The sequence below is a fragment of the Variovorax sp. PDC80 genome, from assembly GCF_900115375.1.
GTDB lineage: Bacteria > Pseudomonadota > Gammaproteobacteria > Burkholderiales > Burkholderiaceae_C > Variovorax.
The window spans coordinates 112781-169147 of sequence record NZ_FOWG01000009.1 but is presented as its reverse complement, the minus strand read 5'-3'; the positions used below and the strand labels follow the sequence as shown (position 1 = coordinate 169147).

The following is a 56367-nucleotide window of genomic DNA, read 5'->3' as shown; positions in this document are numbered from 1 at the left end:
ACCTGATCGTCGACATGACCCAGTTCTTCAAGCAGTACAACTCGATCAAGCCGTACCTGCAGAACGACACCGTGCCGCCCGAGAAGGAGCGCCTGCAGTCGCCGGAAGAGCGCGAGGAGCTCAACGGCCTGTACGAGTGCATCCTGTGCGCGAGCTGCTCGACGAGCTGCCCGAGCTTCTGGTGGAACCCCGACAAGTTCGTGGGCCCGGCCGGCCTGCTGCAGGCCTACCGCTTCATCGCCGACAGCCGCGACGAAGCCACCGCCGAGCGCCTCGACAACCTCGAGGACCCGTACCGCCTGTTCCGCTGCCACACGATCATGAACTGCGTCGACGTGTGCCCGAAGAGCCTGAACCCGACCATGGCCATCGGCAAGATCAAGGAACTGATGGTGCGTCGCGCCATCTGACCCGACATGGCTGCTTTGCCCGGCACCCCATCGCCCTCGGCGCCTCCTGCGGGAAGCGCGGCGGCCGAGCCGCTCGGAGAACGAGCGCTCAGCAAGCTCAAGTGGCGCTGCCGGCGCGGCCTGCTCGAAAACGATCTGTTCATCGCCCGCTTCTTCGAGCGGCACGAATCTCGCATCACCGTCGGCCAGGCCGGCGCGATGGAAGTTCTGATGGACCTCTCGGACAACGATTTGCTCGATCTTCTCCTTCGTAGAAAGGAGCCCGAGCCCGCATGGGCCGGGGCCGAGGTGGTCGAGCTTCTGCAGCTGATGCGCGCCGACGGCGCGCAGCGGCCCGCAGCCTCCACGACCTCTCCCTCCTCGCCCTCTCGAACAATCCTCTGAAAGAAACCCGAAATGAAAGCCTCCGATACCAAGGCCACGCTATCGTTCAGCAACGGCGCCGACAAGGTCGAACTGCCGATCTACAAGGGCACCGTCGGTCCCGACGTGATCGACATCCGCAAGCTGTACGCGCAGACCGGCATGTTCACCTACGACCCGGGTTTCATGTCCACCGCGGCCTGCCAATCGGCCATCACCTACATCGATGGCGACAAGGGCGAACTGCTGTATCGCGGCTATCCCATCGAGCAGCTCGCCACCAACTGCGACTTCCTCGAGACCTGCCACCTGCTGCTGTACGGTGAACTGCCGGATACGGCCAAGAAGGCCAACTTCACCAAGCTCGTGACCAACCACACGATGGTCAACGAGCAGATGCAGTTCTTCCTGCGCGGCTTCCGCCGCGACGCGCATCCGATGGCCATCATGACCGGCCTGGTGGGCGCGCTGTCGGCCTTCTATCACGACAGCACGGACATCAACAATCCCGAGCACCGCGAGATCGCCGCGATCCGCCTGATCGCGAAGATGCCCACGCTCGTGGCCATGGCCTACAAGTACACGATCGGCCAGCCGTACATGTACCCGAAGAACGAACTGAGCTATGCGGGCAACTTCCTGCACATGATGTTCGCCACGCCCTGCGAGGAGTACAAGGTGAACCCGGTGCTCGAGCGCGCGCTCGACCGCATCTTCATCCTGCACGCCGACCACGAGCAGAACGCCTCGACCTCGACCGTGCGCCTGTGCGGCTCGTCGGGCACCAACCCCTTCGCGGCCATCGCGGCCGGCGTGGCCTGCCTCTGGGGCCCGGCCCACGGCGGCGCCAACGAAGCGGCGCTCAACATGCTCTACGACATCCAGAAGGAAGGTGGCGTGGAGAAGATCGGCGAGTTCATCAAGAAGGTCAAGGACAAGAACTCGAACGTCAAGCTGATGGGCTTCGGCCACCGCGTGTACAAGAACTACGACCCGCGCGCCAAGCTGATGCAGGAAACCTGCAACGAAGTGCTGACCGAGCTGGGCCTGGAAAACGACCCGCTGTTCAAGCTCGCCAAGGAACTGGAAAAGATCGCGCTCGAAGACGAGTACTTCGTGTCGCGCAAGCTGTACCCGAACGTCGACTTCTACTCGGGCATCGTGCAGCGCGCCATCGGCATCCCGGTCCCGCTGTTCACCGCGATCTTCGCGCTGGCCCGCACCGTCGGCTGGATCGCCCAGCTCAACGAAATGATCGGCGACCCCGAGTACAAGATCGGCCGCCCGCGCCAGCTGTTCGAAGGCTCGCCCAAGCGCGACGTGAAGCCGATCTCGGCCCGCTGATCCGCTTCGACTGAATGCCGCCTCCGGGCGGACCGATGCCGCCCTGGCGCAAGCCGGGCGGCATTTCTTTTGGCGCGGGCCGTTACCACTTCACGCGCACACCCACCCCTGCATTGACCGAGCTGCCCACGCGAGCGACGCCACCCGAGGCCCACTGCTTGCCGAGCTCGCCATACAGGCTCGTGCGCTGGGTCAGCGCCAACGTGAAGCCTGCGGCCAGTTCCGTGCTCGTGCCACCGATCGGCGCGCCCACCGGCGTGATCGCCGCCGGGTTCACGAAGCGGGCGATGTCGTTGCCCTTCGAGCTGCGATAGACGTTCAGGCGCGCATAGGGCTGCAGCGTGCCCGCTCCTGTCGCGAAGCTGCCCTTGATGCGAACGCCCGCGCGTGCGGTCCAGCTGCTGTCGGCGTCCTGCTGCACCAGCGCACCGGGGATCGCCACATCGTCCAAGCGCAGGCGCTGGTGGATCAACTGCAACTGCGGCTCCACCGACCAGCCGCCCGTGCCCAGCGCGAAGGCCTTGCCCACCTCGATCGAGGCCAGGAAGCTGTTGCCCTTGCCCGTGACACCGGCGCTCAGCTGCGGCTGCACCGTGTAGCGATGGCGGCCGGCCTGCAGCACCGTGTCTGCATAGAAGCCATCGTCGCTGGTGAACGTGCCGTAGAGGCCCAGGTACTGGCTGCGCAGGTCGTTGCGACCCGCGGCGCCGTTCAGGAGGCCGCTGCTGAAGCCGCTGACACGCGTGTCGCCTTCGAGCTGGCCCACATAGATGCCCGCGCGCCAGTTCGCATTGGCCCACAGGTCGGTGCCGGCCTGCAGCCCGCTCACGCGGCCCTCGGCATGCGGCGAGACGGTCCCGCCCTGGCGGATGTCCATGTCGGTGGAGATCAGACGGCCCCAGGCGCGACGGTTGCTGCCGTCCACGCTCGTGCTCGCACCACCGCTGCCGCGCACGTCGTCGTCGCCGATGCGCTGGCTCAGGCTGGCGAGCATGCCGAGGTTGCTTTGGCGCAGTTGGTTGGGCAGAGCCGCGAAGAGCGAGGCCTCAGCGCGGTAGGTCGGCAGCGAGGCGCCCGGCTCTGCCTCGGTGCGCAGGTACCAGTTCTCGCCCTCGCCGCCCGCATCGCCTGCATAGAGGCGGTACTCGTAGGCACCGGCATCGACGCGACCGCCCGAGAGCACGAAGGCGTCCTTGCTGGTCTGCGCGGTGGTGGTCGCGCCGTTCTTCGCGCTGATCAGCTCGGTGCCCGCGCCGCTGGTGCGTGCGCCCAGGCCGCCGAGGTTGGTGACCTGCACTGTGGTCTTGCCGCTCGCACTGACCGATGCGCCGTCGAGTACCAGGCGGTCTGCGATGCCGGGGTTGTCGAGCTTCGCACCGAGGCGCAGCACGCCGTTGTTGCCGACGTAGGGGCCGGTCAACGTCAAGGTCGTGCCTGGGACCATGCCGAGCAGAGAGACCGTGCCTGCGTTGGTCAGGCCGGCCATCTTCTGGCTGAAGCCGCCGAGGTCGAGCGTGGCGCCGCTGGCGACTACAGCGCTCGATGCGGCGCTGAAGGCGTTGGTGGCGCCTGCCTTCAAGGTGCCGCCGGTCACGCGAGTCTCGCCGCTGTAGGTCGCGGTGCCTGCGAGTGTGAGCGTGCCTGCGCCGACCTTGACGAGCGAGCCCGTGGTGCCGGTGATGGCACCGGAGATCGTGTTGTCGCCTCCGATAGCGCCGGTGGTCAGCGTCTTCGCGCCGAGCACCACATCGCCTGCACCGCCAAGCGAGCCGATGCTCGTCCCAGTGGTCGTCAGGTCGATGCGCACCTGGCCACCCGCTGCATTGGTCACCGTGGCGCCTGCCGCGCTCGCGGTGTCTTGCAGTCGCAAGGTGCCTGCATTGGCGATCGCGAGCTTGCCCGCATCGGCCTTGCCGCCGAACTGCAGCGTGGCGCCCGAAGCGATGCTGGCGGGACCCGAGCCAAACGCACCCGTGGTGTCAGTCGTTAGCGTGCCCGCATCCACCAGCGTGCCGCCGCTGTAGCTGTTGGCACTGGTCAGCGTCAGCGTCCCGGTGCCGACCTTGCGCAGCTTGCCCGTGCCGCTCATCGTGCCCGCATAGGTGCCCGCCGTCTTGCCTTGGTCGAACGCGACTTCGGCGTTGTTGACGATATTGCCCTGCAGGCTGGTCGCGCTGCCCTGCAGCACGCCGCCCTTGACGGTGGTGCCACCGGTGTAGGTGTTGGCACCGCCCAGGATCAGCCGGCCGGCATCCTCCTTCGAGATACCGCCCGTGCCCGACAGCGCCACATTGAGGGTTGCAGTCATGCTCGCACCTGCAGCCGTGCCATCACCCACGCGGATCACCGAGTTGGCGTTGTCCAACACGATGCCATCGCCTTGCACCACATAGCCATCGGTGGCGAACTGCGCACCGGCGATGCGCACCGCGCCGCCAGTCGCATCCACCGTCACGGTGCCAGCCTTGCCGCCGAACACCGCGAACTGGTTCTGCGCCCAGTTGCCGTTGAGCTTGCCGTCCATGTCGGCCCAGGCATCCATCGAGGGCTGCGGGTTGCCCACGCGCCAGGTGCCCGAACCACCAGCGATCTGACCGTCGTTGTACTTGGTGCTGTCGCCACCGTCCCAGAAGTTCAGCGACAGGCCCGCGCGGTTCACCAGATTGACCTGGTTCGCCACCGAGGTCTGCACCTGCAGGTCCGCCGCCTTGGCCGAGCCCGGCACCGTGCCGATGTCCAGACCGTTGTCGGTGAAGCTGCCGCCGTAACTCATGAGCCTGTAGAGGCCAGGGCCGAAGCTGCCGCCCGCCGACTGCGCGACGTTCAAGGTGCCATCGAGTTGCAGGTTGCCGGTCACGTTGATCAGGTCGTTCAGGGCGCCGCCAGGAACGCCAGCTTGACCGAGTTCGTAGTTCAGCGTGGAGCCGCCGGCCAGAGTCAGTGCGCCCAAGGTCAACGTGCCCGGGCTGTTACCCGCTGCGAGGATGCCGCCCTTGTCGATGGTCACCGCGCCCGCGATGCTGCCGCTGCCCGCGAGCGTCGCGCCCGCCTGCACCTGCACGGCACCCGTGCCCGTCGCACTGCCGCTCTTGTTGTTCACGCTCAGCGTGCCCGCACCCACGGTGGTGCCACCGGTGTAGGTGTTGGCGCCCGTGAGCGTCAGCGTGCCAGTCCCCACCTTGACGAGCGAACCGCCCGCACCACTGATCGTCCCCGACACCGTCGTGCTGGTGTTCAACCCGCCCGTGGTCAGCGCCTTCGCGCCCAGCAGCACGCTGCCCGCGCCTTCGAGCGAGCCGATGCCCACGCCCGCGTTCGTCAGGTTGCCGATGCGCAGCCGCGCGCCCGCGTTGTTCACCACCGTCGCCTGGTCCGCGCTCACGCGGTCGAACAGGTCGATCAGGCCGCCACTCTCGTTGACGAAGCGCGCCTGTCCGGCGCTCGCATCGTCGAGCAGGTTGATCTGTCCGCCATCGAAGTTGGTGATCTGCGCCTTGCCTGCGTTCGCGTTGAACCACAGGGTGGTGATGCCGCCGCGGTTCTCGATCACCGCATTGCCCGCGCTCGAGCTGTCGCGGAACTCGACCGCGGCGTCCTTGTTCGCCGTGATGGTCGCGTGGCCGGCCGAGCTGCTGTCGCTGAACGCGAGGAAGCCGCCGTTGTCGGTCGGCGCACCGCCGCGCGCGGCCACGGTGATCGCGAGCTTGCCCGCGTCGGCCTTGTCGGTGAAGGCCAGCGAGGCATTGCCCGCGACCGACACCGGCCCCGTGCCCAGCGCGCCCGTGACCAGCGCCTGCAGCGAACCCGCCGCGACGTCGGTGCCGCCCGCGTAGCCGTTGGCCGCGCCCAACTGCAAGGTGCCCGCGCCGCTCTTGCGCAGGCCGCCCGCGCCGATCACGGCACCGTTCAGGCCCAGCGTGCGGCCCGGATCGACGTCGAACACGCCGCCGGCCTTGCCGAGCGTGACGCCGCGGGTGCTCGCCGTGTCGCCGGTCACGCGCAGCGTTCCGCCGTCGAGCGTGAGCGCGCCATCGGCGCTGCCGAGGGCGGCGTCGTCGGCGATCGAGAGCGCGCCGCCCAGCACCCGCCAGGGCGTGCGCTCGCCCGTGCCGCCGACCAGTGTCCAGGTGCCGGCACCGGTCTTCTCGTAGCCGGCGAAGCCGCGGTAGCTCGCGGCGGCCAGCGAGGTCGTGGTGTCGGTCGCGTCGCCGGCCAGGCGCAGCAGGTTGCCGCTGCCGTTCGCCACCAGTGTGCCGGCGATCGCGGAGCCGGCGCGCAGTTCGAGCGTGTTGTCGTTGCCGGTGATGCGCACCGCATCGCCGCGCGTCACGCGGTCGCCCGCGAGACCGCCGAGCAGGCTGCCGCTGTTGATGACGGCATTGCCGTCGCCCCGGATGCGCAGCCCCGCGCCGCCGATCCCGTTCTGCCCATTCGAGGCACCGCCCGCGCCGCCGGCCAGGGTGCCGGTATTGCTCAGGGCGTTGCCGTTCGATTCGAGCGCCAGGCCGGCACCGCCCTCGCCGCCCGCGGCCGCGATGCCGAAGCCGCCCCAAAGGGCGGCGCCGCCAGCGCCACCGGTGGCGATGCCGCCATTGCGAACCGTGGCGCCGCCGCCCTGCAGCACGATGGCATCGCCGCCACCACCTCCGCCGCCGGCCCACTGCCCGTTGGCGCCCGCACCGCCGTTGCCGCCGCCGATGCGGCCGCCCAGGTTGTCCAGCACGAGCCCCGCGGCCGTGGCCTGCAGTCCCGCGCCGCCGCCGCCATTGCCGCCGAGCAGGGTGGTCGCGCCAGTCACCGTGAGGGCACCGGCGGTCGTGTAGTAGACCGCCGCGCCGCCGCCGCCACCGCCGCCACCGCCATAGAAGGGGTCGGGATCGGACAGCCCGTTGCCGCCATGGCCCCCGCTCGTCGCACCGGCCGTCACCGCGGTGGCGCCGACCGCCCCGCCGGCGCCACCGGCGCCCGCCGCGCCATTGCCGCCGGCACCGCCATGTCCGGTCGCCGACGCCTGGCCGTTGCTGGTCGGATATTCGCCGACGTTGCCGCCTCCGGCGCCGCCGCCATTGCCAGGACCGCCACGCCCGCCGGTACCGCCGCTGACGGCGGGCGCGTTGCCGCCGGCCGGCTGCCCCCACGCCCCGCCGGGATCGGCCAGCAGGCCCACGAACGTCAGCAGACCGGCCGCAACCCGTGTCGCCGAAGGGCGCCGACCGCGTCGCCGCGACAGTTCGGAAACGGCGACCCACGCGCCGAGCGCAGCGTTCCAGACGCTGCAATGGATGTTGCTCATGCCCTCGCTCCCTGTGCTTCTGGTGCGTGCGGATCCGGACGATCCGCACGCCGGAAGTGTGGGAACGAGTGCGCGCGCGGATTTGATCGCGCTTGCGGTCGTCGGGGAAAAACGACGGAAATCCGTGGCTGCGACTCAGATCAGCATCACCATGATCGAGAACGACTGGACCTGTCCCATGCGCCGCCACGGCGGCGCGTGGTAGCGCTCCATCGCTGGCGCCTCGGCGAAATGCTCGCCGTGGCGCGCGGTCCAGACATTCGCGATCGCGCGATAGGCCGCGAACACCTTGCGGTACGGTGCTTCGAGCAGCAGCGTGGCACAGCGGCTGATCTGCATCGGCGGCAGGCGCGCGAATGGCGCGGGCAATTCCTCGGGCAAGCCCGGGTCGGCGAAGCAGCAGTCGTAGCGGATCAGCCCCTGCGGCGTGATCAAGGGGTTGTCACGGATCAGCGCGTAGCACTCGAGCGTGTCGGGGTCGAGCCCCAGCCGCAGCCGCACCTCGTCGGCGAAGCGCGCCCAGTAGCACTCCGCCTGGTCATAGCCGCCGTGGAAGCGCAGACCGACCAGCGGCCGGATCTCCCAGCGCTCGAGCCGCACGCGGTCGGCCATCGCCAGTTGCTCGGGCACCGGCGGCCGCACCGCCGCACGCGCGGCGGGCTGGTAGACGGTCGGGGCGACGCCGAACTGGCGCTGGAACGCGCGCGAGAACGCCGCGAGGCTGCCGTAGCCCGCCACGGTGCCGATCTCGAGCATCGAGAGTTCGCTGGCCGCGAGCCGGATCGCCGCGGCGTCGAGGCGCTGGCGCCGGATGAAGCCGCTCAGGGCCTCCCCCATCACCTCGGCGAACAGGCGGTGGAAATGGAAAGGACTCAAACCATTGGCGCGCGCGAGTTCGGCCAGATGGTGGTCGTGCGGAAGGTCCTGCTCGATGCGGCGAACTGCCTTGATCACGCGCGGCTCGGCCAGCAGCGTGGGCGGAAGGTGGCGCCGCACATGCTGCACGCGCGGACCTGCCGGCGGCATCTCGTAGCGCAAGCGGGCCTCCTCCGATGTCGGATCGGCCGGAAGCATCCTGCGATCGGCATGAGGCGGCGGCTTGTCGTCGGCAGCGGAGTGGGTCATGCCCAGGTGTCCTTGCAACACTTACTAACAATTGATGGTATGCCAGACCACGCATTTGCGAACAGCACCCGTCGCCTCCGGGCAATGAAGCCATCTCTCATCACGACGACCATGGCGAAAAAATAAGGAGAAAATAGCCGACTCATCGCCAGATGCGATGCCCAAGCCCCCATGAGCACGTCCGAACGCAACTTTGCCCGCCGCATCGACCTCACGTCGCTGCAGCTGTTCGTGGCCGTGTGCGAGCTGGGCAGCATCGGCCGCGCCGCGGAGCGCGAATTCATCGCCGCCTCGGCCATCAGCAAGCGGCTGTCGGACCTCGAGGCCACGCTCGGCACCACCCTGCTCTACCGCCATGCGCGCGGCGTCGACCTGACGCCGGCCGGCGAGAGCCTGCTGCACCACGCCCGCTCGGTGCTCTACAGCCTCGAGAAGATGCAGGGCGAGCTCAGCGAGTACGCCGACGGCGTGCGCGGCCACGTGCGGGTGCACGCCAACATCTCGGCCATCGTGCAGTTCCTGCCGGAAGACCTGGGCGTGTTCACGCGCGCCCACGAGGCGATCAAGATCGACCTCGAGGAGCACCTGAGCACCGAGGTGATCCGCGCGGTGCAGGAAGGCGCGGCCGACCTCGGCGTGTGCCACGTGGCCGGCGGCGCGGGCGAGCTGCAGAGCCTGCCCTACCGGCACGACCGCCTCGCGCTGATCGTGCCCGCGGGCCACGCGCTGGCCGACCAGGGCGCGATCGAGTTCATCGCCGCGCTCGATTACGACCACGTGGGCCTGCACACCAACAGCTCGATCTACGTGGCGATGCACGAGGCCGCGCTGCTCGCGGGCCGCAGCGTCAAGCTGCGCATCCACGTCACCGGCCTCGATGCGATGTGCCGGATGATCCAGAACGGCCTGGGCATCGGCGTGATGCCGCAGCGCGCCTTCGAGCTGATGCAGGACGGCATCGGCCGCGGGCTGGTCAGCGTGGCGCTGTCCGACGCCTGGGCCGCGCGCGAGATCCGGCTGGTGGCGCGCGATTTCTCCACGCTGCCGGTGGCGGCCCGCACGCTGGTGAACCACCTGCACGCGGCCTCCTCCACCGAGGCCGAGGCCGAACCCGGCACCGACCGGCTCGCGGCCTGAAACACAAGACAATCCATTCCCCACGAAAGAGAAGAGACCGACATGGCACGCACGCTCTACGACAAGATCTGGGACGAACACGTCGTCCACACCGAGGAAGACGGCACCGCGATCCTCTACATCGACCGCCACCTGGTGCACGAAGTCACCAGCCCGCAGGCCTTCGAAGGGCTGCGCGAAGCCGGCCGCAAGCTGTGGCGCATCAGCTCGGTGGTGGCCACGGCCGACCACAACACGCCGACCACCGGCTGGGAGCGCGGCTACGAAGGCATCGCCGACCCGACCAGCAAGGAACAGGTCACCACGCTCGACCACAACATCGCCGAGTTCGGCGCGGCCGCGTTCTTCCCGTTCCTGAGCAAGCGCCAGGGCATCGTGCACGTGATCGGCCCCGAGACCGGCGCCACGCTGCCGGGCATGACGGTGGTCTGCGGCGACTCGCACACCTCCACGCACGGCGCCTTCGGCGCGCTCGCGCACGGCATCGGCACCAGCGAGGTCGAGCACGTGATGGCCACGCAGACGCTGCTGGGCAAGAAGGCCAAGAACATGCTCGTGAAGGTCGAGGGCAAGCTGCCCCTGGGCTGCACGGCCAAGGACATCGTGCTGGCCATCATCGGCAAGATCGGCACCGCCGGCGGCACCGGCTACACGATCGAGTTCGCCGGCTCGGCCATTCGCGACCTCAGCATGGAAGGCCGCATGACGGTGTGCAACATGGCGATCGAGGCCGGCGCGCGCGCCGGCCTGGTGGCGGTCGACGAGAAGACCGTCGCCTACATCAAGGGCCGCCCGCTGGCGCCCACCGGCGTCGAATGGGACCAGGCCGCGGCCTACTGGCGCACGCTGCAGTCCGACCCCGGCGCGAAGTTCGACACCGTGGTCGAACTCGACGCGACCCAGGTCAAGCCGCAGGTCACCTGGGGCACCTCGCCCGAGATGGTGGTGGCGATCGACGGCCGCGTGCCCGATCCCGACAAGGAAAAGGACAGCAGCAAGCGCGGCGCCATCGAGCGCGCGCTGGTCTACATGGGCCTGGAGCCGAACAAGCAGATGAACGACATCTTCATCGACAAGGTGTTCATCGGCTCGTGCACCAACAGCCGCATCGAGGACATGCGCGAGGCCGCGGCCGTGGTGAAGAAGCTGGGCCAGAAGGTCGCGAAGAACGTGAAGCTGGCGCTCGTGGTGCCCGGCTCGGGCGTGGTGAAGGAACAGGCCGAGCGCGAAGGGCTCGACCAGATCTTCAAGGCCGCGGGTTTCGAATGGCGCGAGCCCGGCTGCTCGATGTGCCTGGCGATGAACGCCGACCGCCTCGAGCCCGGCGAGCGCTGCGCCTCGACCAGCAACCGCAACTTCGAAGGCCGCCAGGGCGCGGGCGGCCGCACCCACCTCGTGAGCCCGGCCATGGCCGCCGCGGCCGCCGTGCACGGCCATTTCGTCGACGTGCGCACCTTCGCCTGACCAGGAGACACCCCATGCAGAAATTCACCGTGCACAAGGGCCTCGTGGCCCCGATGGACCGCGAGAACGTCGACACCGACGCGATCATTCCGAAGCAGTTCCTCAAGTCGATCAAGCGCACCGGCTTCGGCGTGAACCTGTTCGACGAATGGCGCTACCTCGATCCGGGCGAGCCCGGCCAGGACCCTGCCAGCCGCAAGCCGAACCCCGACTTCGTGCTGAACCAGCCGCGCTACGCGGGCGCCTCGGTGCTGCTGGCGCGCAAGAACTTCGGCTGCGGCTCGTCGCGCGAGCATGCGCCGTGGGCGCTCGACCAGTACGGCTTCCGCGCCATCATCGCGCCGAGCTATGCCGACATCTTCTTCAACAACAGCTTCAAGAACGGCCTGCTGCCGATCGTGCTGTCCGAGACGCAGGTGGCCCAGCTGTTCGACGAGACCTTCGCCTTCCCGGGCTATTCGCTGACCATCGACCTCGAGCGCCAGGTGGTGGTGAAGCCCGACGGCCAGGAGTTCGCCTTCGACGTGCAGGCCTTCCGCAAGTACTGCCTGATCAACGGCCTGGACGACATCGGCCTCACGCTGCGCCACAAGGACAAGATCAAGGCCTTCGAGGCCGAGCGGCTGGCGCAGAAGCCCTGGCTCGCGCACACGATGCTCGCCAACGCCTGAGCGTTTTCCGTTTCACTTCCTTCGACAACCACCCAATGAAAATCGCAGTTCTCCCTGGTGACGGCATCGGCACCGAAATCGTGGCGGAAGCCGTCAAGGTGCTCCAGGTGCTCGACCTGAAGTTCGAGCTGGAGACCGCCCTGGTCGGCGGCGCCGCCTACGAGGCCCATGGCCACCCGCTGCCCGATTCGACGCTCAAGCTCGCCAAGGAGGCCGACGCGGTGCTGTTCGGCGCGGTGGGCGACTGGAAGTACGACAAGCTCGACCGGCCGCTGCGCCCCGAGCAGGCCATCCTGGGCCTGCGCAAGAACCTCGGCCTGTTCGCCAACTTCCGCCCGGCCATCTGCTACGAGCAGCTGGTAGGCGCCTCGAGCCTCAAGCCCGAGCTGATCGCGGGCCTGGACATCCTCATCATCCGCGAGCTGACCGGCGACATCTACTTCGGCCAGCCGCGCGGCCGCCGCACCGCGGTCGACGGCCACTTCCCGGGCGCCGAGGAAGCCTTCGACACGATGCGCTACTCGCGCCCCGAGATCGAGCGCATCGCGCGCGTGGCCTTCGAGGCCGCCCGCAAGCGCAGCAAGCGCGTGACCAGCGTCGACAAGGCCAACGTGCTCGAAACCTTCCAGTTCTGGAAGGACGTCGTGACCGAGGTCGGCAAGGACTATCCGGACGTCGAGCTCGACCACATGTACGTCGACAACGCCGCCATGCAGCTCGTGAAGGCGCCCAAGAAGTTCGACGTGGTGGTCACCGGCAACATGTTCGGCGACATCCTCTCGGACGAGGCCGCGATGCTCACGGGCTCGATCGGCATGCTGCCCTCGGCCTCGCTCAATGCCAGCAACCAGGGCCTGTACGAGCCCAGCCACGGCAGCGCGCCCGACATTGCCGGCAAAGGGGTCGCCAATCCCCTGGCTACAATACTGTCCGCTGCCATGATGCTCCGTTTCTCCCTCAACCAAGCCGAAGCTGCCGACCGGATCGAGTCGGCGGTCAAGCATGTGCTGGCCTCCGGCCTGCGCACGGGGGACATCTGGTCGGAGGGCACCCGCAAGGTCGGCACCATCGAGATGGGCGACGCCGTGGTGGCGGCACTCTCGGCCTCGATCACCAAAAAGACGATTACCGGCTAACCGCAGCCCGCTTCGTCACGCCCACCCGGCTCCTGACGAGTCGGGCGCAAAGAGAAACCAGCGACTTTCTTTTTTCTTAAAGGGCACACTCAAATGGCGAACGCATCTCAACCTCTGGTCGGCCTCGTGGGCTGGCGCGGCATGGTCGGCTCGGTCCTGATGGACCGCATGCAGGCCGAAAACGACTTCGGCCTCATCGAGCCGGTCTTCTTCTCGACCTCCAACGCCGGCGGCAAGGCCCCGGCGATGGCCAAGAACGAGACCGCCCTCAAGGACGCGCACGACATCGAGGCCCTGAAGAAGTGCGACATCGTCATCACCTGCCAGGGTGGCGACTACACGACCGAGGTGTTCCCCAAGCTGCGTGCCGCCGGCTGGAACGGCCACTGGATCGACGCCGCCTCCACGCTGCGCATGAAGGACGACGCGATCATCGTGCTCGATCCGGTCAACCTGCCCGTGATCCAGAACGCGCTGACCAATGGCGGCAAGAACTGGATCGGCGGCAACTGCACCGTGAGCTGCATGCTGATGGGCGTGGGCGCGCTCTACAAGGCCGGCCTGGTCGAGTGGATGACCAGCATGACCTACCAGGCCGCCTCGGGCGGCGGCGCGCAGCACATGCGCGAGCTGCTGACGCAGTTCGGCACGCTCAACGCCGAGGTCCGCTCGCTGCTCGACGACCCCAAGTCCGCCATCCTCGAGATCGACCGCAAGGTGCTGCACAAGCAGCAGAACCTGAGCGCGGCCGAGACCGCCAACTTCGGCGCCCCGCTCGGCGGCTCGCTGATCCCCTGGATCGACAAGGACCTGGGCGACGGCATGTCGAAGGAAGAGTGGAAGGGCGGCGCCGAGACCAACAAGATCCTCGGCCAGGGCGCGGGCTTCGGCACCGCGGCCACGCCGGTCGACGGCTTCTGCGTGCGCATCGGCGCCATGCGCTGCCACAGCCAGGCGCTGACCTTCAAGCTCAAGAAGGACGTGCCGGTGGCCGACATCGAAGCCATGATCGCCGCCGACAACGCCTGGGTGAAGGTGGTGCCGAACACCCGCGAAGCCACCCTGCAGGACCTGACGCCCGTGGCCGTGACTGGCACCATGGGCATCCCGGTCGGCCGCATCCGCAAGCTGGCGATGGGCCCGGAGTACGTCGGCGCCTTCACCATCGGCGACCAGCTCCTCTGGGGCGCCGCCGAACCGCTGCGCCGCATGCTGCGCATCCTGCTGGAAGCCTGATGGGGGCAGTTCGCGCCCGTTGCCTACCCCCTTGTTGTCGAAAGGCGACAGAAGATGTGTTCGTAAGTATGCGCGCACTGGGTAGAACGGGCGCACTGCCTTGTCAGTAGGGGGTGATGATGCTAACGTCCTCTTACAATTTCTGGGCCTGAGCCGCCCCCCTATCAGCATGACAAGACATCTGTTGCCCGCGGCCTGCCCATCGGCCGCTCGCTCCTCCCTTCCCCTGAACGGCGTTCGTCTGTCCGTCCTGAGTGCGGCGGTGGCCGTGGCGATGGGTCTGGCCAGCACCGATGCGAGCGCGTTGGCACTGGGTCCGCTGAAGGTGCAGTCGGCGCTGGGCGAACCGCTGCGGGCCGAGATCGACGTGACCGAGATCACGACCGCCGAAGCCGACAGCCTCAAGATCAACGTGGCCACAGCCGACGCCTTCAAGGCGGCCGGCGTGCCCTACAACCCGGCCCTCAGCGACGTGCGCGCGACGCTGCAGCGTCGCGCCGGCGGCCAGTACGTGGTGCGCCTCAACGGCAGTCGTCCGCTCAACGACCCCTTCATCGACCTGCTGCTCGAAGCCAACGGCAGCACCGGCCGCATCGTGCGCGACTACACCGTGCTGCTCGATCCGCCGGCCGCGCGCCCCGCGGTCGATGCCGGCACGCCGATCGCCCCCGTCTCGCCGCGGGTCGCGGCACCCGTCGAGCGCCCGGGCCCGGTCGTCGCGCGCACGCGCCGCGCACCGGCCGCGGCGCCCGCGCCAGTCACCGTGGCACCGGCACCGTCCGCGGCCTCCTCCGCCGCACCCGTCGCTCCTTCGCCCCGCCCGGCGGGCAGCGGCGAACAGCTCACGGTGCAGCGCGGCGACACCGCCGGCAAGATCGCGGCGGCCAACAAGCCGGCCGACATCTCGCTCGACCAGATGCTGGTCGCGCTGCTGATGGCCAACCCCGATGCCTTCATCGGCGGCAACGTCAACCGCATCAAGGCCGGCGCCGTGCTCGACCTGCCGAGCGCCGCCGAAGCCGGCGCGGTGCCGGCCGCGGAAGCCCGCCGCACGGTCACGGCCCAGAGCCGCGACTTCGGCGCCTACCGCCAGCGGCTGGCCGAGAACGCCCCGACCTCGAACGTGGCCGGCGCCAGCCGCCGCGCTGGCGGCCGGGTGCAGGCCAATGTCGAGGACCGCAACGCAGCCGCCGCCGCGCCCGACAAGCTCACCATCTCGCAAGGCAGCGCCACCGCGCGCGCCGCCGAGGAAAAGGTCGCGCAGACCCGCCAGGCGCAGGATCGCAGCGCCCGCGCCGCCGAACTGTCGAAGAACATCGAGGAGCTCAACAAGCTCAAGGCCGCGGGTGGCTCGACCGCCGCGGCGCCTTCGGCCGCGCCCACGCCTGCCGCTGCGGCCGCCCCAGCCGCCGCGCCCGCCACCACGCCGGGCATCCCGGTGCCGGTCGCCGGCCCCGCCGCCACCGCACCGAGCCCCGCTGCCGCGCCTGCACCGGCACCCGCTGCTGCAGCCACGCCGGCCCCGGCCGCAGCGACGCCCGCCGTCGAGGCTGCGCCAGCGGCAGCGCCCGCCGCAGCCGCCGCGGCCGCCACCCCCACCGAAGGCGCTGCAGCCACCGGCGCCCCCGCTCCGAGCCCCGCGGCCAGTGCCGCGGCACCCGCACCCAAGCCCGCGCCCAAGAAGGTCGTGGCGCCGCCGCCTCCGCCGCCCGAACGCAGCTTCCTCGACGAACTGCTCGACAACCCGCTGATGCTGGGCGGCATCGCGCTGATCGCGCTGCTGATCGGCTTCCTGCTCTACCGCGTGCTGGGCCGCCGGCGCGAGGAAATGAGCGAGAGCGTGTTCCTCGAGAGCCGCATCCCGAAGGACTCCTTCTTCGGCGCCAGCGGCGGCGAATCGGTCGACACCAAGAACCGCGGCGATTCCACCGTCTCCTCGCTGTCGTACTCGCCGAGCCAGCTCGATGCCGGCGACGTCGACCCGGTGGCCGAGGCCGACGTGTACCTGGCCTACGGCCGCGACCTGCAGGCCGAGGAGATCCTGCGCGAAGCGCTGCGCGTGAATCCCGACCGCACGGCGATCCACCTGAAGCTGCTCGAGATCCACGCCAAGCGCCGCGACCTGCGCGCCTACGAAGGCCTGGCCACCGAAGTGCACAAGCTCACCGGCGGCAGCGGCGCCGACTGGACCCGCGTGGTCGACATGGGCAAGGAACTCGATCCTGGCAACCCGCTGTACGAATCGGGCACGCCGCGCAGCGCCACGCCCGCCGAGAGCGCCGCCCTCGCGACCGCGCTGGCGGCCGCCTCGGCCCGCCCGCCGGTCGCCGCCAAGCCCGCGCCCGCGCCGGCTCCGGTGGCAGCCGCTCCGGCCTTCGTGCCCTCGGTGGCACCGCTCGACTTCGATCTCGACCTGAGCCAGCCGCCCGCACCGCCGCCGCTGGCACCGGTCGGCGCCAGCCTGCCGAAGTCGGCCTATGCGCCCGCCCCGACCGCGCGCCCGACGACGCCCCCGTCCGCCAGCCTGGCTGCGCAGCCGACGGTCGACCTCGAGAACGATTTCGATACCGCCCCCGGCGCGCTGCCGCTCGACACCCTGCCCGGCTCGCTCAACGACGCCGACAACACCCGCCCGGCCGTGCTGCGCGGCGGTGCCGGCCTGCCGGCCGATTCGGGCTTCATCGAGTTCGACATGAGCGCCCTGGCCGGCCTGCCCGCCCGCTCGGGCAACGGCGCCGACCATCCCGCGCCGTCGGCGTCGGCCCATGAGGACGACGAGAGCCCGCATGCCGTCAAGCTGTCGCTGGCGCGCGAGCTGCAGGCCATCGGCGACGTCGAGGGCGCGCGCTCGCTGGTCGAGGAAGTCGAAGCCGAAAGCGCCGGCGAACTCAAGTCGCAGGCGCGGCAGTTGCTCGCCGAGCTGCGCTGAGCGCGCGGCGCCGGCCTCCTTGTTCCTGGTTTCGTGAGGCTGGCGCTCGGCATCCGCTACAACGGCCAGGCCTACGACGGCTGGCAGAGCCAGTCCTCGGGCCGCACGGTGCAGGACAAGCTCGAGAAGGCGCTGTCCCAGTTCGCCGCGCAACGCATCTCCACGCTGTGCGCCGGCCGCACCGACGCCGGCGTGCACGGGCTGATGCAGGTGGTGCACTTCGATACCGAGGTGCAGCGCGAACCCTTCTCCTGGATGCGCGGCACCAACCGCTACCTGCCCGACGACATCGCGGTGCAGTGGGCGCACCCGGTGCCGGCCGAATTCCATTGCCGTGCCAGCGCCCTCGCGCGGCGCTACGTCTACGTGCTCTCGCAGTCGCCAGTGCGTCCCAGCCTCGACGCGGGGCGGGTCGGCTGGTCGATGAACCTGCTCGACGGCGACGCGATGCGCGCCGCGGCCGCGCTGCTGATCGGCGAACACGATTTCAGCTCGTTCCGCGCCTCGGCCTGCCAGGCCCGCTCGCCGGTCAAGAACCTGCGGCGCATCGAGATCACGCGCCACGGCGAGGGCGAGCGCTGCCGCTGGCAGTTCGAGTTCGAGGCCGATGCCTTCCTGCACCACATGATCCGCAACCTGATGGGTTGCCTGGTGCGCGTGGGCCGGGGCGCCGAGTCGCCCGAGTGGATCAGCGAGGTGCTCGCGGCGCGCAGCCGCGACGCGGCGGCACCGACCTTCTCGCCCGACGGGCTGTACTTCCTCGGCCCGTTGTACGACGCCAAGTGGGGTCTGCCGGCCGAGGCCACCTTCCAGGCCGCCCGCGCGGCCTATGATGGCCCGCCATGAGCCTTCTCCCGCCGCGCACCCGCATCAAGATCTGCGGCCTCACGCGCGAGGCCGACCTCGATGCCGCCGTGGAAGCCGGCGCCGATGCCGTCGGCTTCGTGCTCTACCCCAAGAGCCCGCGCGCCATCGCGCCCGAACGCGCGGCCGCGCTGGCCGCGCGCCTGCCGCCCTTCGTCACGCCGGTGCTGCTGTTCGTCGATGCGCAACCCGCCGAGGCCATCGCCGCGCTGGCCCGGGTGCCGGGCGCCATCGCCCAGTTCCATGGCGATGAAACGCCCGCCGACTGCCTCGCGGCGAGCGGAAACGGCCGCTTCCGCTTCATGCGCGCGGCCCGCATTCCCCTCGGCGAGGCCGGCGCCCGCTTCGACCTCGTAAAATACGCATCCGATTTCTCAAACGCCCAGGCCATCCTGCTCGACGCCCATGTCGACGGTTATGGCGGTGGCGGCAAGGCATTCGATTGGTCACTTCTTCCACCCGCCGTCGACGCTCACCTCGTCTTGAGTGGTGGACTCACACCTGCAAACGTGGGCGATGGCATTCGCACGCTGCGGACACGCTGCAAGACGCTGTCCGTTGATGTGAGCTCGGGCGTCGAGATCGACGGTCCCGGGAACAAGGGCCTGAAGGACGCCGGCAAGATCCGGCAATTCGTCGCCGCGGTGAGAGCGGCCGACGCCTCGTCCTTCTCCAGTTAGCCGCCGCACCCGGTTGTCGACCGGGCTGCGGCCCAACGATCGAGAACCATGCAAAGTACCTACCAGCAACCCGACGCCACCGGCCATTTCGGCAACTACGGCGGCACCTTCGCGAGCGAGACGCTCACCCACGCGATCAACGAGCTGCGCGACGCGTACGCGAAGTACAAGGAAGACCCGGCCTTCCTGGCCGAATTCCACTACGAGCTCAAGCACTTCGTCGGCCGGCCCTCGCCGATCTACCACGCCGCGCGCACCAGCCGCGAGATGGGCGGCGCGCAGATCTACCTCAAGCGCGAGGACCTCAACCACACCGGCGCCCACAAGATCAACAACGTGATCGGCCAGGCGATGCTCGCGCGCCGCATGGGCAAGCCGCGCGTGATCGCCGAGACCGGCGCCGGCCAGCACGGCGTGGCCACGGCCACCATCTGCGCGCGCTACGGCCTCGAATGCGTGGTCTACATGGGCAGCCAGGACGTGAAGCGCCAGAGCCCCAACGTCTACCGCATGAACCTGCTCGGCGCCACGGTGGTGCCGGTCGAGTCGGGCAGCAAGACGCTGAAGGACGCGCTCAACGAGGCGATGCGCGACTGGGTCACGAACGTGGAGAACACCTTCTACATCATCGGTACCGTCGCCGGCCCGCACCCCTACCCGATGATGGTGCGCGACTTCCAGAGCGTGATCGGCACCGAGTGCATCGAGCAGATGCCCGCGATGCTGGCGGCCGACGGCATCACCGGCGAAGCCGAGGGCAAGCAGCCCGATGCGGTGGTCGCCTGCGTGGGCGGCGGCAGCAATGCGATCGGCATCTTCCATCCCTACATCCCGTTCGCCGGCACGCGGCTGATCGGCGTCGAGGCCGCGGGCGAAGGCCTGGACAGCGGCAAGCACGCCGCCTCGATCCTGCGCGGCAGCCCGGGCGTGCTGCACGGCAACCGCACCTACCTGCTGCAGAACGAGGACGGCCAGATCACCGAGACGCACAGCGTCAGCGCCGGCCTCGACTACCCCGGCGTGGGCCCCGAGCATGCGTACCTGGCCGACATCGGCCGCGCCGAGTACGTCGGCGTCACCGACCTCGAGGCCCTCGAGGCCTTCCACTACCTGTGCCGCACGGAGGGCATCATTCCCGCGCTCGAATCCAGCCACGCCGTGGCCCACGCGCTGAAGCTCGCGAAGACCATGCGCCCCGACCAGTCGATCCTGGTCAACCTCTCGGGCCGTGGCGACAAGGACATCGGCACCGTCGCCGACCTCGCGGGCGTCGACTTCTACGACCGGCCCTCGATGCGCGGACTGAGCGTGAAGGGAGGCAAGTGATGAGCCGCATCGCAGCCACCTTCGAAGCGCTGAAGAAGGACGGGCGCCGCGCGCTCATTCCTTACGTCACGGCCGGCTTCCCCTTCGCCGACATCACGCCCGAGCTCATGCACGGCATGGTCTCGGCCGGTGCCGACGTGATCGAGCTCGGCGTGCCCTTCTCCGACCCGATGGCCGACGGCCCGGTGATCCAGCAGGCCGGCGAAGCCGCGCTCGCGCTGGGCATCGGCATGAAGCAGGTGCTGGCGATGGTCGCGGCCTTCCGCGCGAAGGACACGAGCACGCCCGTGGTGCTGATGGGCTATGCCAACCCGGTCGAGCGCTACGACCTCGTGCACGGCAAGCACGCCTTCATCCGCGATGCGGCCGCGGCCGGCGTCGACGGCCTGCTGGTGGTCGACTATCCGCCCGAGGAGTGCGAGCAGTTCGCCGCCGATCTGCGCGAAGCGGGCATCGACCTGATCTTCCTGCTGGCGCCGACCAGCACCGACGAGCGCATGGCGCAGGTCGCGCGCATCGCGAGCGGCTACGTCTACTACGTGTCGCTCAAGGGCGTGACCGGCGCCGGCCACCTCGACACCGAGGCGGTCGGCCGCATGCTCCCGCGCATCCGCCAGCACGTGGGCATCCCGGTCGGCGTGGGCTTCGGCATCCGCGACGCCAGCACCGCGCAGGCAGTGGGCTCGGCGGCCGACGCGGTCGTGATCGGCACCAAGATCATCCAGTTGATCGACGGCCAGCCGCGCGAGAAGGTGGTGCCCGCGGTGCATGAATTCCTCGCGGGCATCCGCGAGGCGCTCGATGCCTTGCCGGCGGCTACCGCGAAGAATGCGGCTGGCCGATAATCGCCGCTGCCCTCGTCAGGCCCCTTTCGTCATGCGAAAAAGCACGGAAGGGGCACTGACGGCCCCGAAGGCTCTCCCGCCTTCGCGCGAACCTAGGAATGCCCATGAGCTGGCTTGAAAAACTGCTACCCGCCAAGATCGCCCAGACCGACCCCGCCGAGCGCCGCCAGGTGCCCGAGGGCCTGTGGATCAAGTGCCCGGCCTGCGAGACGGTGCTCTACAAGACCGACCTCGAGCACAACCAGAACGTCTGCCCGAGCTGCAGCCACCACCATCGCATCGGCGCGCGTCCGCGCCTCGACGCTTTTCTCGATGCCGAGGGCCGCTACGAGATCGGCCAGGAAGTGCTGCCGGTCGACGCGCTCAAGTTCAAGGACAGCCGCAAGTACCCCGAGCGCCTGAAGGAAGCCCTGGAGAACACCGGCGAGACCGACGCGCTGGTCGTGATGGGCGGCTCGGTCCACAGCATCAGCGTGGTGGTCGCCTGCTTCGAGTTCGAATTCATGGGCGGCAGCATGGGCAGCGTGGTCGGCGAGCGCTTCGTGCGCGGCGTCGAGACCGCGATCGAGCAGAAGGTGCCGTTCATCTGCTTCACCGCCACCGGCGGCGCGCGCATGCAGGAAGGCCTGCTGTCGCTGATGCAGATGGCCAAGACCAATGCCGCGCTCACGCGCCTCGCGAAGAAGGGCCTGCCCTACATCAGCGTGCTGACCGACCCGACCATGGGTGGCGTGTCGGCCGGCTTCGCCTTCATGGGCGACGTGGTGATCGCCGAGCCCAAGGCGCTGATCGGCTTCGCCGGCCCGCGCGTGATCGAATCGACCGTGCGCGTGACCCTGCCCGAAGGCTTCCAGCGCGCCGAGTTCCTGCAGACCAAGGGCGCGATCGACTTCATCAGCGACCGCCGCGAACTGCGCAAGACCATCGCCAGCACGCTCGCGATGCTGCTGCGCCAACCGGCGGATGCGGTGAGCTGAAGTCCCGGCTTCCCAAAAGACGAAGCGCCCGGAAACTCGCGGTTCCGGGCGCTTTTTTCATGGGGACTGCAAACGGTCAGAGCCGGTAGGCCAGCACCAGCAGGTTGTTCAGCACGATCGCGATCACCTGCAGCACGACGATCGCGGCCAGCGGCGACAGGTCGACGCCGCCGAGCAGCGGAATGACGCGGCGGAACGGCCGCACCAGCGGCTCGGCCAGGCGCGAGATCAGGTCGAGCAGCATCGGCGAGGCGCCCGGCACCCACGAGAGCACCGCGTACACCACCAGCAGCGCGGTCAGGCCCGACACCGCGAGCTGCAGCAGGCCGATGAACGACACCAGCGGCAGCGCGCCGATGCGCCCGAGGTTGCCGATCAGCAGCCACAGCACGAGGAACTTGGCGATCACCAGCAGCCAGGCGGCCACGGCGCTCGCGAGGTCCCACTTCTTGACGGCCGGCAGCAGCCGCCGCAGCGGCAGCACGATCCAGTCGGTGATGGCGAAGATGAAGCGGCCCAGCGGATTGCCGAAGGGCACGCGGTGGTACTGCATGTAGAGCCGCAGCAGGCAGGCGCCGCCGAGCAGGCCGACGATCACGTCGAGGAGGAACGATGGGATCTGATAGAGCATGGCGCGCGAGGTGAAGCGGAGTGCGATGATAGCCACGCAAGGCTCTTCGATGACGACACAACCCCTTCTGAACTCCCTGCCTTTGTTCCCGCTCGGCACGGTCCTCTTCCCCGGCGGCCTGCTGCCGCTGCGCATCTTCGAGGTGCGCTACCTCGACATGATCGGCAAGTGCCGCAAGGGCGGCGTGCCCTTCGGCGTGGTGAACCTCACGAGCGGCACCGAGGTGCGCAAGGCCGGCGCGCAGGCCGAGCGCTTCGCCGAGGTCGGCACGCTGGCCGTGATCCGCGAATTCGAATCGCCGCAAAGCGGCCTGCTGCAGATCGAGTGCGTGGGCACGCAGCGCTTTCGCGTGCGCCACAGCGAACTGCAGAAGCACGGCCTGTGGATCGCCGACGTCGCGATCCTCCCCGACGACGTCGCGCTCGAGATCCCCGAGGACCTGCAGCACACCGCCACCGCGCTGCGCCGCCTGGTCGACACGCTCGAGGAACGCAAGCGCGCGCAGGACGCCACCGGCTCGCCGCCGGTGCGCCTGCCGATCGGCGCGCCCTACCGCTACGACGACTGCGGCTGGGTCGCCAACCGCTGGTGCGAGCTGGTGCCGATGCAGCTCGAGCTGCGGCAGCGGCTGATGGAGCTCGAGAGCCCGCTGATGCGGCTCGAACTGGTCGGCGATCTGCTGGCGCGCACCGGCATCGCCTGAGCGCTCGGGCGACAGGGCCGAAGGGCCCGCCCCGCTTCGTTTCGCGCTTCGAATTTGATAGCTGATGGCGCAAGGCCGGCGACGGGTTCGCCGGAATTCGCGCGCCATCGCCTGGGCTAAAATCCCGCCTTTCGCGCCGAATTTCCCTGCGCGCGCCTCCCCCACCGCCTCCCCATGTCCGAACAACAGCCGCCCACCCCTGCTCCGGCCGCGACCACGCCCGCCGTCGACGACAACCAGCTCATCGCCGAACGCCGCGAGAAGCTCAAGCTGCTGCGCACCGCGCAGACCGAAGGCAAGGGCGTCGCGTTCCCCAACGACTTCAAGCCGGGCCACCGCGCCGCCGCGCTCGTCGAGGCGCATGGCGTCGTCGAAGCCGAAGCGCTCGAGGCGCAGAACGTCGCCGTGAGCGTGGGCGGCCGCATGATGCTCAAGCGCGTGATGGGCAAGGCCAGCTTCGCGACCCTGCAGGACGCCACCGGCCGCATCCAGCTCTACGTCACGCGCGATGCGGTCGGCGAAGAGGTCTATGCCGAATTCAAGCGCTGGGACCTCGGCGACATCCTCGGCGCCGAAGGCACGCTGATGAAGACCAAGACCGGCGAACTGTCGATCAAGGTCACGACGCTGCGCCTGCTCACCAAGAGCCTGCGCCCGCTGCCCGACAAGTTCCACGGCATGGCCGACCAGGAGCAGAAGTACCGCCAGCGCTACGTCGACCTGATCACCGACGAGTCGGCGCGCGTGCGCTTCACCGCGCGCAGCAAGGCCGTGAGCGCGCTGCGCGAATTCATGGTGGCCAACGACTTCCTCGAGGTCGAGACGCCGATGCTGCATCCGATCCCGGGCGGCGCCAACGCCAAGCCCTTCAAGACGCACCACAACGCGCTCGACCAGGAGATGTTCCTGCGCATCGCGCCCGAGCTCTACCTCAAGCGCCTGATCGTCGGCGGCTTCGAGCGCGTGTTCGAGATCAACCGGAGCTACCGCAACGAGGGCATCTCGGTGCGGCACAACCCCGAGTTCACGATGATGGAGTTCTACGCGGCCTACTGGAACTACCGCGACCTGATGGACTTCACCGAGACGCTGATCCGCACCATCGCCGACAAGGCCGTGGGCACGCAGCAGCTCACCTACCAGGGCAAGCCCGTCGACCTGACGCAGCCCTTCGAGCGCCTGACGATCCGCGAGGCGATCCTCAAGCACACCGATGCGGGCGATGGCGTCGACGACAGCGCCTGGCTCGTCAACGCCCTGCGCAAGCTGGGCCTGAGCGAGGAGAAGGACAAGCTCTCGCAGCGCAGCCTGGCCAGCCTGCAGGTGATGTACTTCGAGGAGACCGTCGAAGAGAAGCTCTGGCAGCCGACCTTCATCATGGAACACCCGACCGAGATCTCGCCGCTGGCGCGCGCCAACGACGAGCGCCCCGAGGTCACCGAGCGCTTCGAGCTCTACATCACGGGCCGCGAGTTCGGCAACGGCTTCAGCGAGCTCAACGACGCCGAGGACCAGGCCGCGCGCTTCAATGCGCAGGTGGCGGCCAAGGACGGCGGCGACGACGAGGCCATGTACTACGACCACGATTTCGTGCGCGCGCTCGAGTACGGCATGCCGCCCACCGGCGGCTGCGGCATCGGCATCGACCGGCTGATGATGCTGCTGACCGATTCGCCGAGCATCCGCGACGTGATCCTGTTCCCCGCGCTGCGCAGGGAATCTTGAGCACCGCGACCGCGAACGCCACCGCGATCGGCATCGACTTCGGAACCTCGAATTCGGCCGTCGCCTGCCGCGTCGCGGGCGCCACCCGGCTGCTGCCGATCGAAGGCGCGGCCACCACCCTGCCCACCGCGATCTTCTTCAACGCCGAGGACCGCAGCACGCACTTCGGCCGCGACGCGATCGCGCTCTACCTGGCCGGCGTCGAAGGCCGGCTGATGCGCTCGCTCAAGAGCCTGCTGGGCAGCCCGCTGATGCAGGAGAAGACCGCGATCTTCGACGGCCTCGTGAGCTTCGAGGACATCATCGCGCGCTTCCTGCGCGAGATGGCCGAGCGGGCCGCGCGCGAGATGGGCCGCCTGCCCGAGCGCGTGGTGATCGGCCGGCCGGTGCACTTCGTCGACGACGACAGCAAGCGCGACGAACGTGCCGAGCAGAGCCTGCGCGCCGCCGCGCGCGCCGCGGGATTCCGCGATATCGCCTTCCAGCTCGAGCCGATCGCGGCCGCCTTCGACTACGAGCAGCGCGTGCGCAAGGAATCGCTGGTGCTGATCGTCGACATCGGCGGCGGCACCTCCGACTTCACCGTGGTGCGACTGGGCCCCGAGCGCGCCGCGCGCGAGGAGCGTGGCGACGACGTGCTGGCCACCACCGGCGTGCACATCGGCGGCACCGACTACGACCAGCGGCTCAACCTCGACCGCGTGATGCCGCTGCTGGGCTTCGGCCATCACGGGCCGCAGGGCCGCGAGGTGCCGAGCAAGGTGTTCTTCGACCTGTCGTCGTGGCACCTGATCAACTGGCTGTACCTCGCCAAAGCCACCCGGCAGGCGCGCGAGCTGCGCACCAGCTATGCCGACATGCGGCTGCACGACCGGCTCATGGCGGTGCTCGACGAGCGCCACGGCCACCGCGTGCTGGGCGCGGTGGAGCAGGCCAAGATCGACGCCTCGGTCAGCGACGCACCCGCCGTCATCGACCTCGACTGTGCCGAGCCCGGCCTCACGAGCACCCTGTCGCCGGCCGACATGGCGCAGCAGCTCGCGGCGCAGTTCGAGGCGGTGATCGCCTGCGCCCATGCCTGCGTCAAGCGCGCCGGCCTGCGCAGCAACGAGCTCGACGCCATCTACCTCACCGGCGGTTCGTCGGCGCTGCGGCCCTTCCAGCAGGCGCTGCGCAAGAGCTTCGCGGGCGTGCCGCTGGTCGAGGGCGACCTGTTCGGCGGCGTGGCCTCGGGGCTGGCCTTCGCGGCACGCTGAGCGACCGACTCCGCGTCATCGGTCGCGCCATCGCGCATGAAGTACCTCTCGGCCTATCCGACGACACTGCAGGCGCAGGTACGCCGGCTGCTCGACGAGCAGCGCCTGGGCACCTGGCTGCGCGAGCGCTACCCCGAGGGCGCGCATGCCGTGCAGACCGACCAGGCGCTCTACCTCTACACGACCGGGCTCAAGAACGAGTTCATGCGCAAGGCCGGACCGCTGTCGAAGGTGATCTTCGACAGCAAGCTGCACGTGATCCGCCACGCGCTGGGCACCCACACCACCGTGTCGCGCGTGCAGGGCAGCAAGCTCAAGACCAAGCAGGAGATCCGCGTCGCGAACCTGTTCAAGGCCGTGCCGGCCCCCTGGCTGCGCATGATCGTCGTGCACGAGCTCGCGCACATGAAGGAGCGCGACCACGACAAGGCCTTCTATGCGCTGTGCACGCACATGGAGCCGGACTACCACCAGCTGGAGTTCGATCTGCGGCTGTACCTGACGCACATCGAGGCGGGCGGAATGCGCCTGTGGGAATCGGCGACCACGCCGCCTGCCGCATCCTGAGCAGGCGCGGCGGCTTGCATGGGGCCGCGGCCGTGCACACAATCGCCCTCGCATGGCGCGCGATTAGGGAGGCGCGCCCCCAAGAGAAAGAGGGAGCCCATGAAACATCCACTGCACCTGACATCGGCGGGCGATCCGCAGTTCATCGGAGAGATCGTCGAGGGCTTCAGGCTCGGGCTCCTCGAACTCGGCTACGACGTCAACTGGCAGCAGGCGCAGGTCGACGCGCGCCGCGTCAACATCGTCATGTTCGCGGCCGGGCTAACCTGGAACCAGCTGGCGCACCTCGGGCCCGACTGCATCGTCGTCAACATCGAGCAACTGGTCGAAGGCGGCAATGCCTTCACGCCGGCCTACCTGGAGATCCTGCGCAACAGCTACGTGTGGGAATACAGCGCGCTGAACTTCCGGCGCTACGCGGAGCTCGGCATCGCCCGCGCGGACCTGGTGCCCTACGGCTACCAGGCCGGCGCCATCCTGCCGCCGCCGGCGTCCGACCCGCCCGTGGCCGAAGACATCGACGTCCTCTTCTTCGGCAGCCTCAACGATCGGCGCATGCGCCTGCTGGAGGCGCTGCGCGCGCGCGGAATGACCGTCGTGGCGCACCATTCGATCCCGGTGGCGGAGCGCGCCGCCCTGCTGGCACGCAGCCGCCTGCTGCTCAACGTGAGCTTCCTCGACGCCACGCGCACGGTGGAGATTCCGCGGCTGGCAGTCGGTTTCGTCGCGAAGAAGCCGATCCTGACCGAGATCTACGACGACAGCGAGCTGCGGACCGAGCTGCGCGAGGGGGTCTTCGGCGAGCCCTATGAGCGGCTCGCGGACACGGCCGAGCGGCTGCTGTCGGCACCGGAAGAACGCCTGGAACGCGCCGAGCTGGGCCACCGGCTCTTCACGGCCACGTCGCAAGCGATGTTCATCCAGCCCGCGATCGAGCGCTTCTTCACGTGGCGCTCGCAACAAGCCGGCGGCTGAGCCGACCGCGAGTGCGCAGGCCGGCGCCCCGGTTCAGCGAAAGAAGGCCGACAGCTCGACGGCCAGGGCTTCGACCTCTTCCTGCGACATGTCGGCGATCGCCTCCGGCGCACGCGCATTCTCGGTATCGCGAATCCGCTCGATGTGCTCGCCGCGCGAGACCGAGTCATGGTGCAGGTGGAACATCGGCACGTTCATCGAGTGCCAGCGCACGCCGAGCCGCGAAGCGCGGCGCAGCAGTTCGTCGTCCTCGCCGCCCCAGCCCTCGAGCCGCGCGTTGTAGCCGCCCACGCGGATGTACTCGCTGCGCTTGAACAGCACGATGCCGCCGTTGGCATTGGGGTACAGCACGATCGCGTCCTCGGGCAATTGCTGCGGATCGATGGTGGCCAGGCGGCCATAGTCCGGGTCGGCCATGAAGCCCTGCTTGAGCGCGCCGGCGACGTTGATCACCGACCAGTAGGGGCACAGCGCATCGCTGTCCTGCCCCTCCATCAGGGCGTCGATGCAGGCCCGCAGCGACTGCGGCTGGGCGATCGAGTCGGCATCGTGGAAGCAGATCACCGGGCTGCGCGCGAGCCGCACGCCGGTGTTGTAGAGCATCGACTTGGGAAACGGACCGTCGTGCGGCACGAAGACATGCCGGATGTGCGGATCGTCGAGCCGGCGCCAGTCGAAGCTCGGCGTGGCCGCGGCCTCGAGCAGCCACAGCCGGTAGTCGGTGTAGGTGCGCCCCAGGTGCGCGAGCACGGTGTAGAGGTTCTCGCGCCGCTCCTCGTTGGCCTCGCGGTACGACACGATGATGTCGATGTCGCGCAGGGAGGTCTTGTTCGCTTCGGCCATGGCGCTGCGGCTCTCAGAAAGGCCGGTAGAGGATGAAGTTGTCGTCGCCCGCGGGCTGCTTGAAGCGGGTGTCCCGGATCTCGAGCTGCACCGGCTGGGTCTTCTCGTCCTGGTAACGGTTGAAGATGCCCGCGCCGTTCACCTTCTCGACCACTTCCGCCAGGCCGGGGCCGGCCCAGTTGTCATGGCCGCGCAGCAGGTAGAAATGCATCACGCCGCACTGCTGGTGCGCCCAGTAGTCGTGCCACGAGAAGGAATCGGGCCGCCAGAGCGAGTTGTGGCCCTCGAAGAAGACGGGGCGGCTCATCGGCATGCACTCGGGCGTGGAGATGAGGATATAGCGCGAGCGGTAGTTGAGGAACTCCAGCAGGTCCCGGCCCTGCGAATGCAGCATGTGCTCGATCACGTCGCCGAGGATGACGACGTCGTAGAGGTCGCTGCTCTGCTTGTACAGCCCGTCGGCGGTGATCGGGAGGATGTGGTGGTAGCCCGTTTCGCGCAGGCCCGGGAAGGCCGCTTCGTCGCATTCGAGCGCGGTGAGCTCGCAGCGCGGAACGATGTCCTTGAGCAGCGCGCCGTACTTGCCGCCCCCGGCGCCGATGTCGAGGATGCGCTGCGGGTCGATCGCCCGGACGATCTCCTGCGTCAGGACGTCGAAGGTGGGCCAGGAATAGCCTATGTGCGCCATGGGAATCCCTCTGCTCTCGCTGCTGTTCTGGGGCGTACGACTGTACAGGAGCGCCCTGGCGCGGCGGGCGCCGCGGTGTCAGGTTCTGCACGGTTGCGCGGGCTTTGATCGCCCACGGCCGGCGGCTAGCGGCTCTTCTGCGAGGCCGCGTCCATGGCGGCCATGTACACCGACCGGTAGGGCTCGGACAGGCTCACGAAATGGACCAGCAGCGTGTCCTCGTCGGCCAGCAGCGGCGGCGTGTTGAGGCTGAGGTTGTCCAGCACGCTGTGCTCGCCGAGCAGGCCCTCCTCCTTCAGCACCTCGTTGGTGTAGTGCTGGTCGCCCAGGCTGCTGTAGACCTGGGACTTGTCGGCCACCTCGCCGATGCGCGCCCAGATGCGTTCCAGCAGCGCGAGGTTGGCCGGCGTGTTGCGAAAACCCATGACGCCCGAATTGAAGCGCCAGGCGCCGACGTCCTTGGCCAACAGCAGGTCGCGGCCCTGCAGCAGCGGCTCGAAGGGGCGCGCCTGGTTGCGGAAGACCACGTCGGCGTCGACCCAGATCACCCAGTCGTGCTGCGCCAGGTGCTGCTGCAGCAGCCAGGTGCGCACCCACGAGCCGTTGATGCCGGGCCCGATCGCTTCGGGCAACGCCCGGTACACGTGGTACGCGTGGCCATGGCGCTCGCAGTAGCGGCGCACGTTGTGTTCCGACACGCGCGCGTAGGTGGCGATGTGGTGGGTGTAGAGCGTGAGGAAGGCGATGCGCGCCTGCGGATTGACGCTGGTGCACGCCTCGTCGGACAGCACCGGATAGTCGGGCGGCTGCAGCACCGGGCGGCCCTGCATCAGGGCACCGTTGACCTCGCGCACCAGCAGCGCCTGCAGGTTCAGGTCGTGCAGGATCTCGTCGCGCCAGCCACCGTCGGGCAACGGCACCGGCAGCGCGGCGAGGTTCACCACGAAGACCCGCGCGTCGTGCCACTGCGAGACGCGCCACGAGACGTTGACGTAGGCCTCGGCCAGCACGCTGTTGCAGGGCAGGAGCCCCGCCGGTGCCAGGCGCGCGGTCTCGTCGAGGCGCGGCGATTCGAGCGCGACCACGTGGCCGGCGTCGATGATCAGCTGATGCAGCAGCGCGCGGTTGCCGCGCGTGTTGCGCAGCACCAGCATGTTGGTCATGGCGGGACCGGCGCGGTCGCCGGTCGATGGCCCCTCGAGCGCGACCAGGTCGCGCCCCTGCATCAGCGCCTCGACCGCGACCGGGTGGAACACCACCGAATCGCCGTCGAGGAACAGCAGCCAGTCACCCTCGGCCAGCGTGCGCAGGTGGCGCAGGATCTGGCTGTACTTGGCGCTCGCGCGCAGCGCCGGATGAGCGATGCGCTCGGTGTCGGCCCACTGGTGCGGATAGCCGAACAGGCGGCAGTAGTGCGCATGGTTGCGCAGCACCGCCTCGTCCGCGCGCTGAAGAAGGCTGAGGCACAGGGGCATGGGTCACTCCAGGCAGCGGACCGCCGCGGGCGACGATGGCATCGCGCTAGATGTCGAGCAAGCGGCGCGCATCGAGGTACCCGCGCGAACGCGTGAGCGCCTGCCAGTCGACGGGCTCGCCTTGCGGCAGCAGGCCGCGGCGCCGTGCCTCGCCGGCGCGCGCCTCGGCACCGGGCTGCCAGCGACCGGCGCGTTCGGCGGCTTCGAAGCCGTCGAGGAACTCGTCGAGCGGCCGGCCCTCGCCGATGCTCTGGTTGCACAGCAGTGCCAGGTCGCAGCCGGCGCCGAGCGCAGCCAGCGCCGCGTCGGCGAAGCTCAGCAGTTCGCCGTCGATGTAGCGACCGGCCTCCATGCTGAGGTCGTCGCTGAAGATGGCGCCGTCGAAGCCGAAGCGGCCGCGCAGGATCTCGCGCAGCCAGCGCGGCGAGAAGCCCGCGGGGCGGCTGTCGACCTTCGGATAGATCACGTGCGCCGGCATGACCGCCGCCAGCGCGCCGCCGAGCCAGTCGTAGGGCCGCGCGTCGTCGGCCAGGATGGCCTTGAGGCTGCGCTTGTCGACCGGGATCTCGACATGCGAATCGGCATTGACCCAGCCGTGTCCCGGAAAGTGCTTGCCGCAGTTGCGCATGCCCGCGAGCAGCATGCCGTGCATCAGGCTCTTGGCCAGCAGCGCGACCACGCGCGGATCGCGGTGGAAACTGCGCGTGCCGATCACGGTGCTGCGGCCATGGTCGAGGTCGAGCACCGGCGCGAAGCTGAAGTCGACGCCGCAGGCGCGCAACTCGCCGGCCAGCACCTGGCCCGCCGCAGTGGCGACCTGGGTGGCCTGCATGGCGTCGCGCATCCAGAGCTCGCCCAGCGACTGCATCGTCGGCAGGTGGGTGAAGCCGTCGCTGCGAAAGCGCTGCACCCGCCCGCCCTCGTGGTCGACGCAGATCAGCAGGTCGGGCCGGATCGCCTTGATCTCGGCATTGAGCGCCGTCATCTGCGCGCGGCTTTCCCAGTTGCGCGCGAAATGGATCACGCCGCCCACGCGCGGATGCGCCAGCCGGCGGCGGTCGGCATCGGTCAGCGCCGTGCCGGCCACGTCGACGATCAGCGGCGACAGAAGCAGTTCCTCGGTCTTCGCACTCATGGCGCGGGCCCATCCTTGCGTTCGACCACCACGAAGCTCGCGGCGTATTCGGTTTCGTCGGTGACGGTGACGTGGGCCGTGAGGTTCTGCGCCTCGAACCAGGTCTTGAGCTCGCCGTGCAGCACGATCACCGGCTTGCCGCTGCGCAGGTTGGCGATCTCGCACAGCCGCCAGCTCATCGGCATGCGCATGCCCATGCCGATGGCCTTGCTGAAGGCCTCCTTGGCCGAGAAACGGGTGGCAAGGTAGCTGAGGCCGCGCTTGGGCCAGCGCTCGCTGCGGGCCTTCCAGACCGCGAATTCGGCGTCGCTGAGCACCCGGCGCGCGAAGCGCTCGCCCTGGCGCTCGAAGGTCGCGGCGATGCGGCGAACGTCGCAGATGTCGGTGCCGATGCCGTAGATCATGCGGCGGCGTGGGCCTCGGCGATGCAGCGCAGGTAGTCGCGCGTGGCGGCCTCGTAGCCCAGCTCGAGCGCGTCGGCCACGAAGGCATGGCCGATCGAGACCTCCTGCACGCCGGGCACCGCCTTCAGGAAGGGCGTGAGGTTGTCGCGGCTCAGGTCGTGGCCGGCGTTCAGGCCCAGGCCGGCGGCGAGCGCGGCGCGCGCCGTGGCCGCGTAGCGCTCGAGCACGGCCTGCTCGTCGGGCGTGCCGCGCGAGGCCGCGAAGGATTCGGTGTAGAGCTCGACGCGGTCGGCGCCGACGGCCTTGGCCGCGGCCATCATCTCGGGGATCGGGTCCATGAACAGGCTGACGCGCACGCCCAGCGCCCTGGCTTCCGCGATCAGCGGGCGCAGGCGCTCGGCGTCGTCGGGGAAGGTCCAGCCATGGTCGCTGGTGGACTGGGTCTCGCTGTCGGGCACGAAGGTGGCCTGGTGGGGACGCAGCTCGCGCACGAAGTCCATCAGGTTCTGGAACGGGTTGCCCTCGATGTTGAACTCGATGCCGGGCCAGTCTTTCGCCAGCAGCGCCGACAGGTCGTGCACGTCGTGCGTGCGGATGTGGCGCGCGTCGGGCCGCGGATGCACGGTGATGCCCTGGGCGCCGGCCTGCAGGCACAGGGTGGCGGCCTTCACCACGCTCGGAATGCCCAGGTGGCGCGTGTTGCGCACCAGCGCGACCTTGTTGAGATTGACCGACAGCGCGGTGGTGCCGGCCGAGGCAGAGGAAGTGCTCATAGTGCTTGGATATCTCTCATCAACTGCCGCGTACGCAGCGTGGACACGCCGCAATGGTAGTTGAGCAGCGCGCGCAGCTGGTTGCGCAGCGCGCTGTTGCTGCCGTTGCTCAGGGTCGCGACCAGCCGCAGCGTGGCGGTGAACGGCGCGCGGTCGTCGAGCGCCGCCTGCAGCCGCTGCCAGTCGGTGCCGGCCAGCGCGGCCTCGTCGTCGGCCGCGGCGCGCAGGCCGGCCTCGGCGACCAGGGCGTAGCGGGTGCCGGCTTCGAGCGACTCCAGCGTCAGGGTCTGCACATCGAGCTGCGGCAGCAGGCCGACCCCGCGCAGCAGCAGCAGCTCGAAGGCGCGCAGCGCGGCCGCCTGGGTGGCGGCCTGGGCGCCGCCGTGATCGCCGGCCAGCACCTGCACCACGCCGCCATAGGCGTCGAACAGGGCCTCGTGCGCGTCGTCGCGCGCCAGCAGGCGCAGCAGCAGCTCGTTGAGGTAGTAGCCCGACAGCAGCGCATCGCCAGTGGGCATGACGTGGCCGCCCATCCATTCCGCGCCCTTGAGGGTGCGGATCTCGGCATCACCGCCGTAGTTGATCTCCAGCGGCTGCAGTGGCAGCAGCACCGGGCGGAAGTTGGAGCTCGGCCGCTTCGCCCCCTTGGCCACGAGCGCGATGCGCCCGTGGTGGCGGGTGAAGACCTCGAGGATCAGGCTCGACTCGCTCCAGTCGTAGCGATGGAGCACATAGGCCGGTTCGTGCGAAACGCGGTGGGCGGCGGCCACTTCATTCGTAGCCGAACGAGCGCACGCGGGCCTCGTCGTCGGCCCAGCCCGAACGCACCTTGACCCAGAGTTCGAGGAACACCTTGGCGTCGGCCAGCTTCTCGAGCTCGACGCGGGTTTCCATGCCGATGCGCTTGATGCGCTCGCCCTTGTCGCCGATCACCATCGCCTTGTGGCTGTCGCGCTCCACCACGATGGTGGCGGCGATGCGCAGCAGGCGCTTGTGGCCCTTCTTCTGCGGCGCTTCCTCGTCGAACTTGTCGATGACGACGGTCGAGGTGTAGGGCAGCTCGTCGCCGGTGAGGCGGAACAGCTTCTCGCGCACCAGCTCGCTGGCGAGGAACTTCTCGCTGCGGTCGGTGAGCTCGTCCTCGTCGTAGAACCAGGGCTGCTCGGGCAGGTACTTCTCGCAGATGCCGAACAGGCGCTCGACGTCCTTCGCGTTCTTGGCCGACATCGGCACGAACTCGGCGAACTCGTGCTTGGTCTGCATCTGCTGCAGCCAGGGCGCGATGTCGCCGCGGCGCCCGACGTTGTCGAGCTTGTTGGCCAGCAGGATCGTCGGGATGCCCTTGCCGAGCAGCTTGAGCACGCGCTCGTCGGCCGGCGTGAAGCTGCCGGCCTCGACCACGAACAGGATCAGGTCGACGTCGCCGACCGCGCCCTGCACGGTCTTGTTGAGCGACTTGTTCAGCGCGTTGGCATGCAGGGTCTGGAAACCCGGCGTGTCGACGAACACGAACTGCGTGGCGCCGAGCGTGCGCATGCCGGTGATGCGGTGGCGCGTGGTCTGCGCCTTGCGCGAGGTGATGCTGATCTTCTGGCCGACCAGCGCGTTGAGCAGCGTCGACTTGCCCACGTTGGGCTTGCCGACGATGGCGACCAGACCGCAGTGCTGCGGGCCCGTGGCTTCCGATGGTTTGGATTCGCCCGCCGGGTCCTGGGGCTGTGCTGCTGATTTGATAGCGTCGTTCATTTCGTTTTCACGCGCCGCCGCGTGCCTTGAGGCGGATCAACATGGCGGCGGCTGCCGCCTGCTCGCCGGCGCGGCGCGAACCGCCGATGCCGCGTTCGCGAAGGCCCAGTTCGGGCACTTCGCACTCGACGTCGAAGGTCTGCTTGTGCGCTGCCCCCAGTGTCCCCGCGACGCGGTAGACGGGCAGCTTCATTTTGTGACCCTGCAGCCATTCCTGCAATTCGGTCTTCGGGTCCTTGCCCACCGCTTCCATGCGCGGATTGATCTCGACCGCCTCGTAGAGCCGGTGCACCAGCGCCTGCGCGGCCGAGAAGCCGGCATCGAGGTAGACCGCGCCGATCAGCGCCTCGAGCGCGTCGGCCAGGATCGAGGGTCGATTCGGACCGCCGGAGCGGGCTTCGCCCTCGCCCAGCCGCAGCAGCGGCGAGAGCGCGAGGCCCACGGCCAGCCGGTGCAGGGTGTCCTGCTTCACGAGGTTGGCGCGCACGCGCGACAGATCGCCTTCGGGCAGGGCCGCGAGGCGGGTGTAGAGCAGGTGCGAGACCGCCAGGTTCAGCACCGAGTCGCCGAGAAACTCGAGGCGCTCGTTGTGGTCGGCGGAGAAACTGCGGTGCGTGAGCGCGAGCTGCAGCAGCCGCGGGTCGGCGAACGTGTACTTCAGGCGCGACTGGAGCGCCGTGAGGCCGCCATCCACCTTGCTTCCCTGGGCGTTCAGTTGGTCTCGCCCTTGTACTTGAGCACGAGGTAGGCGGGGCCGAACAGCGGGATCTCGCGCTCGTAGGAGAAGGCCACCACGACCTTGTCGTTGACCTTCTTGATGTCGAGGTCCTTGCCGGTGACCGACTGGAAGTCGTCGATGGCCTGGGCGCGGTCGAAGATGGCGCGGATCTCGGGCACGGTGCTGCCTTCCTTGGCCTTGTTGGCGGCCTTGTAGATCGCCTGGTACTCGATCAGCGTCGGGATGACCTGGGCGACGACGACGCCCACGCAGGCCAGCACGACGGCCACGAACACGAGCCCGATGAACGAGATGCCGCGCTGGCGCGCCGCACTGTTCCGGCTGGACCGAACAGTTCTCATACCCTCATACCCCTCGAACGATTTGCTTGATGCTTATTGAAACGGACCGATGCGTCCCAGGTCGCCGAAGTTCATCCAGACGAAGAAGGCCCTGCCCACGATGTTCTTGTCCGGCACGAAGCCCCAGAAACGGGAGTCGGCCGAATTATCGCGGTTGTCGCCCATCATGAAATAGTTGCCGGCCGGCACCTTGCAGGTGACGCCTTCGACCGAGTAGCGGCAGTTCTCGCGGAAGGGGAAGTCGCTGGCACCGGGCACGAAGGCGGGGCCGGCATCGTCGTTGAGGATCTTGTGCTGCTTGCCCGCGAGGTTCTCGTCGAACTGCTTGAGCAGGCGCATCGACTCGCCGTCGAGGTAGTCGGGCGCGGGCTCCTTCGAGACCGGCTGGCCGTTGATGGTCAGCTTCTTGTTCAGGTAGGCCACCTCGTCGCCGGGAATGCCGACCACGCGCTTGATGTAGTCCTGGCTCGGCTTGGGCGGGTAGCGGAACACCACCACGTCGCCGCGCGCCAGCGGCGTGCCGTCGGTGATCTTGGTGTTGATCACCGGCAGCCGCAGGCCGTAGGTGAACTTGTTGACCAGGATCAGGTCGCCGGTGAGCAGCGTGGGCATCATCGAGCCCGAGGGAATCTTGAACGGCTCGTAGAGGAACGAGCGCAGCAGGAACACGACCAGGATCACGGGGAACAGCCCCGCGGTCCAGTCGAGCCACCAGGGCTGCATCAGCAGCCGCTCGCTGGCCTTGGCGTCGGCGGTATCGACTTGCTTGATGCCCTGGCCGGCGAGCCGCGCATTGCGCTCGGCCAGCGAGCTCTCGAGCGCGGCGGCCGCGCGCTCGCGTCGCGGCAGGAAGTAGAAGCGCTCGGCCAGCCAGTAGAGGCCGGTGACCACCGTGGCCAGGAACAACAGCAAGGCGAAGTTGCCCTCGATCGCTCCGAAGTACCAGGCGCCGATGTAGCCGGCGAATGCCGCAAGGATGAGGGAGGTGATGAATGCCATGTTGATCAGTCTTCGACTTGCAGGATCGCGAGGAAGGCCTCTTGCGGGACCTCGACCGAGCCGATCTGCTTCATTCTTTTCTTGCCCGCCTTCTGCTTCTCGAGCAGCTTCTTCTTGCGGGTGATGTCGCCGCCGTAGCACTTGGCCAGCACGTTCTTGCGCAGCGCCTTGATTGTCTCACGCGCAATGATGTTGACCCCGATGGCGGCCTGGATCGCCACGTCGAACATCTGGCGCGAGATGATCTCGCGCATCTTCGACACCACCGCGCGGCCGCGGTACTGCGACTGGGTGCGGTGCACGATGATCGAGAGCGCGTCGACCTTCTCGCCGTTGAGCAGGATGTCGACCTTGACCACGTCGGAGGCACGGTACTCCTTGAACTCGTAGTCCATGGAGGCATAGCCGCGGCTGACCGACTTCAGCTTGTCGAAGAAGTCGAGCACGATCTCGCCGAGCGGCATCTCGTAGGTCAGCATGACCTGGCGGCCGTGATAGGCCATGTTCATCTGCACGCCGCGCTTCTGGTTGGCGAGCGTCATGACGGCGCCGACGTATTCCTGCGGCATGTACAGATGCACGGTCACGATCGGCTCGCGGATCTCGCTCATCTTGCCGACGTCGGGCATCTTGGACGGGTTCTCGACCATGATGACCTCGCCGTCGCTGCGCACCACCTGGTAGACCACGCTCGGCGCGGTCGTGATCAGGTCCTGGTCGAACTCGCGCTCGAGGCGCTCCTGCACGATCTCCATGTGGAGCAGGCCGAGGAAGCCGCAGCGGAAGCCGAAGCCCAGCGCCTGGCTCACCTCGGGCTCGTAGCGCAGCGACGAGTCGTTGAGCTTGAGCTTCTCGAGCGCGTCGCGCAGCGAGTCGTACTCGCTGGCCTCGGTCGGATAGAGACCGGCGAACACCTGCGGCTGGATTTCCTTGAAGCCCGGCAGCGCCTCGGTCGCGGTGGCGGCCGCGCCGCCGGTGCCCGGCTTGATCAGCGTGACGGTGTCGCCGACCTTCGCGGCCTGCAGCTCCTTGATGCCCGCGATGATGTAGCCCACCTCGCCCGCCTCGAGCGAAGCGCGCGGCTCGTTGGCCGGCGTGAAGACACCGACGTTGTCGGCGTTGTAGCTGGCGCCCGAGGCCATCATCTTGATGCGGTCGCCCTTCGCGAGCCGACCGTCGACCACGCGCACCAGCATCACGACGCCGACGTACGGATCGAACCAGCTGTCGACGATCATCGCGCGCAGCGCGGCGTCGGGATTGCCGCGCGGCGCCGGCATCTTGTGCACGATCGCCTCGAGGATGTCGTCGATGCCCAGGCCGGTCTTCGCCGAGCACGGAATCGCATCGGTCGCATCGATGCCGATCACGTCCTCGATCTCGGTGCGCGCGTTGTCGGGATCGGCGTTCGGCAGATCCATCTTGTTGAGCACGGGCACCACTTCGACACCGAGGTCGAGCGCGGTGTAGCAGTTGGCCACCGTCTGCGCTTCCACGCCTTGCGATGCATCGACGACCAGCAGCGCGCCTTCGCATGCCGACAGCGAGCGACTCACTTCATAAGAGAAGTCGACGTGGCCCGGCGTGTCGATCAGATTGAGGTTGTAGACCTGTCCATCGCGTGCCTTGTAGTGCAGTGCCGCGGTCTGTGCCTTGATGGTTATCCCACGCTCTTTCTCGATGTCCATCGAGTCGAGCACCTGCGCTTCCATCTCGCGTTCCGCGAGGCCGCCGCAGCGCTGGATCAAACGGTCTGCGAGCGTCGACTTGCCATGGTCGATGTGCGCAATGATCGAAAAATTTCTGATGTGATTCATCAACGGGAACGCTTAAGTACTTGAATTGGCTCGTGCACAGAGGGCAACAGGCAAGAAAAAAGGGCGCGTCTCCTGGAGACGCGCCCTGAACCAACAAGCAATGGCAACTGCAGTAGTTGGAACTTCATTGTAGGCAAAAAGGGAAGCGCGTACATCCGGGAACAGGGTCCAAACGGGTCGTTGCGGGTCAACAACAAGCAACTTATAAACAACTTATCAACAGGCTTGGTGGAGCACTCTCTGAACAACTTGTGGGCGATCTGTGGAGCGTCGGTGGACTGTCACCTAACATCTCGCATCGTGAAGGAGACCGCTCGGCTTATGCGCCGACTCGCCGCCGAGAGGCCGCTATTCTACCGAAAACGGTCCTTAGCCCTTCCTTAAGTCAGCAAACACTAACAAATCGCCGGCTTGGGGCCGATGCAGATTTTTTTAGAGCGGCGCGCCGAAGCGTCGCAAACAGCTCAAAAAAATGGCCCCAAACCCGACTGACGGGTGGGGCCACTTGACGGCACAGCCGGGATCAGCGTGCGGGCCGGATGAGCGCGTACTGCGCCCATTCGCCACGGCGGAACAGCACGCTGAGCGGCTTGCTCTTGTCGGCCTTGCCCACGGCCGACTCGAATTCGCGGGCGTTCAAGACCTCGATATTGCCCACGGCCAGGATGATGTCGCCCTCGCGCAGGCCGGCACGCGCCGCGGCCTCGTTCGAGGCGTCGACCTTCACGCCGCCCTTGAGCTTGAGCTCCTTCTTCTGCGCATCGCTCAGGTCGCTGACCGCGAGGCCCAGCGACTTGGCGGCGGCGGAAGCCTGCGGCTTGGGCGCCGGCTCCTCGCGGTCGGCGGCGCGCTTGGCCGGCTTGTCGGGCTCGATCTCGGCGATGGTCACGCTCAGGTCGCGCGAGCTGCCGCGGCGGAACACCGTCAGCGTGCTCTTGGTGCCGGGCTTGGTGTTGCCGACCAGGCGCGGCAGATCGCTCGGCTTCTCGATCGCCTTGCCGTCGAACTTGGTGATGATGTCGCCCGGCTCCACGCCAGCCTTCTCGCCCGGCGAACCGGCCTCGACGCTGCGCACCAGCGCGCCCTGCGCCTTGCCCAGGCCGATCGATTCGGCGACGTCCTTGGTGACCTGGTCGATCTGAACGCCGATGCGTCCGCGCGAGACGCGGCCCGAGGTGCGCAGCTGTTCGCTCACGCGGATCGCTTCATCGATCGGGATCGAGAACGAGATGCCCATGAAGCCGCCCGAGCGCGAATAGATCTGGCTGTTGATGCCGACGACCTCGCCGCGCATGTTGATCAGCGGACCGCCCGAGTTGCCGGGATTGATCGCCACGTCGGTCTGGATGAACGGCAGGTACTCGCCGGTGTCGCGCTGCTTGGCGCTCACGATGCCCGCGGTGACGGTGTTCTCGAGACCGAAAGGCGAACCGATGGCCATCACCCATTCGCCCACGCGCAGCTTGGAGATGTCGCCGACCTTCACGGCCGGCAGGCCGGTAGCCTCGATCTTCACCACCGCCACGTCGGTGCGCTTGTCGGCGCCGACGATGCGGGCCTTGAACTCGCGCTTGTCGGGCAGCGTGACCATCACCTCCGAGGCGTCCTCGACCACGTGTGCATTGGTCATCACGTAGCCGTCGGCCGTCAGGATGAAACCGGAGCCCACGCCGCGCGGGCGTTCTTCTTCCTGCGGCTGCGGCCGGTTGGGGCGCGGCCCCTGGCGCGGAGCGCCGGGAATCGGCTGGCCGAAGAAGCGGCGGAAGAACTCCTGCATCTCCTCGTCCATCTCGCCGCCATTGCCGCTGCGCTGCGCCACCTTCTCGACGGTGCGGATGTTGACCACCGACGGGCCGACCTGGTCGACCAGGTCGGTGAAGTCGGGCAGCGTGCGGGTGGCGGTCTGCGCCTGCACCGACTCGGCCGGCATGAACGCCAACCCGGCCGTGAGCGCCAGCATGGACGCGAACACGCCGGAACGGAGCTTGTGTCCCTCGATCTTGAACATCATCGGTTGTCTTTCAAAGAGAACGGCTGCGACTCGAAACAGGTACTGAGAGTTTCCGCTTCTCGCCGGATCGGGCGAGAAAGGTGTCGGACATGTTCTTTTCAACGCGTGCGTGCGAGGCTCTGCGCAAAGGCGTCCAGGGTTTGCTGCGGCACTTCGCCCACCGCCGTGAGCCACCAGTCGTTGGCCGGCTCGGGCAGGCGCCTGCGGATCGCATTGGTCGCGCCGATGGTCAGCACGCCGTCGCGCGGCGCGCGCTTGGCGTCGTAGCGCTCGATGAAGAGCGACACCGAGGCGAGCCCATCGGAGAAGATCCATTGCACGGTGCGGTCCTGCGTCGCGGCGTTCTTGTCGCCGCCCGCGGCCGGCCGCCGGAAGAAGCTGCGCGGCTTGAAGCCGGCCACCGGCGCGCTCAGGGTCCAGCCCTCGTCCTGCGCGCTGGTGCGTTCGAGCTCGAGCTTCTCGATGCGATAGCCGGCGGTGTTGGCCATCATCTGAGCCAAGGCCTGGGCTTTCACGGGCACGTCGAGCTGCAGCTCGGAGAAGGCCGATTGCTCGACCACGCGCGACTGGTCGTCGAGCGTCTGCAGCTTGACGACCAGCCCGGTGCGGCGCTCGCTCCAGATGCGATAGCCGAAGCGCAGGCCGTCGTGCGGCGTCAGTTGCACCACGTCGGCGTCGAAGCCGGCCACGCGGTCCTTGCCGATGGGCCGCACGTCGTAGAACTCGCCGATCGACGAATCCTGCTTGTCGGGCAGATTGGGAAAGAGATCGAGGTTCTCGCGCTTCTCGACCTTCACCACCTTGGCTTCGGGCAGGAAGGTCATGACGCTCTGGTTGCGGCGGAAGGTCGAACGCTGCGGGCCGCTCAGCGCCTCGATGCGCTCGATCTGCTGCTCGCCGTCACGCACATGCCAGATGCGCGCACTCGACAGATCGCCGCCGGGCGCGGACACCACGAAGGTGCCGACGTAGTTGCGCTGGCGCGCACCCGCGTGCATGCGCTGCAGCCACTCGGTGACGCTCATGGCGGGCGGCTCGCCCGCCGCCTGGGCCGATGCCGCGCCCCGGGTGTTCGCCGCACTGGAACGGGTCTGCGCGGAGGCGATCTGCGCGATGCAAAAAGCGGCAAGCACGAGCACGAACGCGCGTGCGGAGATCGGCATCTGAACAGTCATTGGCAGGGAAGGAGGCAGAGGCGCGCGCTCAGCGCGTGGGTCCTTCGAAGGTCGCGTTGCGCAGGAAACCGGAAGGCATTTGCGAGGCGCCACCCGCCTGCTGGTGTGCCTCGAGCAACTGGTCCAGGCGCGGATCGCGCAGCATCACCTGCGGCTTGCCGTTGCCCACGATCACGCGCGTGGGCGTGAGCGTCGAACCCTGCGCGCCGTTGGTGGCGGCCGATGCGAGCACCGGGCCCGACACGGGTTGTTGCTGCGCCAGTTGGGCACCGGCCGGGCCGTTGACGACACCGCTGCCGACCCAGCTCCAGCTGATGGCGGCCACGGCCACCAGCGAAGCGGCACCGGCCACCAGCTTCCAGCGGAAGACCGGCTCGTTGGCCGCGTCGGCGCGACGCTGAAGCGGCACCACCTGGGCCTCGGGAACGGCCGCCACGGGCCGGATCGACACCGGCTCGGCCGCCAGCCGCTGCTGGAAGCGGGCCAGGAAAGCGCTGCTGTCGCTGCACGCCACGTTGGCGCTCGAACGCAGCACGTCGCCCACCACATGGTAGGCCTGCCACGCCGCGCGGTATTCCTCGTCGCCGCAGACCTTGTCGATGGCCTGCGCGAACTCGTCGCCCTGCAAATGACCATCCGCGAGCGCCGACACCTGTTCTCGAACCGTCATCGTCTGATTCATTTCGTTCACCTGATTTTGCTTACCAACGCTTGCCCGACTGGTTGTCGAGCAGCGGTTTGACCCTGGCCGAAATGGCCTCGCGCGCACGGAAGATCCGCGAACGCACGGTGCCGATAGGGCAATCCATGACTTCGGCAATCTCTTCGTAACTCATGCCCTCGATCTCGCGCAGCGTGACTGCCTGGCGCAACTCCGCGGGGAGCGCTTCCATGGCGGACTCGACCGCGGCCGCGATTTCGTTGGCCGCCATGACCGATTCGGGGGTTTCGTCGGTGGTTGGTTCGTTTCCCGGACGGTAAGTTTCATCGTCGTCCTCGGAAGAAGGCCGCAGGGCGCTTTCCGAGATGGTCGGGTCGCGCTTCATGTCGACCAGCGCCTTCTTCGCGGTGTTCACCGCGATCCGGTAGAGCCAGGTGTAGAACTGCGCCTCGCCGCGGAATTGGTGCAGTGCACGATAGGCGCGGATGAAGGTTTCCTGCGCGATGTCCTCGACCAGGTCGACATCGCGCACCATGCGCCCGATCAGGCGCTCGATGCGGCGCTGGTACTTGATGACCAGCAGTTCGAAGGCCTTCTGGTCGCCCGCCACCGTGCGCTGCACGAGCTGGAAGTCGATCTCGCCCGGACGCGGCGCCGCGGCGGCGTCGGTCAAGCCGGAATCCGGCGGCACGGGCGGCGGGGACGTGGTCATCGAGAGGGGGATTTCAGGGTGCGTCGGCGGGTGCGGTCGCGCGCCAGACATCGCCGCCGGTGTCGGCAGCGGGGGGGCGCGAATATACCGCACGGCGCAGATCGCGCCAGCGCTCGGGCATCGTCTGTCGCTCGACCCAGAGCCAGCGGTGCGGCCGGCCCGGCTCGCTCAGGCGCAGCAGCAGCAGCGATTGCAGGTCGAGCGCGACGACGGCGCGCGCGGCCAGGACCGAGCGCGCCGGATCCGCGGCATCGGAAGCCGCGGGTGCCAGCGACCAGAACTGGCCGTCGAAATGAAGAAGACCCGCGCCGTCGCGGCGCAGGCCGATGCCGGCGGCTGCCCCTGCGAACAGCACGCTGAGCAGCAGCAGCGCATGGCGCCAGCCAACGCTATCGAAAAAGTAGCAGGACGCACCCGCGCAGAGCGCGCCGAGTGCCCAGACCACGGTCAGGAGGCGGGCTGCGCCACGCGAGCGCCCCACCGGGTAGGTCACCGACGGTGCGCCGTGCATGGGAGATGAAGACTCAAGCGCGCTTGAACACCAGCGTGCCGTTGGTGCCGCCGAAGCCGAAGTTGTTCTTGACCGCGACATCGATCTTCAGATCGCGCGCCTCGTTGGCGCAATAGTCGAGATCGCACTCCGGATCCTGGTTGAAGATGTTGATCGTCGGCGGGCTCTTCTGGTGATGCAGGGCCAGCACCGTGAACACCGATTCGATGCCGCCCGCGCCGCCCAGCAGGTGGCCGGTCATGGACTTGGTCGAATTCACGACCAGCTTCTTCGCATGGTCGCCGAAGGCGTTCTTGATCGCATTCGTCTCGTTGAGGTCGCCGAGCTGCGTCGAGGTGCCGTGCGCATTGAGGTACTGCACCTGGTCGGGGTTGACGCCCGCATTGGCGAGCGCCATGACCATCGAACGGCGCGGGCCGTCGACGTCGGGCGCCGTCATGTGGTACGCATCGCCCGTCAGGCCGAAGCCCGCGACTTCGGCGTAGATCTTGGCGCCGCGTGCCTTGGCATGTTCGTACTCCTCGAGCACGACCACGCCGGCACCCTCGCCGAGCACGAAGCCGTCGCGGTCCTTGTCCCACGGACGCGAGGCCGTGGCGGGATCGTCGTTGCGCGTGCTGAGCGCGCGCGGCGCGGTGAAGCCACCGATGCCGAGCGGAGAGATGGTCGACTCGGCGCCGCCCGCGATCATCACGTCGGCATCGCCGTACTCGATCATGCGCGCCGAGGTGCCGATGGCATGCAGGCCGGTGGTGCAGGCGGTGACCACGGCGATGTTCGGGCCCTTGAAGCCGTACTTGATCGACACGTGGCCCGAGATCATGTTGATGATCGACGCCGGCACGAAGAACGGCGACACGCGGCGCGGGCCGCGGTTCACCAGCTCGCCGTGCGTGGCCTCGATCATCGGCAGGCCGCCGATGCCCGAACCGATGTTGCAGCCGATGCGGACCGCTTCCTCGTACGGGAGTTCTTCGCCGGTCTTGAGCCCGCTGTCCTGCACCGCCTGGATCGCGGCGGCCATCCCGAGATGGATGAAGCGGTCCATGTGGCGCGCTTCCTTCTCGGAGATGTATTGGGCGATGTCGAAACCCTTCACCTCGCCCGCGAATTTGCAGGCGAAGGCGCTCGCATCGAACGCGGTGATGTTCGCGATGCCCGAATTTCCCGCCAACAGGTTGGCCCAGGAATCGGCCACCGTGTTTCCGACGGGAGCGATGCAACCGAGTCCGGTCACGACGACGCGGCGTTTGGTCATGCCGGCAAACCTTTCTGGAAGCGCTGGACGACGGCCGCTCGGCGCATGCGGTTCCGAAAGAAAGCCGCCGGCCGCCGCAGTGTCGTCAGTTGGGGCCGATCAGGCCTTTTGATTCTTGGTGGCGTAGTCGACGGCGTTTTGCACCGTGGTGATCTTTTCGGCGTCTTCGTCGGGGATCTCGATGCCGAATTCGTCTTCGAGTGCCATCACGAGTTCGACCGTGTCGAGCGAGTCAGCGCCGAGGTCGGCCACGAAAGCCTTTTCGTTCGTCACTTGGGACTCTTCCACGCCGAGTTGCTCGGCGATGATTTTCTTGACACGTGCTTCGATATCGCTCATTTGATTCCCTCTGAGGGTTGTAGGTAACCGGTGGATTTTAGCCGGGCGGATTGCGAGCTTCCCCGCAGGCCCGGCACGACGAAAAGCTTGCGCCTTGCGGCTACATGTGCATGCCGCCGTTGACGTGCAGTTCCTGCCCCGTCACGTAGGCGGCCTGGGGAGATGCGAGGTACGCCACCGCATGCGCGATGTCGGCGGGCTTGCCCAGATGGCCCAGCGGGATTTGTTGCAGCAGCGCCTGCTGCTGCGCTTCGGGCAGGCTGGCCGTCATGTCGGTCTCGATGAAACCGGGGGCGACGCAGTTGACCGTGATGTTGCGGCTGCCGAGCTCGCGCGCCAGTGCGCGCGTCATGCCGGCCACGCCGGCCTTGGCGGCCGCGTAGTTGGCTTGGCCGGCATTGCCGGAGGCGCCGACCACGCTGGTGATGCTGATGATGCGGCCGTAGCGCTGCTTCATCATCGGGCGGATCACGGCGCGCGACAGGCCGAAGACGGCCTTCAGGTTGGTGTCGAGCACCGCATCCCAGTCGTCGTCCTTCATGCGCATCGCGAGCGTGTCGCGCGTGATGCCGGCGTTGTTGATCAGCACGTGGATCGCGCCGTAGGCCTTCACGATCTCGTCGATCAGCGCCTCGACGGCCGCGCCGTCGTTCACGTTCAGCGCGCGGCCTCGGCCGTCGTAGGCGCTGAGCATGGCGGTGATCTTGGACGCGCCCTCTTCCGTGGTGCCGGTGCCGACCACCTTGAGGCCGCGCTGCGCGAGCTCCAGGGCGATGGCCGCGCCGATGCCGCGCGATGCGCCGGTAACCAGGGCGACTTGCCCTTCGAATTTGGGAATGCTCATAAGAAGAAAGAGGTCTCTGGGCCTGGCACCGGTCAGCCGGCGAGCGATTGTCGAACGTCGGCGAGCGTGGCCGGGTCGTACACCGACGCGGCTTCGAGCTCGGGGGCGATGCGCTTGGCCATGCCGGCCAGCACCTTGCCCGGACCGCACTCGATGATGGCGGCTACACCGCGCAGTTTCAAGGCCTGCACGCTTTCGACCCAGCGAACCGGGCCGGCGGCCTGGCGCACGAGTGCGTCGCGGATGCGGTCGGCATCGGTCTCGACCGCCACGTCGATGTTGTTGAGCACCGGGATCTGCGGCGCGGCCAGCGTCACCGAGGCCAGCTTCTCGCGCAGCGCCTCGGCCGCGGGCTTCATCAGGCTCGAATGGAACGGGGCCGACACCGGCAGCGGCAGCGCGCGCTTGGCGCCGTTGGCCTTCAGCGTCTCGCAGGCCTTCTCGACCGCCGCCTTGCTGCCCGCGATCACGGTCTGCATCGGGTCGTTGAAATTCACGGCCTCCACCACTTCGACGCTGCCGGCGCCGAACGAGGCGGTGACCTCCTGGCAGTTGGCGATGACCTTGGCGGCCTCCATCCCGAGGATGGCGGCCATGGCGCCGGTGCCGACCGGCACGGCCTGCTGCATCGCCTGGGCACGGAAGCGCACCAGCGGCGCCGCCTGCGCGAGCGTCAACACGCCCGATGCCACCAGTGCCGAATATTCGCCGAGCGAATGGCCGGCCACCACCGACGGCGTGGCGCCGCCTTCGGCCAGCCAGGCGCGCCAGGCGGCCACACCGGCCACCAGCATCACGGGCTGGGTGTTGGTGGTGAGCGCCAGCGTTTCCTTCGGGCCGGTCTTGATCAGCGCGCCGAGATCTTCGCCAAGCGCTTCGGAGGCTTCGCGCAGCGTTTCGGCCACGGCCGGGTGATCGCCCCAGGCATCGAGCATGCCGACCGCCTGCGAACCCTGACCCGGAAAGACAAAAGCAAAGGATTTCATTGTTGTATGCGTCACGTCGCGCGGCCCGCCTAGGCAGGACCGGCTGTCTCGCCCACTAATTACTACAGATTCAGCAGCACCGCGCCCCAGGTGAAACCGCCACCCACGCCTTCGAGCATGAGGGTTTCACCCTTCTTCACCTTGCCGGAACGCACCGCTTCGTCGAGCGCCAGCGGAATCGAGGCCGCGGACGTGTTGCCGTGCTCATTGACGGTGACGACCAGCCGCTCGCGCGGCAGCTTCAGCTTCTTGGCCGTGCCTTCCATGATGCGGATGTTGGCCTGGTGCGGAATCAGCCAGTCGATGTCGGCCTCGGTCTTGCCGGCCTTGGCCAGCGTGGCGCGCGCGGCTTCCTCGAGCACGCGCACCGCGAGCTTGAAGACCGCCTGGCCGTCCATGTGCAGCAGCGGCGTGCCGAGCACGTTGCCGCCCGACACATGGCCGGGCACGCAAAGAATGCCGACATGCTTGCCGTCCGCGTGCAAGTCGGTCGCCAGGATGCCGGGCTCGTCGCTGGCTTCCAGCACCACCGCGCCGGCGCCGTCGCCGAACAGCACGCAGGTGGTTCGGTCGTTGAAATCGAGGATGCGCGAGAACACCTCGGCGCCGATCACCAGCGCGCAGCGTGCGCTGCCGGTGCGGATCATGGCGTCGGCCACGGTCAGCGCATAGACGAAGCCGCTGCACACGGCCTGCACGTCGAAAGCCGGGCAGCCGGCGATGCCGAGCTTGTTCTGGAGGATGGCCGCCGACGAGGGGAACACCATGTCGGGGGTCGAGGTGGCCACGATGATCAGGTCGACATCGCTGGCCTTGCGTCCCGCCGCCTCGAGGGCGTGGCGGGCGGCATGCAGGCCCAGGTCGCTGCTGCCCACGTCGGGCGCCGCGAAATGGCGCGCATGGATGCCGGTGCGCTCGACGATCCACTGATCGGAGGTCTCGATGCCGCGCGCCGCCAGTTCCTTGGCGAGATCGTCGTTGGTCACCCGGCGCGGCGGCAGATAGCTGCCGGTGCCGGTGATGCGTGAATATGGGCTCATCAAAACGTGAAGCTAGACCGCGTCGGCCGTCGCCGCCGATTCCTGCCGCGCAAGCAAAGGCGCGGCGTGGGCGATACGGGCCCGAACGCGGTCGAGCAGGTTGTTGCGAGCGGCATCATAAGCGCGATCCAGCGCATGGCCGAAAGCCGTCTCGTCGGCCGAACCGTGGCTCTTGAAAACCAGTCCACGCAGGCCCAGCAGCGCCGCGCCGTTGTAGCGGCGATGGTCCAACCTGTTCTTGAACGCTTTTAGGACCGGATAAGCCACGATGGCAGCAATCTTCGTGAAGATGCTTCGCGAGAACTCGACGCGAATGAACTCACCGATCATCGAAGCCACGCCCTCGCTGGCCTTCAGTGCCACGTTGCCGACGAAACCGTCGCAGACCACGATGTCGGTGGTGCCCTTGAAGATGTCGTTGCCTTCCACGTTGCCGTAGAAGTTCAGATCCTTGGAATTGGCAGCCGTACGCAGCAGTTGGCTGGCTTTTTTGATCGTTTCGCTGCCCTTGATCGCTTCCTCACCCACGTTGAGCAAGCCGACCGAGGGCGATTCGTTGCCGGTCAGGGCCGACACCAGCGCCGAGCCGAGCACGGCGAACTGGAGCAGGTCCTCGGCGTCGCAATCCACGTTGGCGCCAAGGTCAAGCACCGTCGTGGCGCCACCTTTCGCGTTCGGCAACTGGGGCGCAATGGCGGGCCGGTCGATGCCATCGAGCGTCTTGAGCAGATAGCGCGCGATGGCCATCAGCGCGCCCGTGTTGCCGGCGGAAATCGCGGCCTGCGCCACACCATCCTTCACCTGCTGGATCGCGACTCGCATCGACGAGTCTTTCTTCTTGCGCAGCGCGATCTCGATCGGATCGTCCATGCCGACCACTTCGCTGGCCGGAACGATCCGGGCGCGAGGATGCGCGGCAAAGCCAGCCAGCGCATCGGGCGCGCCGACCAGCAACAGCGAGGCCTCGGGATGGCGCTCGAGAAAAGCACGGCAGGCCGCGAGCGTGACGCGCGGGCCATGGTCGCCCCCCATGCAATCGACGGCGAGCGTGATTGCCGAAGGCGCAGCAGTGGAAGCCGGGGAAGAAGAAGGCGTAGCCATCAAAACAAAGGCCCGATGCTACAAAAAAAGTAGCTTCGGGCCTTGGCCTTGGAGTGCGAAATCAGGCTTCGGACTTGTTCTTGAGCACCTGACGGCCGCGGTAGAAACCGTTGGGGCTGATGTGGTGACGCAGGTGCGTTTCGCCAGTGGTCGGCTCGACGGCGATGCCGGGCACGCCCAGGGCATTGTGGGAACGGTGCATGCCGCGCTTGGAAGGCGACTTCTTGTTTTGCTGGACGGCCATGATGGCTCCTGGACGGTAAGGTGGGTGAGAGGATGCGGGCTCAGGCTGTAGCAGTGAGGCGGCATGAAGGACATGCCCAGATTCCGAAAGCCTCGAAAGTCTTCTCCGAAATCTGCACTGCTGCGTACGGCGGCGCGCGCGAAGCCCATGATTATAGCCCAGACTGCCCGGATGGGGCTAGTCGCCCTGTCCGGGCTTGCGCGAACGCAACGCACCCAGCACGGCGAAGGGGTTCTCGCGCTCCTTGTCGGGCGACTCGAAATCCGGATCGACGGCCGAGAGCTGGACCGGCGCCGGGCACACGTCGTGCACCGGCATGACCGGGATTTCCATCAGCAGCTCGTCCTCGATCAGCGCGTGCAGGTCGAAATCGCGGCTCGCGACCAGCAGGTCCTCCTCGGACTCCTCGTCCTGAACCGCCGCGGTTTCTTCATCGGCCACGAAACGGAACCAGCGGTCGACCTGCACCGGCGTGTCGACCGGCGACAGGCAGCGCTGGCAGACCAGCGGCACGGTGGCCTCGGCCGTCAGGTGCAGCCAGGGCTCTTCGCGGCCGTCCGCGCCGACGCGCTGCTCGCCATCGGCCTCCCAATGCACCACGGCATCGGAGGGAGCCTCGGCCGCCATCTCGTCGACCAGCCGGGTGTAGTTGCGCACCGGATCGTCGGCGGACAGGGTGGCCGCCGCGGCGGCAAAACCGGCGACATCGAGCCGGCCGGGGGCAAATTCTCTCTTCATCCGCCCCAGTCTAGCGCGCCGACGCCGGCTTTCCCGTCGGGCCGACCCCGAAGGGGTTGTAGCGCCTCCCTCACAATCGCCGCATGCAACGCACCGTGATCCTCGCCTCCACCTCGCGCTACCGCCGCGAGCTGCTCACCCGCCTGCGCCTGCCCTTCGAGGTGCATGCGCCCGAAGTCGATGAAACGCCGCTGCCCGGCGAAACCCCGCAGGCCCTGGCCCACCGGCTCGCGCTCGAGAAAGCCAACGCCGTGGCCGCCCGCTTCCCCGACGCCGTGGTGATCGGCTCCGACCAGGTGGCCGACCTGGCCGGCGAATCGCTCGGCAAGCCCGGCGACCATGCGCGCGCCACCGCCCAGCTGCGGCGCATGCGTGGCCAGACGCTGGTCTTCCAGACCGCGGTGGCGGTCGTCTGCCAGGCAACGGGCTTCGTCCAGCGCGACCTGGCGCCCGTGCGCGTGGTGTTCCGCCAACTCAGCGACACCGCGATCGAGCAGTACCTGCTGGCCGAGCAGCCCTACGACTGCGCGGGCAGCGCCAAGAGCGAAGGCCTGGGCATTGCGCTGCTCGAGGCCATCGACAGCGACGATCCCAGCGCCCTGGTGGGCCTGCCGCTGATCCGCACCGCCCGCATGCTGCGCGCCGCCGGGATCGACCTGCTGTGAGCCGCGGCAAGCTCTACCTCGTGCCGGCGCCGCTCGATTTCGGCTGCGACACCCAGGCCCCGCTGCAGGACGCGCTGCCGCTCGGCACGCTGCAGACCGCCGCCGGCATCACGCACTGGATCTGCGAGAACGCCAAGTCCGCGCGCGCCTACCTCAAGCGCATCGACGCCGTGGCACCGCTGGCGGCGCCGCTGCAGGCGCAGGCCATCCAGGAACTGCCGCGCGAAGTGCACAAGAAAGGCGACCACACTGGCCAGTTCGACGCCCGCCCGCTGCTGGCCGCGGCGCTCGAAGGCCACGACATCGGCCTGCTCAGCGAAGCCGGCATGCCGGCCGTGGCCGATCCGGGCTCATCGGTGGCCCGCGCGGCGCACGACCTGGGCATCACGGTGGTGCCGCTGATCGGCCCGGTCTCGCTGCTGCTGGCGCTGGCCGCCAGCGGCCTCAACGGCCAGAACTTCGCCTTCGTCGGCTACCTGCCGCAGGACGCCGACGAGCGCCAGCGCCGCATCCGCGAACTCGAGGCGCTGGCCCTCAAGACCGGACAGACCCAGTTGTTCATCGAAACGCCCTACCGCAACGCCGCCCTGCTGCAAGCGCTGGTGCAGACGCTGCAGCACAACACGCGGCTGGCGGTCGCGCGCGGCCTCACGCTGGCCGAGGCGAACCTGCGCAGCGAGACGATCAAGGGCTGGCGCGCCAACAAGCCGCCGGCCGGCGTCGACGAACGCCTGCCCGCCGTGTTCGCGATCGGGCGCTGACGATGGCCGTGACTGCGTCCACGCGCTGGGCCTCGCGCGCGCAATTCTTCGCCTCGGGCTTCATCTTCGCGACCTGGGGCGTGCATGTGCCCACGGTCAAGGGGCACTACGGCATCGACGAGGCCCAGCTCGGCCTCGCCATGCTCGCGGCCGGCGCCGGCGCGATGTACGGCCTGACCAGCGCCGGCCGCTGGATCGGCCGCCATGGACCGCGGCGCATGGCCGCGCTGTGCGGCTGCGTCTACGCGCTGCTGCTCTGCGGCCTGATCGCGATGCCCGGCTATGCCGCCCTGCTGGGCCTGCTGGCGGTGTTCGGCCTCGTCACCAGCGTGTTCGACGTGGCGATCAACACCGAGGCCGCGCAGCTCGAACTGCACGGCGGCAAGCCGCTGATGAGCGGCATGCACGGCATGTTCAGCCTCGGCGGCATGGCCGGCGCGGCCAGCGGCAGCGCGGCGCTCGCGGCCGGGCTTGCCCCGCAGGCGCACCTGCTGCTGGTGTCGGCGGCGATGGTGGCACTGGTCGCGCTGTCGGCCACGCGCATGCTGCCGAAGCCGCCCGCGGCCGCCGGCGCCACCGAGGCCGATCACGGCTTTCGCCTGCCGCGCGGCGCGCTGGCGGTGCTGGGCGTGCTCGCGGCGCTGGGGCTGATCGCCGAAGGCGCCATCTACGACTGGAGCGTGCTCTATCTGCAGCAGGAACTGGGCAGTCCGCAGCAACAGGCCGCCCTCGCCTACGCGAGCTTCTCGGCCGCCATGGCGGCGGCACGTTTCGGTGGCGATGCGCTGCGCGCCCGTTTCGCGCCCGCGGTGCTGCTACGCGGCAGCGGCCTGCTGGCGGCGGCGGCGATGGCGCTGGTGCTGCTCACCGACTGGCCCTGGCTCGCGCTGGTGGGTTTCGCGGGCGTGGGCATCGGCTTTGCCAATGTGGTGCCGATCCTGTTCGCGGCCTCGGCCAAGGTGCCGGGCGTGGAGCCGGCGCGCGGCATCGCGGCCGTCTCGGCGATCGCCTACCTGGGGTTCATGGCGGGCCCGGCGGTCATCGGGCTGATCGCGCGCGCCACCTCGCTGACGGCGGCGCTCTACGTGGTGGTGGTGTTCGCGGTCGCGCTGGCGGCCTCGGCGCGTTACGCCGCGGCCGGCATGCGCGGCGACTGACTGCGCCTCAGCGCAGCGCGGGCACCGACTTCAGCGAACGGATCGTGGCGTCGCCCATGGCGGCGCCGAACTTCTTGGCCAGCTTCTCGGCCACGTTGTCGCGGCGGGTGTAGTCGATGACTTCCTCGGCCTTGATCACCTCGCGCGCCACGTAGTCGACGTTGCCGAGCTGGTCGGCCAGGCCGTAGCTCACGGCCTGCTCGCCGCTCCAGAACAGGCCGCTGAACAGGCCCGGGGTGTCGAGCTTGAGGCGGTCGCCGCGGCCGGTCTTCACCACGTTGATGAACTGCTCGTGGATCTGGTCGAGCATCTTCTGGGCGTGTTCGCGCTGCGCGTCGTTCATCGGGCTGAAGGGATCGAGGAAGCCCTTGTTCTCGCCCGAGGTCAGCAGGCGGCGCTCGACGCCGACCTTCTCCATCGCGCCGGTGAAGCCGAAGCCGTCCATCAACACGCCGATGCTGCCCACGATGCTGGCCTTGTCGACGTAGATCTTGTCGGCGCCGGCCGCGATATAGTAGGCCGCCGAGGCGCAGGTTTCCTCGACCACGGCATAGACCGGCTTCTTGTGCTTGGCCTTCAGGCGCTTGATCTCGTCGTTGATGATGCCGGCCTGCACCGGGCTGCCGCCGGGCGAGTTGATCAGCAGCACCACGCCCTTGGCGCCGTCGTCCTCGAAGGCGGACTTCATGGCCGCCACGACGAACTCGGCGCTGGCATCGCCGCCGTTGGCGATCTCGCCCTTGATCTCGACCACCGCGGTGTGGGCCGTGGTCTTGGCGGTGCTCGGCGCGCCGCGCGACAGCGCGAACCAGGCCAAGAAGATGAAGAAGGCCAGCCAGGCCAGCCGCGTGAAGGTCTTCCAGCGCCGCGTGGACTTCTGCTCGTTGAGGGCCGCGAAAGCCAGCTTCTCGAGCGTGGCGCGCTCCCAGCCGGGACGCTGAGTGGGATCGTTGGACATGGTGCGTTGGGGATCGGGCGAAGACGAAAGAGAAGGCGGGGCCGGCTCGAAAGGCTCGAAACCGTGGGGATCGGTGCGGTTCTGGTCGTTCATGGAAGCGGCAGGCGAACAGGCAGTCGCAAAGCGCGGCGCTTGCTAGAAGTTGAGGGGTTGAAGGTTCCAGGCAGTATGCCAGTGCACCACGCCGTCGCGCTCGCTCAGCGCGATCTTCACGAGGCCGCCGCGGCACGGCCCGCCCGCGCATTCGCCGGTGTCGGGCCGGTACACGGCGCCATGGGTGGCGCACAGCAGCCACTGGCCGGTGTCGTCGAAGAAGCGGTCGGGCTGGAAGTCCATTTCCATCGCCACGTGGCTGCAGCGGTTGAGGTAGGCGTGCGGCTGGCCCTCGAAGCGCACCGCGAAGGCGCGGCAGGTCTCGCCGCCGTAGACCACGTCGAAAGGCACGGCCTGGCTGCCCTCCACCAGGTCGGCGCCATTGCACAGGGGAATGCTGTCTTCGCTCATGGCAGGCGATTGTCGTGTCAGGCGTTGCCCAGCAGCCAGGCCTCGAGGTCGGCGATCGAGTGCGCGATGTGCAGCGGCTTGAACTCGGCGAAGCTGTCGGGCTCGTGCGCGCCGTAGCTCACGCCGACGCTGGCGCAGCCCGCGTTCACCGCCAACTGCAGGTCGTGCGTGGTGTCGCCGATCATCAGCGTGCGCTCGGGGGCCACCTCGAGCTCCTCCATCAGCTCGAGCAGCATGCGCGGATGCGGCTTGCCGAAAGTCTCGTCGGCGGTGCGCGAGGCGTCGAAGCGGTCGCGCAGCGCCACCGTCTTGAGCGCCTCGTTGAGCCCGCGGCGCGACTTGCCGGTGGCCACGGCCAGCTTGTGGCCGCGCGCGCGCAGCGCATCGAGCATCGGCAGCACGCCACCGAACAGCACGATGTCGTCCTGGTGCTGCAGGTAGTGGTAGCGGTAGCGGGCACCGAGTTCGGGGTACTTCTCCTTCGGCACATCGGGCGCGGCGCGTGCCAGCGCCTCGGCCAGTCCCAGGCCGATGACCCAGGCAGCATCGTCCTCGCTGGGCTTGGCGCCGCCGACGTCGACCACCGCTGCCTGGATGCAGCGCACGATCAGCCGCGTGGAGTCGTAGAGGGTGCCGTCCCAGTCGAAGGCGATCAGGTCGAAGCGCGGGGGACGGGCGTTGTCTGCAGAGTCAGTCATGGGTCGTGGGCGTGGGGTGTCGGGTCATCGCGTCGAGCGCGGCGGGCGGCATCAGCGAGCGCAGCTCGGGCGGCAGCTCGGCCTGCAGCGCGACACGCTCGCCGGTGGCGGGGTGGTTGAACTGCAGTCGCCAGGCGTGGAGGAACATGCGCTTGAGGCCCAGCTTCTGCAGCGCGCGCCGGCGCTCGGATTCGCCGTACTTGTCGTCGCCGGCGATCGGATGGCCGGCCGACGCCAGGTGAACGCGGATCTGGTGCGTACGGCCGGTCTTGATGGTGACCGCGAGCAATGACATCGGCGTGGCATCGCCGGGCAGCGACAGCGTGGCCAGCGCTCGCACCAGCGTCACGGCGCGCATCGCGTCGGGATGGTCCTTGGCCACCACGCGCACGCGGCGTTCGCCGGCACCGGCGCCGCCGTCGGGCAGCAGGTACTTGGCGAGCGGCGCGTCGAGCACCTTCTTGTTGGCGGGCCAGGTGCCCTCGACCAGCGCCAGGTAGGTCTTGCCGGTCTCGCGCTCGCGGAACTGCTCCTGCAGCGCCACCAGCGCGCTGCGCTTCTTGGCGACCAGCAGGATGCCCGAGGTCTCGCGGTCGAGCCGGTGCACCAGCTCGAGGAATTTCGCGCCCGGGCGCGCGGTACGCAGCTGCTCGATCACGCCGAAGCTCACGCCGCTGCCGCCATGCACCGCCACGCCGGCGGGCTTGTCGACGGCCAGCACGGCCTCGTCCTCGAGCAGCAGCGGGAATTCGCGCGCCGGCGCGGCGCTCGCGGCCTCCTCGGCGCGTTCGGCCACGCGGATCGGCGGCAGCCGCACCACGTCGCCGGTCTCGACACGGGTCTCGGCCTGCGCCCGCCCCTTGTTGATGCGCACCTCGCCCGACCGGATGATCCGGTAGACGTGGGTCTTCGGCACGCCTTTCAGATGGCGGAAGAGGAAGTTGTCGAGGCGCTGCCCGGCCGACTCGGCGTCGATCGTGAGGAAGCGGATGGCCGCCGGCTCTCCGGCAAACTCCTTAGCCGCGGGGGCTTGCTTCGCACCTATAATGTTTTTCACCAGCGCGGTCGTGTAAGTGCTTGATTAGACAGAAGTTTAGAGCACTGCTGTCAAACACCCCGGCGGCGCTGCGAGGTCGATGCCGCTTTGGCGACGAGCCTGCAAACCCCGCGCAACTGCGCAAAGTGGCAGGCCAGACGCCCAAGTCAAGCCGACACCCACGAAACACCGATACGGAATACCAGCCTGCAGCCTCCAGCTGCCGGCGGATCGAAGCGAGTCCCTTTGTGCTGATGCTGCTGATTCAAATATGCCTGCGCTGGCTGACCTGGTCCCGACCAGCGGCCTCGGGCATCGAATCGCCAGAACCGCGCGCCACCCTTGCGCAAC

At 68.4% G+C, this 56367-nt stretch carries 55 protein-coding genes (1 of these 55 running past the window's edge); 23 read left to right on the top strand and 32 right to left on the bottom strand.

Features of this window, described 5'->3' with window-relative positions:
* The 3 genes in view from BM109_RS25125 to gltA are tightly spaced (at most 12 nt apart) and all read left to right on the top strand, a layout consistent with a single transcriptional unit that may run on beyond the window.
* On the top strand, positions 1–410 hold the 3' portion of the coding sequence (locus BM109_RS25125) for a succinate dehydrogenase iron-sulfur subunit (RefSeq protein WP_093348750.1). Its footprint begins 292 nt before the window's first position; the window shows 410 of its 702 coding nt (coding positions 293–702); its start codon lies beyond the left edge, outside the window; the stop codon is at positions 408–410.
* A 6-nt stretch (positions 411–416) separates the two neighbouring features.
* Entirely contained in the window at positions 417–794 is a 378-nt protein-coding gene (locus BM109_RS25120; RefSeq protein ID WP_093348748.1) for an FAD assembly factor SdhE, read from the top strand.
* A 12-nt stretch (positions 795–806) separates the two neighbouring features.
* Positions 807–2117 (top strand): citrate synthase, encoded by a 1311-nt coding sequence (gene gltA / locus BM109_RS25115; RefSeq protein WP_093348745.1) that lies wholly within the window; start codon positions 807–809, stop codon positions 2115–2117.
* An 82-nt stretch (positions 2118–2199) separates the two neighbouring features.
* Here the strand turns inward: gltA and BM109_RS25110 are convergent, their stop codons facing one another.
* The gene (locus BM109_RS25110; protein ID WP_093348743.1) at positions 2200–7410 is read right to left on the bottom strand and encodes an autotransporter outer membrane beta-barrel domain-containing protein; all 5211 of its coding nucleotides are present in this window, start codon (positions 7408–7410) and stop codon (positions 2200–2202) included.
* 135 nt (positions 7411–7545) lie between these two features.
* A complete protein-coding gene (locus tag BM109_RS25105) occupies positions 7546–8535 on the bottom strand; it encodes an AraC family transcriptional regulator (protein WP_093348740.1) in 990 nt (329 codons plus the stop codon).
* Positions 8536–8706: 171 nt separating this feature from the next.
* Here BM109_RS25105 and BM109_RS25100 point away from each other — a divergent pair, with 171 nt between their 5' ends.
* The 11 genes from BM109_RS25100 to accD all read left to right on the top strand — a co-directional run bounded on the left by BM109_RS25100 (position 8707) and on the right by accD (position 21800).
* Positions 8707–9672, top strand: a complete 966-nt coding sequence (locus tag BM109_RS25100; RefSeq protein ID WP_093348737.1) for a LysR substrate-binding domain-containing protein — start codon at positions 8707–8709, stop codon at positions 9670–9672.
* 42 nt (positions 9673–9714) lie between these two features.
* The gene (gene leuC / locus BM109_RS25095) at positions 9715–11136 is read left to right on the top strand and encodes a 3-isopropylmalate dehydratase large subunit (protein ID WP_093348735.1); all 1422 of its coding nucleotides are present in this window, start codon (positions 9715–9717) and stop codon (positions 11134–11136) included.
* Positions 11137–11150: 14 nt separating this feature from the next.
* Complete coding sequence (leuD, locus tag BM109_RS25090; protein WP_093348732.1) at positions 11151–11807, top strand: 3-isopropylmalate dehydratase small subunit; 657 nt, start codon at positions 11151–11153, stop codon at positions 11805–11807.
* Positions 11808–11842: 35 nt separating this feature from the next.
* Complete coding sequence (gene leuB, locus BM109_RS25085; protein WP_093348729.1) at positions 11843–12943, top strand: 3-isopropylmalate dehydrogenase; 1101 nt, start codon at positions 11843–11845, stop codon at positions 12941–12943.
* 93 nt (positions 12944–13036) lie between these two features.
* Positions 13037–14179: an aspartate-semialdehyde dehydrogenase gene (gene asd, locus BM109_RS25080; protein ID WP_057595813.1), complete on the top strand. Its 1143-nt coding sequence runs from the start codon at positions 13037–13039 to the stop codon at positions 14177–14179.
* 169 nt (positions 14180–14348) lie between these two features.
* Positions 14349–17108 carry a FimV/HubP family polar landmark protein gene (locus tag BM109_RS25075; RefSeq protein ID WP_093348727.1) on the top strand — a complete coding sequence of 920 codons (2760 nt, stop codon included), beginning with the start codon at positions 14349–14351 and terminating at the stop codon, positions 17106–17108.
* Positions 17109–17141: 33 nt separating this feature from the next.
* A complete protein-coding gene (gene truA / locus BM109_RS25070; RefSeq protein WP_057592268.1) occupies positions 17142–17954 on the top strand; it encodes a tRNA pseudouridine(38-40) synthase TruA in 813 nt (270 codons plus the stop codon).
* Complete coding sequence (locus BM109_RS25065; protein ID WP_093348724.1) at positions 17951–18652, top strand: phosphoribosylanthranilate isomerase; 702 nt, start codon at positions 17951–17953, stop codon at positions 18650–18652. Before truA ends, BM109_RS25065 begins: the two co-directional genes overlap by 4 nt.
* Positions 18653–18700: 48 nt before the next feature.
* Positions 18701–19978, top strand: a complete 1278-nt coding sequence (gene trpB, locus BM109_RS25060) for a tryptophan synthase subunit beta (protein ID WP_093348722.1) — start codon at positions 18701–18703, stop codon at positions 19976–19978.
* Positions 19978–20823, top strand: a complete 846-nt coding sequence (gene trpA / locus BM109_RS25055; protein WP_093348719.1) for a tryptophan synthase subunit alpha — start codon at positions 19978–19980, stop codon at positions 20821–20823. Before trpB ends, trpA begins: the two co-directional genes overlap by 1 nt.
* A 104-nt stretch (positions 20824–20927) precedes the next feature.
* The gene (gene accD, locus BM109_RS25050) at positions 20928–21800 is read left to right on the top strand and encodes an acetyl-CoA carboxylase, carboxyltransferase subunit beta (RefSeq protein ID WP_057592272.1); all 873 of its coding nucleotides are present in this window, start codon (positions 20928–20930) and stop codon (positions 21798–21800) included.
* A gap of 76 nt (positions 21801–21876) precedes the next feature.
* On the opposite strand, the gene BM109_RS25045 is transcribed toward accD, so the two are convergent.
* A complete protein-coding gene (locus BM109_RS25045; RefSeq protein WP_057592332.1) occupies positions 21877–22431 on the bottom strand; it encodes a YggT family protein in 555 nt (184 codons plus the stop codon).
* Between the two features lie 49 nt (positions 22432–22480).
* Between BM109_RS25045 and BM109_RS25040 the strand changes: the two genes are divergently transcribed.
* From BM109_RS25040 to BM109_RS25020, 5 genes are all read left to right on the top strand, one after another.
* A complete protein-coding gene (locus BM109_RS25040) occupies positions 22481–23134 on the top strand; it encodes an LON peptidase substrate-binding domain-containing protein (RefSeq protein WP_256222764.1) in 654 nt (217 codons plus the stop codon).
* A gap of 174 nt (positions 23135–23308) precedes the next feature.
* The gene (gene lysS / locus BM109_RS25035; RefSeq protein WP_093348717.1) at positions 23309–24859 is read left to right on the top strand and encodes a lysine--tRNA ligase; all 1551 of its coding nucleotides are present in this window, start codon (positions 23309–23311) and stop codon (positions 24857–24859) included.
* Positions 24856–26115: an Hsp70 family protein gene (locus BM109_RS25030; protein WP_093348715.1), complete on the top strand. Its 1260-nt coding sequence runs from the start codon at positions 24856–24858 to the stop codon at positions 26113–26115. The genes lysS and BM109_RS25030 overlap by 4 nt, the downstream gene beginning before the upstream one ends.
* Positions 26116–26151: 36 nt before the next feature.
* The gene (locus BM109_RS25025) at positions 26152–26682 is read left to right on the top strand and encodes a M48 metallopeptidase family protein (protein ID WP_093348712.1); all 531 of its coding nucleotides are present in this window, start codon (positions 26152–26154) and stop codon (positions 26680–26682) included.
* A 99-nt stretch (positions 26683–26781) separates the two neighbouring features.
* Positions 26782–27657, top strand: coding sequence for a CgeB family protein (locus BM109_RS25020; protein WP_093348709.1), 876 nt, complete (start codon positions 26782–26784; stop codon positions 27655–27657).
* A gap of 33 nt (positions 27658–27690) precedes the next feature.
* On the opposite strand, the gene BM109_RS25015 is transcribed toward BM109_RS25020, so the two are convergent.
* The 14 genes from BM109_RS25015 to BM109_RS24950 form a co-directional block, all read right to left on the bottom strand.
* Positions 27691–28500 (bottom strand): glycosyltransferase family 2 protein, encoded by an 810-nt coding sequence (locus BM109_RS25015; protein WP_093348707.1) that lies wholly within the window; start codon positions 28498–28500, stop codon positions 27691–27693.
* Between the two features lie 13 nt (positions 28501–28513).
* Positions 28514–29188 carry a class I SAM-dependent methyltransferase gene (locus BM109_RS25010; protein ID WP_093348704.1) on the bottom strand — a complete coding sequence of 225 codons (675 nt, stop codon included), beginning with the start codon at positions 29186–29188 and terminating at the stop codon, positions 28514–28516.
* A 125-nt stretch (positions 29189–29313) separates the two neighbouring features.
* Complete coding sequence (locus BM109_RS25005) at positions 29314–30663, bottom strand: glycosyltransferase family protein (RefSeq protein WP_093348701.1); 1350 nt, start codon at positions 30661–30663, stop codon at positions 29314–29316.
* Between the two features lie 46 nt (positions 30664–30709).
* Positions 30710–31798 carry a beta-N-acetylhexosaminidase gene (gene nagZ, locus BM109_RS25000; protein WP_093348699.1) on the bottom strand — a complete coding sequence of 363 codons (1089 nt, stop codon included), beginning with the start codon at positions 31796–31798 and terminating at the stop codon, positions 30710–30712.
* The gene (gene acpS / locus BM109_RS24995; protein WP_057592281.1) at positions 31795–32202 is read right to left on the bottom strand and encodes a holo-ACP synthase; all 408 of its coding nucleotides are present in this window, start codon (positions 32200–32202) and stop codon (positions 31795–31797) included. The genes nagZ and acpS overlap by 4 nt, the downstream gene beginning before the upstream one ends.
* Positions 32199–32975: a pyridoxine 5'-phosphate synthase gene (locus tag BM109_RS24990; protein ID WP_093348696.1), complete on the bottom strand. Its 777-nt coding sequence runs from the start codon at positions 32973–32975 to the stop codon at positions 32199–32201. The genes acpS and BM109_RS24990 overlap by 4 nt, the downstream gene beginning before the upstream one ends.
* Positions 32972–33745 carry a DNA repair protein RecO gene (gene recO, locus BM109_RS24985; RefSeq protein WP_093348694.1) on the bottom strand — a complete coding sequence of 258 codons (774 nt, stop codon included), beginning with the start codon at positions 33743–33745 and terminating at the stop codon, positions 32972–32974. The genes BM109_RS24990 and recO overlap by 4 nt, the downstream gene beginning before the upstream one ends.
* Position 33746: 1 nt before the next feature.
* Positions 33747–34721, bottom strand: a complete 975-nt coding sequence (gene era / locus BM109_RS24980) for a GTPase Era (RefSeq protein ID WP_093348691.1) — start codon at positions 34719–34721, stop codon at positions 33747–33749.
* Between the two features lie 7 nt (positions 34722–34728).
* Positions 34729–35415: a ribonuclease III gene (gene rnc / locus BM109_RS24975; RefSeq protein ID WP_093348689.1), complete on the bottom strand. Its 687-nt coding sequence runs from the start codon at positions 35413–35415 to the stop codon at positions 34729–34731.
* 17 nt (positions 35416–35432) lie between these two features.
* On the bottom strand, positions 35433–35801 hold the full coding sequence (locus tag BM109_RS24970; RefSeq protein ID WP_093348686.1) for a DUF4845 domain-containing protein: 369 nt from the start codon (positions 35799–35801) through the stop codon (positions 35433–35435).
* Between the two features lie 33 nt (positions 35802–35834).
* Positions 35835–36800, bottom strand: coding sequence for a signal peptidase I (gene lepB / locus BM109_RS24965; RefSeq protein ID WP_093348684.1), 966 nt, complete (start codon positions 36798–36800; stop codon positions 35835–35837).
* A gap of 5 nt (positions 36801–36805) precedes the next feature.
* Positions 36806–38617 (bottom strand): translation elongation factor 4, encoded by a 1812-nt coding sequence (lepA, locus tag BM109_RS24960; protein ID WP_093348681.1) that lies wholly within the window; start codon positions 38615–38617, stop codon positions 36806–36808.
* Positions 38618–39140: 523 nt separating this feature from the next.
* Positions 39141–40628 (bottom strand): DegQ family serine endoprotease, encoded by a 1488-nt coding sequence (locus BM109_RS24955; RefSeq protein WP_093348678.1) that lies wholly within the window; start codon positions 40626–40628, stop codon positions 39141–39143.
* Positions 40629–40726: 98 nt separating this feature from the next.
* Positions 40727–41653 (bottom strand): MucB/RseB C-terminal domain-containing protein, encoded by a 927-nt coding sequence (locus tag BM109_RS24950; RefSeq protein ID WP_256222763.1) that lies wholly within the window; start codon positions 41651–41653, stop codon positions 40727–40729.
* Between BM109_RS24950 and BM109_RS41670 the strand changes: the two genes are divergently transcribed.
* Positions 41643–41795, top strand: a complete 153-nt coding sequence (locus BM109_RS41670; protein WP_256222762.1) for a hypothetical protein — start codon at positions 41643–41645, stop codon at positions 41793–41795. The two genes, BM109_RS24950 and BM109_RS41670, sit on opposite strands and share 11 nt — an antisense overlap.
* Positions 41796–41831: 36 nt before the next feature.
* Here the strand turns inward: BM109_RS41670 and BM109_RS24945 are convergent, their stop codons facing one another.
* The 11 genes from BM109_RS24945 to BM109_RS24895 all read right to left on the bottom strand — a co-directional run bounded on the left by BM109_RS24945 (position 41832) and on the right by BM109_RS24895 (position 50237).
* On the bottom strand, positions 41832–42485 hold the full coding sequence (locus tag BM109_RS24945; protein ID WP_093348672.1) for a sigma-E factor negative regulatory protein: 654 nt from the start codon (positions 42483–42485) through the stop codon (positions 41832–41834).
* Between the two features lie 19 nt (positions 42486–42504).
* Entirely contained in the window at positions 42505–43176 is a 672-nt protein-coding gene (rpoE, locus tag BM109_RS24940) for an RNA polymerase sigma factor RpoE (protein WP_093348670.1), read from the bottom strand.
* Between the two features lie 13 nt (positions 43177–43189).
* Positions 43190–43687 carry a hypothetical protein gene (locus tag BM109_RS24935; RefSeq protein WP_093348668.1) on the bottom strand — a complete coding sequence of 166 codons (498 nt, stop codon included), beginning with the start codon at positions 43685–43687 and terminating at the stop codon, positions 43190–43192.
* Positions 43688–43700: 13 nt separating this feature from the next.
* Positions 43701–44945, bottom strand: coding sequence for a beta-ketoacyl-ACP synthase II (gene fabF / locus BM109_RS24930; protein WP_057592294.1), 1245 nt, complete (start codon positions 44943–44945; stop codon positions 43701–43703).
* 99 nt (positions 44946–45044) lie between these two features.
* Positions 45045–45284, bottom strand: coding sequence for an acyl carrier protein (gene acpP, locus BM109_RS24925; RefSeq protein ID WP_007830471.1), 240 nt, complete (start codon positions 45282–45284; stop codon positions 45045–45047).
* Positions 45285–45384: 100 nt separating this feature from the next.
* Positions 45385–46128, bottom strand: a complete 744-nt coding sequence (gene fabG / locus BM109_RS24920) for a 3-oxoacyl-ACP reductase FabG (protein ID WP_093348666.1) — start codon at positions 46126–46128, stop codon at positions 45385–45387.
* A gap of 32 nt (positions 46129–46160) precedes the next feature.
* The gene (gene fabD, locus BM109_RS24915; RefSeq protein WP_093348665.1) at positions 46161–47114 is read right to left on the bottom strand and encodes an ACP S-malonyltransferase; all 954 of its coding nucleotides are present in this window, start codon (positions 47112–47114) and stop codon (positions 46161–46163) included.
* 62 nt (positions 47115–47176) lie between these two features.
* A complete protein-coding gene (locus tag BM109_RS24910) occupies positions 47177–48154 on the bottom strand; it encodes a beta-ketoacyl-ACP synthase III (RefSeq protein WP_093348663.1) in 978 nt (325 codons plus the stop codon).
* 12 nt (positions 48155–48166) lie between these two features.
* Positions 48167–49255 carry a phosphate acyltransferase PlsX gene (plsX, locus tag BM109_RS24905; RefSeq protein ID WP_093348661.1) on the bottom strand — a complete coding sequence of 363 codons (1089 nt, stop codon included), beginning with the start codon at positions 49253–49255 and terminating at the stop codon, positions 48167–48169.
* Positions 49256–49316: 61 nt separating this feature from the next.
* Positions 49317–49499, bottom strand: coding sequence for a 50S ribosomal protein L32 (rpmF, locus tag BM109_RS24900; RefSeq protein ID WP_057592299.1), 183 nt, complete (start codon positions 49497–49499; stop codon positions 49317–49319).
* Between the two features lie 177 nt (positions 49500–49676).
* Positions 49677–50237 carry a YceD family protein gene (locus tag BM109_RS24895; protein WP_093348660.1) on the bottom strand — a complete coding sequence of 187 codons (561 nt, stop codon included), beginning with the start codon at positions 50235–50237 and terminating at the stop codon, positions 49677–49679.
* 83 nt (positions 50238–50320) lie between these two features.
* Here BM109_RS24895 and BM109_RS24890 point away from each other — a divergent pair, with 83 nt between their 5' ends.
* The 3 genes from BM109_RS24890 to BM109_RS24880 are packed head-to-tail and all read left to right on the top strand — an operon-like array spanning position 50321 to position 52820.
* Entirely contained in the window at positions 50321–50902 is a 582-nt protein-coding gene (locus BM109_RS24890; RefSeq protein WP_093348657.1) for a Maf family nucleotide pyrophosphatase, read from the top strand.
* Positions 50899–51663, top strand: a complete 765-nt coding sequence (locus BM109_RS24885; RefSeq protein ID WP_093348655.1) for an SAM-dependent methyltransferase — start codon at positions 50899–50901, stop codon at positions 51661–51663. Before BM109_RS24890 ends, BM109_RS24885 begins: the two co-directional genes overlap by 4 nt.
* A 2-nt stretch (positions 51664–51665) precedes the next feature.
* Positions 51666–52820: an MFS transporter gene (locus tag BM109_RS24880; RefSeq protein WP_093348652.1), complete on the top strand. Its 1155-nt coding sequence runs from the start codon at positions 51666–51668 to the stop codon at positions 52818–52820.
* 7 nt (positions 52821–52827) lie between these two features.
* Here the strand turns inward: BM109_RS24880 and BM109_RS24875 are convergent, their stop codons facing one another.
* From BM109_RS24875 to BM109_RS24860, 4 genes are read right to left on the bottom strand one after another with little or no spacing between them, the layout of a single operon-like run.
* The gene (locus tag BM109_RS24875; RefSeq protein ID WP_093348650.1) at positions 52828–53871 is read right to left on the bottom strand and encodes a S49 family peptidase; all 1044 of its coding nucleotides are present in this window, start codon (positions 53869–53871) and stop codon (positions 52828–52830) included.
* Positions 53872–53913: 42 nt separating this feature from the next.
* Entirely contained in the window at positions 53914–54282 is a 369-nt protein-coding gene (locus BM109_RS24870) for a Rieske (2Fe-2S) protein (RefSeq protein WP_093348647.1), read from the bottom strand.
* A gap of 17 nt (positions 54283–54299) precedes the next feature.
* Positions 54300–54980, bottom strand: coding sequence for an HAD family hydrolase (locus BM109_RS24865; RefSeq protein ID WP_093348645.1), 681 nt, complete (start codon positions 54978–54980; stop codon positions 54300–54302).
* Entirely contained in the window at positions 54973–56037 is a 1065-nt protein-coding gene (locus BM109_RS24860) for an RluA family pseudouridine synthase (protein WP_093348642.1), read from the bottom strand. The genes BM109_RS24865 and BM109_RS24860 overlap by 8 nt, the downstream gene beginning before the upstream one ends.
* Between the last annotated feature and the right edge of the window lie 330 nt (positions 56038–56367).

Coding starts and splice junctions, on each gene's coding strand:
- BM109_RS24875 (WP_093348650.1), bottom strand. CDS start 53,871: ATGAACGACCAGAACCGCACCGATCCCCACGGTTTCGAGCCTTTCGAG.
- BM109_RS25120 (WP_093348748.1), top strand. CDS start 417: ATGGCTGCTTTGCCCGGCACCCCATCGCCCTCGGCGCCTCCTGCGGGA.
- BM109_RS24935 (WP_093348668.1), bottom strand. CDS start 43,687: ATGCACGGCGCACCGTCGGTGACCTACCCGGTGGGGCGCTCGCGTGGC.
- BM109_RS25075 (WP_093348727.1), top strand. CDS start 14,349: ATGACAAGACATCTGTTGCCCGCGGCCTGCCCATCGGCCGCTCGCTCC.
- acpS (WP_057592281.1), bottom strand. CDS start 32,202: ATGATCTACGGCATCGGCACCGACATCTGCGACGTTCGCCGCATCGCC.
- plsX (WP_093348661.1), bottom strand. CDS start 49,255: ATGGCTACGCCTTCTTCTTCCCCGGCTTCCACTGCTGCGCCTTCGGCA.
- lepB (WP_093348684.1), bottom strand. CDS start 36,800: ATGGCATTCATCACCTCCCTCATCCTTGCGGCATTCGCCGGCTACATC.
- gltA (WP_093348745.1), top strand. CDS start 807: ATGAAAGCCTCCGATACCAAGGCCACGCTATCGTTCAGCAACGGCGCC.
- rpmF (WP_057592299.1), bottom strand. CDS start 49,499: ATGGCCGTCCAGCAAAACAAGAAGTCGCCTTCCAAGCGCGGCATGCAC.
- accD (WP_057592272.1), top strand. CDS start 20,928: ATGAGCTGGCTTGAAAAACTGCTACCCGCCAAGATCGCCCAGACCGAC.
- BM109_RS25110 (WP_093348743.1), bottom strand. CDS start 7,410: ATGAGCAACATCCATTGCAGCGTCTGGAACGCTGCGCTCGGCGCGTGG.
- fabD (WP_093348665.1), bottom strand. CDS start 47,114: ATGAAATCCTTTGCTTTTGTCTTTCCGGGTCAGGGTTCGCAGGCGGTC.
- lepA (WP_093348681.1), bottom strand. CDS start 38,617: ATGAATCACATCAGAAATTTTTCGATCATTGCGCACATCGACCATGGC.
- fabG (WP_093348666.1), bottom strand. CDS start 46,128: ATGAGCATTCCCAAATTCGAAGGGCAAGTCGCCCTGGTTACCGGCGCA.
- BM109_RS24945 (WP_093348672.1), bottom strand. CDS start 42,485: ATGAATCAGACGATGACGGTTCGAGAACAGGTGTCGGCGCTCGCGGAT.
- BM109_RS25015 (WP_093348707.1), bottom strand. CDS start 28,500: ATGGCCGAAGCGAACAAGACCTCCCTGCGCGACATCGACATCATCGTG.
- BM109_RS25005 (WP_093348701.1), bottom strand. CDS start 30,663: ATGCCCCTGTGCCTCAGCCTTCTTCAGCGCGCGGACGAGGCGGTGCTG.
- BM109_RS24970 (WP_093348686.1), bottom strand. CDS start 35,801: ATGAGAACTGTTCGGTCCAGCCGGAACAGTGCGGCGCGCCAGCGCGGC.
- BM109_RS24895 (WP_093348660.1), bottom strand. CDS start 50,237: ATGAAGAGAGAATTTGCCCCCGGCCGGCTCGATGTCGCCGGTTTTGCC.
- BM109_RS24870 (WP_093348647.1), bottom strand. CDS start 54,282: ATGAGCGAAGACAGCATTCCCCTGTGCAATGGCGCCGACCTGGTGGAG.
- trpB (WP_093348722.1), top strand. CDS start 18,701: ATGCAAAGTACCTACCAGCAACCCGACGCCACCGGCCATTTCGGCAAC.
- BM109_RS24890 (WP_093348657.1), top strand. CDS start 50,321: ATGCAACGCACCGTGATCCTCGCCTCCACCTCGCGCTACCGCCGCGAG.
- BM109_RS24955 (WP_093348678.1), bottom strand. CDS start 40,628: ATGATGTTCAAGATCGAGGGACACAAGCTCCGTTCCGGCGTGTTCGCG.
- BM109_RS25065 (WP_093348724.1), top strand. CDS start 17,951: ATGAGCCTTCTCCCGCCGCGCACCCGCATCAAGATCTGCGGCCTCACG.
- leuC (WP_093348735.1), top strand. CDS start 9,715: ATGGCACGCACGCTCTACGACAAGATCTGGGACGAACACGTCGTCCAC.
- BM109_RS25105 (WP_093348740.1), bottom strand. CDS start 8,535: ATGACCCACTCCGCTGCCGACGACAAGCCGCCGCCTCATGCCGATCGC.
- BM109_RS24950 (WP_256222763.1), bottom strand. CDS start 41,653: ATGAGCGTCACCGAGTGGCTGCAGCGCATGCACGCGGGTGCGCGCCAG.
- BM109_RS24865 (WP_093348645.1), bottom strand. CDS start 54,980: ATGACTGACTCTGCAGACAACGCCCGTCCCCCGCGCTTCGACCTGATC.
- BM109_RS24910 (WP_093348663.1), bottom strand. CDS start 48,154: ATGAGCCCATATTCACGCATCACCGGCACCGGCAGCTATCTGCCGCCG.
- leuB (WP_093348729.1), top strand. CDS start 11,843: ATGAAAATCGCAGTTCTCCCTGGTGACGGCATCGGCACCGAAATCGTG.
- BM109_RS25040 (WP_256222764.1), top strand. CDS start 22,481: ATGACGACACAACCCCTTCTGAACTCCCTGCCTTTGTTCCCGCTCGGC.
- BM109_RS25010 (WP_093348704.1), bottom strand. CDS start 29,188: ATGGCGCACATAGGCTATTCCTGGCCCACCTTCGACGTCCTGACGCAG.
- fabF (WP_057592294.1), bottom strand. CDS start 44,945: ATGACCAAACGCCGCGTCGTCGTGACCGGACTCGGTTGCATCGCTCCC.
- BM109_RS25045 (WP_057592332.1), bottom strand. CDS start 22,431: ATGCTCTATCAGATCCCATCGTTCCTCCTCGACGTGATCGTCGGCCTG.
- BM109_RS24880 (WP_093348652.1), top strand. CDS start 51,666: ATGGCCGTGACTGCGTCCACGCGCTGGGCCTCGCGCGCGCAATTCTTC.
- asd (WP_057595813.1), top strand. CDS start 13,037: ATGGCGAACGCATCTCAACCTCTGGTCGGCCTCGTGGGCTGGCGCGGC.
- leuD (WP_093348732.1), top strand. CDS start 11,151: ATGCAGAAATTCACCGTGCACAAGGGCCTCGTGGCCCCGATGGACCGC.
- rpoE (WP_093348670.1), bottom strand. CDS start 43,176: ATGACCACGTCCCCGCCGCCCGTGCCGCCGGATTCCGGCTTGACCGAC.
- trpA (WP_093348719.1), top strand. CDS start 19,978: ATGAGCCGCATCGCAGCCACCTTCGAAGCGCTGAAGAAGGACGGGCGC.
- BM109_RS25025 (WP_093348712.1), top strand. CDS start 26,152: ATGAAGTACCTCTCGGCCTATCCGACGACACTGCAGGCGCAGGTACGC.
- BM109_RS25020 (WP_093348709.1), top strand. CDS start 26,782: ATGAAACATCCACTGCACCTGACATCGGCGGGCGATCCGCAGTTCATC.
- era (WP_093348691.1), bottom strand. CDS start 34,721: ATGAACGACGCTATCAAATCAGCAGCACAGCCCCAGGACCCGGCGGGC.
- nagZ (WP_093348699.1), bottom strand. CDS start 31,798: ATGAGTGCGAAGACCGAGGAACTGCTTCTGTCGCCGCTGATCGTCGAC.
- BM109_RS24990 (WP_093348696.1), bottom strand. CDS start 32,975: ATGAGCACTTCCTCTGCCTCGGCCGGCACCACCGCGCTGTCGGTCAAT.
- BM109_RS25100 (WP_093348737.1), top strand. CDS start 8,707: ATGAGCACGTCCGAACGCAACTTTGCCCGCCGCATCGACCTCACGTCG.
- acpP (WP_007830471.1), bottom strand. CDS start 45,284: ATGAGCGATATCGAAGCACGTGTCAAGAAAATCATCGCCGAGCAACTC.
- lysS (WP_093348717.1), top strand. CDS start 23,309: ATGTCCGAACAACAGCCGCCCACCCCTGCTCCGGCCGCGACCACGCCC.